54 protein-coding genes (1 of these 54 cut by a window edge) are annotated in these 55,837 nt (G+C 65.2%); 22 read left to right on the top strand and 32 right to left on the bottom strand.

Annotated elements, in window-relative coordinates:
* Positions 1–743 carry the 3' portion of a glycolate oxidase subunit GlcF gene (glcF, locus tag CYJ07_RS15985; RefSeq protein ID WP_104204711.1) on the top strand. The gene continues 529 nt to the left of window position 1, outside the view, so 743 of the gene's 1,272 nt are visible here — the last part of the coding sequence; its start codon lies off the left edge, out of view; the stop codon is at positions 741–743.
* A 116-nt stretch (positions 744–859) separates the two neighbouring features.
* On the top strand, positions 860–1,261 hold the full coding sequence (locus CYJ07_RS15980; protein WP_104204710.1) for a GlcG/HbpS family heme-binding protein: 402 nt from the start codon (positions 860–862) through the stop codon (positions 1,259–1,261).
* Positions 1,262–1,388: 127 nt separating this feature from the next.
* Here the strand turns inward: CYJ07_RS15980 and CYJ07_RS15975 are convergent, their stop codons facing one another.
* Complete coding sequence (locus CYJ07_RS15975) at positions 1,389–3,029, bottom strand: BCCT family transporter (RefSeq protein WP_104204709.1); 1,641 nt, start codon at positions 3,027–3,029, stop codon at positions 1,389–1,391.
* 289 nt (positions 3,030–3,318) lie between these two features.
* Between CYJ07_RS15975 and CYJ07_RS15970 the strand changes: the two genes are divergently transcribed.
* Positions 3,319–3,570 (top strand): hypothetical protein, encoded by a 252-nt coding sequence (locus tag CYJ07_RS15970; RefSeq protein ID WP_104204708.1) that lies wholly within the window; start codon positions 3,319–3,321, stop codon positions 3,568–3,570.
* Between the two features lie 56 nt (positions 3,571–3,626).
* On the opposite strand, the gene CYJ07_RS15965 is transcribed toward CYJ07_RS15970, so the two are convergent.
* Entirely contained in the window at positions 3,627–4,544 is a 918-nt protein-coding gene (locus tag CYJ07_RS15965) for a choline sulfate utilization transcriptional regulator (protein WP_104204707.1), read from the bottom strand.
* A gap of 137 nt (positions 4,545–4,681) precedes the next feature.
* On the opposite strand from CYJ07_RS15965, the gene betC reads away from it, so the two are divergent.
* From betC to CYJ07_RS15950, 3 genes are all read left to right on the top strand, one after another.
* The gene (gene betC, locus CYJ07_RS15960) at positions 4,682–6,208 is read left to right on the top strand and encodes a choline-sulfatase (protein ID WP_104204706.1); all 1,527 of its coding nucleotides are present in this window, start codon (positions 4,682–4,684) and stop codon (positions 6,206–6,208) included.
* A 201-nt stretch (positions 6,209–6,409) separates the two neighbouring features.
* The gene (gene betT, locus CYJ07_RS15955; protein WP_231489662.1) at positions 6,410–8,479 is read left to right on the top strand and encodes a choline BCCT transporter BetT; all 2,070 of its coding nucleotides are present in this window, start codon (positions 6,410–6,412) and stop codon (positions 8,477–8,479) included.
* Positions 8,480–8,617: 138 nt separating this feature from the next.
* Complete coding sequence (locus CYJ07_RS15950) at positions 8,618–8,884, top strand: DksA/TraR family C4-type zinc finger protein (protein ID WP_104204705.1); 267 nt, start codon at positions 8,618–8,620, stop codon at positions 8,882–8,884.
* 28 nt (positions 8,885–8,912) lie between these two features.
* On the opposite strand, the gene CYJ07_RS15945 is transcribed toward CYJ07_RS15950, so the two are convergent.
* Positions 8,913–9,317: a hypothetical protein gene (locus CYJ07_RS15945; RefSeq protein ID WP_156085517.1), complete on the bottom strand. Its 405-nt coding sequence runs from the start codon at positions 9,315–9,317 to the stop codon at positions 8,913–8,915.
* Between the two features lie 218 nt (positions 9,318–9,535).
* On the opposite strand from CYJ07_RS15945, the gene CYJ07_RS15940 reads away from it, so the two are divergent.
* The 3 genes from CYJ07_RS15940 to CYJ07_RS15930 all read left to right on the top strand — a co-directional run bounded on the left by CYJ07_RS15940 (position 9,536) and on the right by CYJ07_RS15930 (position 12,289).
* On the top strand, positions 9,536–10,435 hold the full coding sequence (locus CYJ07_RS15940; protein ID WP_104204703.1) for a DMT family transporter: 900 nt from the start codon (positions 9,536–9,538) through the stop codon (positions 10,433–10,435).
* Entirely contained in the window at positions 10,432–11,007 is a 576-nt protein-coding gene (locus CYJ07_RS15935) for a gamma-glutamylcyclotransferase (protein ID WP_104204702.1), read from the top strand. The genes CYJ07_RS15940 and CYJ07_RS15935 overlap by 4 nt, the downstream gene beginning before the upstream one ends.
* A 76-nt stretch (positions 11,008–11,083) precedes the next feature.
* On the top strand, positions 11,084–12,289 hold the full coding sequence (locus CYJ07_RS15930) for a GGDEF domain-containing protein (RefSeq protein ID WP_231489661.1): 1,206 nt from the start codon (positions 11,084–11,086) through the stop codon (positions 12,287–12,289).
* A 90-nt stretch (positions 12,290–12,379) separates the two neighbouring features.
* Here CYJ07_RS15930 and CYJ07_RS15925 read toward each other — a convergent pair whose 3' ends face one another.
* The 5 genes from CYJ07_RS15925 to CYJ07_RS15905 all read right to left on the bottom strand — a co-directional run bounded on the left by CYJ07_RS15925 (position 12,380) and on the right by CYJ07_RS15905 (position 17,996).
* Complete coding sequence (locus CYJ07_RS15925) at positions 12,380–13,150, bottom strand: MauE/DoxX family redox-associated membrane protein (protein ID WP_197038405.1); 771 nt, start codon at positions 13,148–13,150, stop codon at positions 12,380–12,382.
* 55 nt (positions 13,151–13,205) lie between these two features.
* Positions 13,206–14,057 (bottom strand): carbohydrate ABC transporter permease, encoded by an 852-nt coding sequence (locus tag CYJ07_RS15920; protein WP_104204700.1) that lies wholly within the window; start codon positions 14,055–14,057, stop codon positions 13,206–13,208.
* A gap of 28 nt (positions 14,058–14,085) precedes the next feature.
* Entirely contained in the window at positions 14,086–14,973 is an 888-nt protein-coding gene (locus tag CYJ07_RS15915; RefSeq protein ID WP_104204699.1) for a carbohydrate ABC transporter permease, read from the bottom strand.
* 456 nt (positions 14,974–15,429) lie between these two features.
* A complete protein-coding gene (locus tag CYJ07_RS15910) occupies positions 15,430–16,737 on the bottom strand; it encodes an ABC transporter substrate-binding protein (RefSeq protein WP_231489660.1) in 1,308 nt (435 codons plus the stop codon).
* A complete protein-coding gene (locus CYJ07_RS15905; protein WP_104204757.1) occupies positions 16,734–17,996 on the bottom strand; it encodes an ABC transporter ATP-binding protein in 1,263 nt (420 codons plus the stop codon). Before CYJ07_RS15905 ends, CYJ07_RS15910 begins: the two co-directional genes overlap by 4 nt.
* A 207-nt stretch (positions 17,997–18,203) precedes the next feature.
* Here CYJ07_RS15905 and CYJ07_RS15900 point away from each other — a divergent pair, with 207 nt between their 5' ends.
* Together CYJ07_RS15900 and CYJ07_RS15895 are read left to right on the top strand one after the other, a co-directional pair.
* A complete protein-coding gene (locus CYJ07_RS15900) occupies positions 18,204–19,772 on the top strand; it encodes a bifunctional GNAT family N-acetyltransferase/carbon-nitrogen hydrolase family protein (RefSeq protein WP_104204698.1) in 1,569 nt (522 codons plus the stop codon).
* 4 nt (positions 19,773–19,776) lie between these two features.
* Complete coding sequence (locus CYJ07_RS15895; RefSeq protein WP_104204697.1) at positions 19,777–20,595, top strand: M90 family metallopeptidase; 819 nt, start codon at positions 19,777–19,779, stop codon at positions 20,593–20,595.
* 9 nt (positions 20,596–20,604) lie between these two features.
* Here the strand turns inward: CYJ07_RS15895 and CYJ07_RS15890 are convergent, their stop codons facing one another.
* The 14 genes from CYJ07_RS15890 to ltnD all read right to left on the bottom strand — a co-directional run bounded on the left by CYJ07_RS15890 (position 20,605) and on the right by ltnD (position 35,107).
* On the bottom strand, positions 20,605–21,489 hold the full coding sequence (locus CYJ07_RS15890) for an NAD(P)-dependent oxidoreductase (RefSeq protein ID WP_104204756.1): 885 nt from the start codon (positions 21,487–21,489) through the stop codon (positions 20,605–20,607).
* Between the two features lie 25 nt (positions 21,490–21,514).
* Positions 21,515–22,981, bottom strand: a complete 1,467-nt coding sequence (locus CYJ07_RS15885) for an aldehyde dehydrogenase family protein (RefSeq protein ID WP_104204755.1) — start codon at positions 22,979–22,981, stop codon at positions 21,515–21,517.
* A 39-nt stretch (positions 22,982–23,020) separates the two neighbouring features.
* Positions 23,021–24,517 carry a sodium:solute symporter family protein gene (locus CYJ07_RS15880; RefSeq protein WP_104204696.1) on the bottom strand — a complete coding sequence of 499 codons (1,497 nt, stop codon included), beginning with the start codon at positions 24,515–24,517 and terminating at the stop codon, positions 23,021–23,023.
* The gene (locus CYJ07_RS15875) at positions 24,510–24,740 is read right to left on the bottom strand and encodes a hypothetical protein (RefSeq protein ID WP_104204695.1); all 231 of its coding nucleotides are present in this window, start codon (positions 24,738–24,740) and stop codon (positions 24,510–24,512) included. The genes CYJ07_RS15880 and CYJ07_RS15875 overlap by 8 nt, the downstream gene beginning before the upstream one ends.
* A gap of 53 nt (positions 24,741–24,793) precedes the next feature.
* Complete coding sequence (locus CYJ07_RS15870; protein WP_104204694.1) at positions 24,794–26,185, bottom strand: amidase; 1,392 nt, start codon at positions 26,183–26,185, stop codon at positions 24,794–24,796.
* A 130-nt stretch (positions 26,186–26,315) separates the two neighbouring features.
* Complete coding sequence (locus CYJ07_RS15865; RefSeq protein ID WP_104204693.1) at positions 26,316–27,230, bottom strand: LysR family transcriptional regulator; 915 nt, start codon at positions 27,228–27,230, stop codon at positions 26,316–26,318.
* A 28-nt stretch (positions 27,231–27,258) separates the two neighbouring features.
* Positions 27,259–28,533 carry a TRAP transporter large permease gene (locus tag CYJ07_RS15860; RefSeq protein WP_104204692.1) on the bottom strand — a complete coding sequence of 425 codons (1,275 nt, stop codon included), beginning with the start codon at positions 28,531–28,533 and terminating at the stop codon, positions 27,259–27,261.
* Positions 28,530–29,129 (bottom strand): TRAP transporter small permease, encoded by a 600-nt coding sequence (locus CYJ07_RS15855; RefSeq protein WP_104204691.1) that lies wholly within the window; start codon positions 29,127–29,129, stop codon positions 28,530–28,532. The genes CYJ07_RS15860 and CYJ07_RS15855 overlap by 4 nt, the downstream gene beginning before the upstream one ends.
* A 94-nt stretch (positions 29,130–29,223) precedes the next feature.
* A complete protein-coding gene (locus CYJ07_RS15850) occupies positions 29,224–30,228 on the bottom strand; it encodes a TRAP transporter substrate-binding protein (RefSeq protein WP_104204690.1) in 1,005 nt (334 codons plus the stop codon).
* A gap of 65 nt (positions 30,229–30,293) precedes the next feature.
* Complete coding sequence (denD, locus tag CYJ07_RS15845) at positions 30,294–31,274, bottom strand: D-erythronate dehydrogenase (RefSeq protein WP_104204689.1); 981 nt, start codon at positions 31,272–31,274, stop codon at positions 30,294–30,296.
* A gap of 57 nt (positions 31,275–31,331) precedes the next feature.
* Entirely contained in the window at positions 31,332–32,126 is a 795-nt protein-coding gene (gene otnI / locus CYJ07_RS15840) for a 2-oxo-tetronate isomerase (protein ID WP_104204688.1), read from the bottom strand.
* Positions 32,127–32,148: 22 nt separating this feature from the next.
* Entirely contained in the window at positions 32,149–32,796 is a 648-nt protein-coding gene (gene otnC / locus CYJ07_RS15835; RefSeq protein WP_104204687.1) for a 3-oxo-tetronate 4-phosphate decarboxylase, read from the bottom strand.
* Positions 32,793–34,115, bottom strand: a complete 1,323-nt coding sequence (gene otnK, locus CYJ07_RS15830; protein ID WP_104204686.1) for a 3-oxo-tetronate kinase — start codon at positions 34,113–34,115, stop codon at positions 32,793–32,795. The genes otnC and otnK overlap by 4 nt, the downstream gene beginning before the upstream one ends.
* 2 nt (positions 34,116–34,117) lie before the next feature.
* Positions 34,118–35,107, bottom strand: a complete 990-nt coding sequence (gene ltnD, locus CYJ07_RS15825; RefSeq protein ID WP_104204685.1) for an L-threonate dehydrogenase — start codon at positions 35,105–35,107, stop codon at positions 34,118–34,120.
* 73 nt (positions 35,108–35,180) lie between these two features.
* On the opposite strand from ltnD, the gene CYJ07_RS15820 reads away from it, so the two are divergent.
* Entirely contained in the window at positions 35,181–36,221 is a 1,041-nt protein-coding gene (locus tag CYJ07_RS15820) for a LacI family DNA-binding transcriptional regulator (RefSeq protein ID WP_104204684.1), read from the top strand.
* A 79-nt stretch (positions 36,222–36,300) separates the two neighbouring features.
* Positions 36,301–36,984: a TVP38/TMEM64 family protein gene (locus CYJ07_RS15815; RefSeq protein ID WP_104204683.1), complete on the top strand. Its 684-nt coding sequence runs from the start codon at positions 36,301–36,303 to the stop codon at positions 36,982–36,984.
* A gap of 3 nt (positions 36,985–36,987) precedes the next feature.
* Here CYJ07_RS15815 and CYJ07_RS15810 read toward each other — a convergent pair whose 3' ends face one another.
* Together CYJ07_RS15810 and CYJ07_RS15805 are read right to left on the bottom strand one after the other, a co-directional pair.
* On the bottom strand, positions 36,988–38,313 hold the full coding sequence (locus CYJ07_RS15810) for a glycosyltransferase (protein WP_104204682.1): 1,326 nt from the start codon (positions 38,311–38,313) through the stop codon (positions 36,988–36,990).
* Entirely contained in the window at positions 38,310–39,275 is a 966-nt protein-coding gene (locus CYJ07_RS15805) for a LysR family transcriptional regulator (RefSeq protein WP_104204681.1), read from the bottom strand. Before CYJ07_RS15805 ends, CYJ07_RS15810 begins: the two co-directional genes overlap by 4 nt.
* 102 nt (positions 39,276–39,377) lie before the next feature.
* Here CYJ07_RS15805 and CYJ07_RS15800 point away from each other — a divergent pair, with 102 nt between their 5' ends.
* Both CYJ07_RS15800 and CYJ07_RS15795 read left to right on the top strand, forming a co-directional pair.
* A complete protein-coding gene (locus CYJ07_RS15800) occupies positions 39,378–40,262 on the top strand; it encodes an alpha/beta fold hydrolase (RefSeq protein WP_197038403.1) in 885 nt (294 codons plus the stop codon).
* A 10-nt stretch (positions 40,263–40,272) separates the two neighbouring features.
* Positions 40,273–41,346: a tartrate dehydrogenase gene (locus CYJ07_RS15795; RefSeq protein WP_104204679.1), complete on the top strand. Its 1,074-nt coding sequence runs from the start codon at positions 40,273–40,275 to the stop codon at positions 41,344–41,346.
* Between the two features lie 142 nt (positions 41,347–41,488).
* Here the strand turns inward: CYJ07_RS15795 and CYJ07_RS15790 are convergent, their stop codons facing one another.
* The 4 genes from CYJ07_RS15790 to CYJ07_RS15775 are packed head-to-tail and all read right to left on the bottom strand — an operon-like array spanning position 41,489 to position 45,143.
* Entirely contained in the window at positions 41,489–42,580 is a 1,092-nt protein-coding gene (locus tag CYJ07_RS15790) for an ATP-grasp domain-containing protein (protein WP_197038402.1), read from the bottom strand.
* Positions 42,546–43,829, bottom strand: a complete 1,284-nt coding sequence (locus CYJ07_RS15785) for a type III PLP-dependent enzyme domain-containing protein (protein ID WP_197038401.1) — start codon at positions 43,827–43,829, stop codon at positions 42,546–42,548. The genes CYJ07_RS15790 and CYJ07_RS15785 overlap by 35 nt, the downstream gene beginning before the upstream one ends.
* Positions 43,813–44,601 carry a phytanoyl-CoA dioxygenase family protein gene (locus tag CYJ07_RS15780; protein ID WP_197038400.1) on the bottom strand — a complete coding sequence of 263 codons (789 nt, stop codon included), beginning with the start codon at positions 44,599–44,601 and terminating at the stop codon, positions 43,813–43,815. The genes CYJ07_RS15785 and CYJ07_RS15780 overlap by 17 nt, the downstream gene beginning before the upstream one ends.
* A 23-nt stretch (positions 44,602–44,624) precedes the next feature.
* A complete protein-coding gene (locus CYJ07_RS15775; protein WP_197038399.1) occupies positions 44,625–45,143 on the bottom strand; it encodes a GNAT family N-acetyltransferase in 519 nt (172 codons plus the stop codon).
* Between the two features lie 526 nt (positions 45,144–45,669).
* On the opposite strand from CYJ07_RS15775, the gene CYJ07_RS15770 reads away from it, so the two are divergent.
* Together CYJ07_RS15770 and CYJ07_RS15765 are read left to right on the top strand one after the other, a co-directional pair.
* Entirely contained in the window at positions 45,670–46,710 is a 1,041-nt protein-coding gene (locus tag CYJ07_RS15770; protein WP_104204674.1) for an SMP-30/gluconolactonase/LRE family protein, read from the top strand.
* Between the two features lie 276 nt (positions 46,711–46,986).
* A complete protein-coding gene (locus tag CYJ07_RS15765) occupies positions 46,987–47,790 on the top strand; it encodes a PRC-barrel domain-containing protein (protein WP_104204673.1) in 804 nt (267 codons plus the stop codon).
* A gap of 165 nt (positions 47,791–47,955) precedes the next feature.
* Here the strand turns inward: CYJ07_RS15765 and wrbA are convergent, their stop codons facing one another.
* Positions 47,956–48,552: an NAD(P)H:quinone oxidoreductase gene (gene wrbA, locus CYJ07_RS15760; protein ID WP_104204672.1), complete on the bottom strand. Its 597-nt coding sequence runs from the start codon at positions 48,550–48,552 to the stop codon at positions 47,956–47,958.
* Positions 48,553–48,667: 115 nt separating this feature from the next.
* Positions 48,668–49,555: a class I SAM-dependent methyltransferase gene (locus CYJ07_RS15755; RefSeq protein WP_104204671.1), complete on the bottom strand. Its 888-nt coding sequence runs from the start codon at positions 49,553–49,555 to the stop codon at positions 48,668–48,670.
* A 237-nt stretch (positions 49,556–49,792) separates the two neighbouring features.
* Between CYJ07_RS15755 and CYJ07_RS15750 the strand changes: the two genes are divergently transcribed.
* From CYJ07_RS15750 to CYJ07_RS15730, 5 genes are all read left to right on the top strand, one after another.
* Positions 49,793–50,776, top strand: a complete 984-nt coding sequence (locus CYJ07_RS15750) for a succinylglutamate desuccinylase (protein ID WP_104204670.1) — start codon at positions 49,793–49,795, stop codon at positions 50,774–50,776.
* A 235-nt stretch (positions 50,777–51,011) separates the two neighbouring features.
* Positions 51,012–51,782: an ABC transporter ATP-binding protein gene (locus CYJ07_RS15745; protein WP_104204669.1), complete on the top strand. Its 771-nt coding sequence runs from the start codon at positions 51,012–51,014 to the stop codon at positions 51,780–51,782.
* Between the two features lie 10 nt (positions 51,783–51,792).
* Positions 51,793–52,494, top strand: a complete 702-nt coding sequence (locus CYJ07_RS15740; protein WP_104204668.1) for an ABC transporter permease — start codon at positions 51,793–51,795, stop codon at positions 52,492–52,494.
* 1 nt (position 52,495) lies between these two features.
* On the top strand, positions 52,496–53,230 hold the full coding sequence (locus tag CYJ07_RS15735; protein ID WP_104204667.1) for an ABC transporter permease: 735 nt from the start codon (positions 52,496–52,498) through the stop codon (positions 53,228–53,230).
* A gap of 122 nt (positions 53,231–53,352) precedes the next feature.
* Positions 53,353–54,117, top strand: coding sequence for a transporter substrate-binding domain-containing protein (locus CYJ07_RS15730; RefSeq protein WP_104204666.1), 765 nt, complete (start codon positions 53,353–53,355; stop codon positions 54,115–54,117).
* A gap of 450 nt (positions 54,118–54,567) precedes the next feature.
* On the opposite strand, the gene CYJ07_RS15725 is transcribed toward CYJ07_RS15730, so the two are convergent.
* Together CYJ07_RS15725 and CYJ07_RS15720 are read right to left on the bottom strand one after the other, a co-directional pair.
* Positions 54,568–54,921, bottom strand: coding sequence for an AtuA-related protein (locus tag CYJ07_RS15725; RefSeq protein ID WP_104204665.1), 354 nt, complete (start codon positions 54,919–54,921; stop codon positions 54,568–54,570).
* The coding region (locus tag CYJ07_RS15720) for an acyclic terpene utilization AtuA family protein (RefSeq protein ID WP_104204664.1) at positions 54,918–55,837 on the bottom strand (920 nt) is incomplete at its 5' end. The genes CYJ07_RS15725 and CYJ07_RS15720, both read right to left, overlap by 4 nt.

Below are 55,837 nucleotides of genomic sequence, written 5' to 3'. Positions count from 1 at the left end.
TCCTCGAAGGCTGCGTGCAGCCGGGACTCTCGCCCAATACCAACGCCGCCACGGCGCGGGTGCTCGACCGCCTGGGCATCGGCCTCACACCGGTGGCCGAAGCCGGCTGCTGCGGCGCCATCGACTTCCACCTCAACGCCCAGGACGACGGCCGCGCCCGGGCGCGGGCCAACATCGACGCCTGGTGGCCGCACGTCGAGGCCGGGGCCGAGGCGATCGTGCAAACGGCCAGCGGCTGCGGCGCCTTCGTCAAGGAGTACGCCGAAATCCTCGCGGACGATCCGGCCTATACCGAGCAAGCGAAGCGTGTGAGCGAACTGGCCAAGGATCTGGTCGAGGTGCTACGCGACGAGGACCTGAAAGGGCTCGAGATCGACGCCGGCCGCCGGCTGGCTTTCCATTGCCCCTGCACCCTGCAGCACGCCCAGAGGCTCGGCGGCGCGGTGGAGGGTATGCTGGTCAAGCTCGGCTTCACCCTGACCCCGGTGGCCGATGCCCACCTCTGCTGTGGTTCGGCGGGCACCTACTCGATCACCCAGCCGGAGCTCGCCACGCAGCTGCGCGACAACAAGCTCAACAACCTGGAAGCCGGCAACCCCGAGACGATCGTCACCGCCAACATCGGTTGCCAGACCCATCTCAACGGCGCGGGGCGTACACCCGTAAGACACTGGATCGAGATCGTCGACGAGGCTTTGAAACCCGTCACGAGCAGCGAGGTTCGTGCTGCGAGCGGCCCGTAGCCCGTAGCCCGTAGCCCGTAGCCCGTAGCCCGTAGCCCGTAGCCCGTAGCCCGTAGCCCGTAGCCCGTAGCCCGTAGCCCGTAGCCCGTAGCCCAATACTAAACAAGGAGAGCTGCATGAAAACCAAGCCCGTACTCACCCTGACCGATGTAAATGCCATTCTCGATGCCGCCCAGCAGGAAGCCGAGGCCAACGGCTGGGCGGTGACCATCGCCGTGGCCGACGACGGCGGCCACCTGCTCGGCCTGCGCCGCCTCGATGGGGCGGCCCCGATGACGCCGGACGTCGCCACGCAGAAAGCGCGCAGCGCCGCACTCGGCCGCAAGGAGACTCAGGTCTTCGAAGAGATGATCAACGGCGGCCGCAACGCCTTCCTCTCGGCCCCCTTGCAGGGCCTGCTATCCGGGGGGGTACCGGTGCTGGTCGACAGCGAAGTCGCGGGTACCGTCGGGGTGTCGGGCGTCAAGCCCGACCAGGACGTGCAGATCGCCCGCGCCGGTATCGCCGCCCTCGGCTGATCTCCTCCGCCCTGCCGGGCAAGCGCCCTGCTGGTCAACCGCAGGGCGTATTGCGCTGACCGTATTCAGTCAGGGGAAGCCCCGACCGTTCTCCGCCAGTTCACGGCTCCGATGCAGCCAGCGACACTCAGGGCAGCTTACGGCGCAGCTCGCCGTTCAGCGCCTTGATGATGGAGTAGCACATCAACAGCATCACGATGGAGAACGGAATCGCCGTCGCCGTCACCCCGGCCTGCAGCGCCGCCAGGCCGCCGCCAAGAAGCAGCACGATGGCGACCAATCCCTCCACGGTTGCCCAGAACATCCGCTGCGGCCGGGGCGCGTCGATCTTGCCGCCGGCCGTGATGGTGTCGATCACCAGGGAACCGGAATCCGACGAGGTGACGAAGAATACCAGCGCCAGCACGATGCCGATGGACGACATCAAGCCGGTCAACGGCAGCTCATTAAGCATGCCGAACAGCGACAGTTCGGGATTGTAGTTATCGATCACGTAATCCTTGACCAGGCTGTTGTCGGGGTCGGCATAAAGCTGCTCGAGAGCGATGCCGCCGAAGACGCCCATCCAGATGAAGATGAACAGGCTGGGAATCAACAGCACGCAGATGACGAATTCACGAACCGTGCGCCCCCGCGACACCCGGGCGATGAACATGCCGACGAACGGTGCCCAACTGACCCACCAGGCCCAGTAGAAGATCGTCCATGCCTGCCGGTAGGCGTCATCTTCACGACCAAAGGGTGCCGACAGCGCGACGAACTCCTTCACGTAGGTCGCAAGCCCCGTCCAGAACCCGTTCAGCGCCACCAGGGTCGGGCCCGCGAACAGCACGAAAAAGAAGAACAGCACGGCCACGATCATGTTGATCTCGGAGAGCTTCTTCACGCCACCCTCGAGCCCGCGCCAGACCGATACCAGCGCCACCGCCGTCACCAAGAGGATGACGATAACCTGAGCGGTGGTACTGACCTCCAGGCCAAAGACGAAATTCATCCCCGCATTGGCCTGCTGTGCCCCGAGCCCGAGTGCCGTGGCCAGCCCGAACAGAGTGGAGAACACCGCCAGAATATCGATCACGTGCCCCCACCAGCCCCAGACGCGCTCGCCCAGGATCGGGAAAAACGTCGAACGAATGGAGAACGGCAACCCCTTGTTATAGGTAAAGAGGGCTAGCGCCAATGCCATGACCACATAGACGGCCCACCCATGAATGCCCCAATGGAGAAAGGTGCCGGCAAGGCCCAGAGCGCTAGCCTCCGGAATGGCCTCCGGGTTCAGTTCACCATCGGCCCCGAAAGGAGAAGGGATGCCCAGCGGCAAGGAGACGTTGGCATGATAGACCGGCTCCAGCACGCTGAAGAACAGCAACCCGATACCGATGCCAGCGGTGAACAGCATCGCAAACCAGGACAGGTAGCTGTGCTCCGGGCGGGCATCGGGTCCGCCCAGCCTGACCGAGCCATAGGGCAGGACGACGAGCGCGATACAGAACAGGATGAAGAAATCCACCAACAGCATGAAATACCAGTCCAGCGTCCCGGTAGCGAAGCCGACAATGGACTGAAAGACGCTCCCCGCCCGCTCCGGAAACAGCAGGGTCAGAACAATGAAAACCACTGAAGCGAGAGCCGATACGACGAAGACCCGGTTGTGTATATCGAAACCGATGGGCCCCAGCCGCCCTTCGATATTGTCCTGACCAACGGTGTAGTCCGTTTGCATGTCGCTAGTCGCGTAATGCGACTCCGGGTCAGTCGGGTCACTCATGAGCCACTCCCTCTTTTCTAATATAAATAATGACTTAGAATTCCAACCAGCTTATATGAGTCAAGCTGTACGTTCCACTGGCGCCCCGCCGGCTCACACCTGCCGGGACGCTGTCGTTTCGGTGTGAACCGCCAACGGCATCTATACTGTCAGCGCCAGACCGTTGCCCTGCGCGTCACTGCCCCTTCACGGCCGTGCAGACAATGGCGAGGCGCCTGAGACTAGTGCATTCATCAGGGCCGGCCCGGGAGAGCGCTGACGGGGCTGCGCCCCACGTGAGGAACCCACCATGATCAAGAAACTCTTTGCCGCATTGGTACTGATGGCCTTCATCGCGCCCGCCTGGGCGCATATGTGTCCATCATTGATGTCCGACGTCGACGAAGCGCTGGAGAACGAGGAGAAGGTTTCCCAACTCAGCGAGGACGAGCTTTCCCAAGTGCGCGACCTGCGCGAGCAGGGGGAGCAGCATCACAGCGACGGCAATCACGACCAGTCGGTAGAGGCCCTGAACAAGGCCAAGGAGATTCTCGGCGTCTAGTGTGTCCGTGCCGGGCGTACGTTCACTGCGCCCGGCATATCCTCCTGCCGGCTTTCTCACGTATCTTGCTCCGGTGTCGCGCATTCCATTACCCACTCCTGCAACACCCGCTTGGCTTCGCCGGAAGAGTCCGGTCGTGCATCGATCACTCCATAGCCCCGCGACGAACATAAGCGCAGGTCGTGCAGGCCGACCAGCATGCCGCTCTCCAGCATGTCGTCGACCAGGCCACGCCAGCCCATCCCGATGCCCTGCCCAGCGATCGCCGCCTGGATCAGCAGGGTGTAGTTGTTGAAGGTCAACTCCGACGATTCGGGATAGGCCATTCCACCCAGCTGTTCGAAGTAGCTCGGCCAGTCCAGCCATCGCTGGCCCTGGTCGGCGGTCAGCGTCAGTAGCGGTGCCCGGCTGAGTGCCTGGAGATCCGTGATCGGCCCGTGCTGCTGCAGGAATCCCGGGCTGCACACTGGAAAGACGTCTTCACGGAACAGCAGAGGAACGCCACCGGCGAGAATGCGCTCGTCGCAGAACACGATCGCTACGTCGACCTCTTGGGTGCGCCAGTCGAGCACGCCCTGATTGGTGACGATACGCACGTCGACATGCGGATAGCGCTCACGGAAACGCGGCAGCCGCGGCATCAGCCAGTAAGCGGCGAACGAGAAGTCGGTCAGGATGTTCACGTGCGGATGGCGATGCTTGTGCTGGAGCCGTTCGATGGTGCGATCGATGGTCGCGAAACCCTCCTGCACGCTGACAAACAATGCATGCCCCGCTTCGGTCAGCTTCACGCCCCGGTAGATGCGCTCGAAGAGCGGCAGGTCGAGCTGCTCTTCGAGGGCGCGAATCTGCTGGCTGACGGCCGACTGGGTCGAGCGCAGCTCACGTGCCGCGGCGGTGAAGCTCAGGTGCCTAGCGGCCGCCTCGAATACCCGCAGGCCGTTGGGCGACGCCGACTTAGCTATCCACGACATTAGATAAACTAATGCCTCCCATAAAAATTTAGCGAGTTTACAGGCCCTCAAATTAGCAGAGAGACTGTGAGGAGAGCTATCGCAGCTCGCCCGAATATGCAATCCCAGCGCCCAGCGACAAGCAAGAGAGAGGCCCCATGACCCGCAAGCAACCCAATATTCTATTCCTGATGGCCGATCAGATGACGGCGTCGGCGCTGCCCTTCTACGGCCACCCGCTGGTCAAGACGCCGCACCTGTCGCGCCTGGCCGCCGAAGGGGTGGTCTTCGATTCAGCCTACTGCAACAGCCCGCTTTGCGCGCCGTCACGCTTCACGCTGATGGCCGGCCAGCTGCCTTCGCGCATCGGTGGCTACGACAACGCCGCCGAGTTCGCCGCCGACATACCAACCTTCGCCCACTACCTGCGCGATGCCGGCTACTACACCGCCCTGTCGGGCAAGATGCACTTCTGCGGGCCGGACCAGTTGCACGGCTTCGAGGAGCGCCTGACCACCGATATCTACCCGGCCGACTACGGCTGGTTCGTCGATTGGGAGAATTTCGACACCCGGCCGAGCTACTACCACAACATGTCATCGGTGATTCAGGCCGGCCCCTGTGTCCGCTCCAACCAGATCGACTTTGACGACGAGGTCACCTTTCGCGCCAAGCGTTTCCTCTACGACTATGCGCGCAACGGCGAGCAGCGCCCCTTCTGCCTCACCGTGTCCCTGACCCACCCGCACGATCCCTATACCATCGCGCAGGAGTACTGGGACCGCTACGACCACGACGCCATCGACATGCCGCGCGTGCCCTACTCGCGCGAACTGATGGATCCGCACTCCAAGCGCCTGCGTCACGTCTATCAGCTCGACGAGGATACCGTCAGCGACGAGCAGATCCGCAACGCGCGCCATGCCTACTACGGGGCGCTCAGCTACGTCGACGACCAGATCGGCGCCGTGCTGAAGACTCTGGAAGAAGCCGGTCTCGACGAAGACACCATCATCGTATTCTCGGGCGACCACGGCGACATGCTCGGCGAGCGCGGGCTCTGGTACAAGATGAGCTGGTTCGAGGGTTCGGCTCGCGTACCGATGATCATCCACGCTCCCGACCGCTTCTCCCCGGGTCGGGTACGCGAGTCGGTGTCGACCATGGACCTGCTACCGACCTTTGCCGAGCTTGCCCATCACGGCGAGGCGCCGGAATACGCCGTGCCTATCGACGGTCGCAGCCTGTTGCCACACCTGACCGGCAATGGCGGCCATGACGAGGTGATCGGCGAATACCTCGGCGAAGGTGCCATCGCCCCGCTGCTGATGATCCGCCGCGGCCGCTACAAGTTCGTACACACCGCGCCCGACCCCGACCAGCTGTACGACCTCGAGGCCGACCCGCTGGAACTCAACAACCTGGCCGAGGACCCCGCCCATCTCGATCTGTGCAAGCAGTTCCGCGACGAAGTCGCCAGCCGCTGGGACTACGGGCGGATGCACGACGAGGTGATCGCCAGCCAGCGACGCCGCAAGCTGGTATCGCGGGCGCTCAAGCAGGGTAAGGTCACGGCCTGGGATCACCAGCCGATGTTCGATGCCAGCACCCAGTACATGCGCAACAACATCGACCTGGACGATCTCGAGCGGCGCGCGCGCTTCCCGGTGGTCTCGGGCGCATAGCCTGGATCGTGACGCCACTCGGCGATCACTCTGACGGTTTGCCGTTCGCTATTTCCCGCATGTGGCGAGCGGGACGCAACGCACCTGGCCCAGGCCAGGCAGGGCCGGCGCTCCGACAGCGCGCCGGCCCTGTCAAGAACGACAAGGAAAGTGCTCGACACCACGAAACCGATAGCAATAACAATACGAGAGGTTCTCCCCATGACACATCCATATCCCGCCCCCGAGTCGAGCAACCGGCTCAACTCGGCCGTCTTCCACGGCTCGGTGGCTGGTATCTTGATCTTTTTGATCTATGCCATCGCCTTCACCGATCACGCCACGGCATTCTTCAATGCCGGTCTGGACTGGATCGGCAATACCTTCGGCTGGTACTACATGCTGGCGGTCGTCGCCTACCTGGTCTTCGTGGTCATGATCGGCTTCTCGCGATTCGGCAAGATCCGCCTGGGTCCCGATCATTCGCGCCCGGAGTTCACGCTGCTGTCGTGGTCGGCCATGCTGTTCGCCGCCGGGCTTGGCGGTGCCATCCTGTTCTTCGTGGTTTCCGAACCGCTGACGCACTACCTGAATCCGCCACTCGGCGAAGGCGGCACTGCCGAGGCCCAGCGCGCGGCCATCGTGCAGACCTTCATGCACTGGGGCATTTCCGGCTGGGGGCTGTATGTGCTGATGGGCATGGCCCTGGCCTATTTCAGCTACCGCCACCGGCTACCGCTGGCGATTCGCTCGACGCTCTATCCGCTGCTGGGCAAGCGCATCTACGGCCCCATCGGCGATGCCGTGGACATAACGGCCGTGCTCGCTACTGTGTTCGGCATCGCTACCGCGCTGGGGATCGGCGTGATGCAGATGAATTACGGGCTGACCTACCTGTTCGGCATACCGGAGGGGCTACCCGCCCAGGTCATGCTGATCCTGCTGGTGGTGACCCTGGCCACCCTGTCGGTGGTGAGTGGCGTCAAGCGTGGCATCCGTCGGCTATCGGAACTCAACCTGTTACTGGTCGCCGGCCTCGTGCTGTTCGTGCTGCTCCAGGGCGATACGCTCAAGCTGCTCAATGCCCTGATCATGAATACCGGCGACTATCTGGTCGCGCTTGCCGGCAAAAGCTTCGACACCTATGCCTATGCGCCCGAGGCGCAAGGCTGGTTCAGCGGCTGGACGGTGTTCTTCTGGGGCTGGTGGATCGCCTGGGCGCCGTTCGTCGGTCTGTTCCTGGCCCGCATCTCCCGCGGACGCACCATCCGCGAATTCGTCGCCGGTGCCCTGTTCATCCCGTTGATCTTCGTGATGGTGATGATGTCCGTGTTCGGCAACAGCGGCATCGACATGGTCGATCAGGGCCTGGTGGTGCTCGGCGAGCAAGCCCTGAACCAACCGCCGGCCACCATCTACACCTTCCTCGAGCAGCTGCCCCTGGTCGGCGTCACCGCCACTGTCGTGTTGGTGCTGAGCATCGTCTTCTTCGTCACCTCGGCCGATTCGGGCGCCTTGGTGCTGTCCAATTTCACCTACGTGCTGCGCGACGTGAACCACGATGCCCCCGCCCGGCTGCGAATCTTCTGGTCCGCCATCATCGGCCTTATCACCCTGGCGCTATTGATGGCCGGCGGTCTGCGCACCCTGCAGAGCGCTGTGGTAATCACCGCCCTGCCATTTTCGGCCATCATCTTCCTGACCATGTTCGGCATGTACCGCTCTTTGAAGGTCGAGACCGGCAAGGCCGATGCCCGCCATCAGGTGACAGTCAACGGCGTGGCCAGCAGCGACTGGCGCGAGCGCCTCGACCGTACCCTGGACGCCACTACCCGGAATGGCGCCGAGGCCACGTTGCGCCACGCCATTCGCCCGGCACTCGTCGAGCTGGCCGAGGAGCTGACCCGACGAGGCCAGCATGCCACCGTCACCGAACAGCAGGTCGACGGCACTCAACTGCTCTTCCCTACCCTGCAGGTCGATTTCGACGGCGCCCCCAGCTTCATCTATGGCATCCAGCCCACACGACTGCAGCCTCCGAGTTTCCTGCCTGCGGATGACGACTATTACCTGCGCCTCGATGTTCATCTCGCCGAAGGCGGTCTGGGCCAGGATCTCAACGGCTACACGCGTCTCCAAGTCGTGCATGACGTACTCAACGAGTACCAGCGCCATCTACGCTTCCTGGCCCAGGCCAGCGAGGAGGGCACCCTGGCGACCATTCCGGGCCATGCCGTGGCGGGCAGTGTCGTGGAGGACAACGTCCTTCCCGAGGCCCAACCCGCACGTTGATTCTCGGCAGCGGCGCCGGTCCATTCACCAGGATGGCCCCACCTCGGTGGGGCCTCTTGCTGGCGCGTCCCGGTTTCGTCTCCCAAACTTGAGGAATCGGCGGGACAACCGGCGCCAGGGGCGCCGCAGGAGGGAATCATGGCGGGTGGCTGGTCGAGAGACGGGGCGGTGCAAGAGCAGATCGACAGCACCGTCGAGGATGCACTGCAGCGGGCGCGCAGCGAGTTGCCCCGGGGCGAGAGCCTGACGCACTGCGAGGAGTGCGGCGAACCGATTCCCCAGGCGCGTCGCGAGGCCATGCCCGGCGTGCGCTTGTGCGTCGCCTGCCAGAGCGAGCGCGACGAGCAGCGCACGGCCTACAGCGGCTACAACCGGCGTGGCAGCAAGGACAGCCAACTGCGCTGACCGTCCTGCCGACACGGCTGTCTCTCCATCATTCGTCCAGGGGACAGCGCATGAGCGACACCTGGGCATCGTCGCGGTCGAGCCAGGTCAGCGTCATCGCCTCATGATCTTCGAGCTGCAGACGAATCCGCTCGCTGCTCTCCGTCCCTTCACCCGAGCATTCGAGCTGCGCCGTCCACTCGTCCTCGGACTCCTGCGTCGCTTCCATCTCGCAGATGTTTTCGTACCCCTCGAAGCGCGATGGGGAGAGAATGATCGCTCGCTCTTCGCCGCCCCGCGCACACCAGGCCGGCTCGGCGGCCCAGCGTCCCACATACGCAACGGCATCCTGGAGCGCCGGCTCGTCATTCGGCGCCGCATCCGGCTCCTCGTTATCGCAGCCGGCCAGCACCAGAGCGGCACACAGCATCCATCCGTAGTGTCGTACTTCCATGGCGTCACCTCGGCACTTACATCGTGTCTGCCTGACAGAATCGTTCGGTCGCCTATCAGCATAGGCGTGAATCGCGCACCGGCAGGCTTCGCGGGCAAAAACCGCTTTCGCGGCTTCCGTTAGTCTCCTTATCGTTTGCAGCGCCGCAGCGGCTCGATATCATGTAGCCTTTGCAAGCCCCGATGCCAGCGGGGCTTCTTCGTGCTTATGAGGTCGCCATGTCGCTGCTCTACTTCTTGCCGCCCCTGGGAGCCGTGCTGATCTGGTCGGGCAACATGACCATCAACCAGCTCACCGTGGGAACGATCGCCCCCAGCAGCATCGCTTTCTTGCGCTGGGTACTGGCGTTGGCCGTGCTGACCCCTTTCGTACTGCCAGCCGCCTGGCGCCACCGCCAGACGCTACGCCGCGAATGGCCCAAGCTGGCCGTACTGGGGCTGCTCGGCATGGGGCTCTGGCAAGGGCTTGCCTACGTGGCCGCCGAGACCACCACGGCCACCAACATGGGCATTCTGGCGGCCATGGTGCCATTGCTGACGGTACTGCTCAGCGCCTTGATCCTGCGTGAGGCGCCCAGCCGCGGCGGCACGCTCGGCGGCCTACTCGCGCTGTTCGGGGTGCTGGTGCTGCTGGGACGGGGCGACCCGCTCGCGCTGCTGGATCTTCAGGTGGCCCTTGGCGATCTGCTGATGGTGGTGGCCGCTACCTGCTACGCGCTTTATGGCGTGATGCTCAAGCGCTGGCCGCTGGGCCTGCCGCCTTGGGTGGTGCTCTACGCCCAGGTGGTGTTCGCCGTGCTGTTCCTGCTACCCCCTTACCTGCTGGGGCCGATGACCCCGGTCGACGATCAAAACGTTTGGCTGATCCTCTACGCCGGCATCCCCGCCTCGATCGTGACGACCTTCCTGTGGATGCGCGCCATCCGCCAGATCGGCGCCAGTCAGGCCAGCATCTTCATTAACCTGATGCCGCTGTTCAGCGCCCTGATCGCCATGCTCTTCCTCGGTGAGCGCATCGCCCTGTTCCACCTGGTCGGCGGACTGCTGGTGCTCGCCGGCGTGATCATGGCCCAGACCCTGACCCAACCCCTGCTACGCAAGACACCGAGTCCGTCATGACCCACGACACCACGCACCTCAATCGCGAACGGATCTTCTTCGATCCCGACGAGACGATATGGCTGTTCGGCTATGGCTCGCTGATCTGGAAGGCCGAGTTCGACTACCACGAACGCCGCCCCGCCCATGTCGAAGGCTGGGCGCGGCGCTTCTGGCAGGGCTCGCACGATCATCGCGGCACGCCGGAGGCACCGGGACGCGTGGTCACGCTGGTCGAGTCACCTGATACCATCTGCCAGGGCATGGCCTATCGCATCGATGCCGAGATCCTGAAACAGTTGGATATTCGCGAGAAGAACGGCTACCTGCGCGAGCTCGCGACCCTGCACTTTCCGGACGGCAGCCACGCCGAGGGGTTGATCTACCTGGCCACCGAGGACAATGCCGCCTTTCTCGGCGACGCTCCGCTCGATGCCATGGCACACCAGATCGCTGCCGCTTGCGGCCCGAGCGGTCCCAACCGCGACTATCTTTTCAATCTGGCCGTGGCCCTGGAGAACCTGGGGGCCGATGATCCGCACGTCGCCGCGCTGGCCGAGCGAGTCGCAGTTCATTTAACTCAAGTTAAATGAACTAAAGTTTGTCGTCATGCGGTCGATAGTCCTCGGTAGAGTAGCGTGTAAAAGATGGCGCGAGGGGGCGAATGGCGTGAGCGACACCCTGCTGAAAGCCGTGGAATCCGACCTCGCCAGACGCCGGTACGGTTTGCGTTTCAGCCCGATCGTCGAGGCTCGCTTCGAATCCGATACCTCGGAGCTCCGCAGCCGCCACTTGTATCTGGCCGGCATCGTGGCCCTCGTCATCTACGATCTCTATTTGATCAACGACTACGCCTTCCGACCTGAGTCGCTGCAGATGGCGGCCTGGATTCGCTTCGGCATGATGACCCCCTTCGGCATCACCGCGCTCTACTTCGTAAGGCGCGGGCTGTCACCGGCCATGCGCGAAGCGGTCATGACCAGCACCATCGTGGTGGGAATGTTGCTGTCGAACCTCATCTTCTTCCTGTCGAAGTCGACCTATTCGTTCCTCGATACCTTCTCGTTCGGTCTGATCCTGGTGATGGGCAACATCGTCTTCACGCTGCGCTTCTTTCACGCCGTGGCTTCGTCATTGATCAGCGGCATCATCATGACGCTGTTCGTCTACCATTACGCGCCCATGGAAGCCGAGATAAAGCTCTATGCCTTTGTCGTGTTCATTTCCAGCGCCGTCTTCACGCTGTTGGCCAATTACCGCATGGAAGTCAGTGAGCGGCAGTCCTACCTGCTGTTGTTACGTGAACAACTCAGGAACAGTGCCGCCCTGAAGGACAACCAGGCCCTGGCCAAGATATCGATCACCGACCCCTTGACCGGCGTCGCCAACCGACGCCATTTCGATGCCGTGCTCGAGCATCGCTGGCAGGAGGCACTCACCGAGAACACCATGCTGGGCATGCTGGTCATCGATATCGACCGCTTCAAGAACTACAACGACCATTATGGTCACCTGCAGGGCGACGCCTGCCTGCGTCAGGTTGCCCTGGAGATGCAGAACTATGTCCGTCAGGAAGTCGATCTGGTGGTGCGCTATGGCGGTGAAGAGTTCGTCGTGTTGCTGCCTAACACGTCGGCCGCTTCGGCCCTGCACGCCGCCGAGCGCATCCGACGCGGCATCGAGGCGCTCGCCATTCCCCAGGCAGGCTCGGGCGTGATTACCGTGAGCATCGGGGCGGCCGCCCTGCGTCCCCACGTGACCTTGGCTCCCGCCATGCTGCTGACGCTCGCCGACGCGGCGCTCTACCAGGCCAAGCGGGAAGGGCGCAACCGCAGCGTGTTGGCCCCGTTGCGAGATGACCCGCTAACTGTTTAGGACCGAGGTTCGTGCTCCGTCCCGTGACGACTTCGCCGGGTCATGGCGTGGACATAGCGTTCCGTCACGCGGCGGAAGGTGGCGGCACGGTCATGACAAGAGATACATGCGCAACGGCATCCAGATGCCCATGCCAACCATGATCAGGTTCTCGGTCAGCGAGACGAAACCCAGCGGCACATTACTGTCCCCGCCCACGCAGGCACACTTGAGTTCCCGTTTGTCGATATAGACCGCCTTGAACACCGAGACAGCGCCCACCGTGCCGATGAACAGCGCCACGGGTGCGGCCAGCCAGACCAGGGCGCCCGCCAGCATCAGGATGCCCGCCAGAGTCTCGGCGTAGGGATAGACGTAGCCATAGCGCACCTGACGCTGGGCCAGCAGATCGTAATTGAGGAACATGGTACTGAAGCTCTCCACGTCCTTGAGCTTCTGCAACCCCAGCAGCGCCATCGCGATGGCCACGAAGTACTCCGGCATCCGCGGGCTCAGCAAGGAACCGGTCGCGGTCCAGCTCACGGCGAACCCCATCAGCAGCGCCGTGGCAAACAGGGCGATCACCGGCTGGTAGGTGGTCTCATCCTCGCCCGGCGAATCTAGCCCGAAATACTCGCGCAACTCGTCGTAACCGCCGATACGCCGGCCATCGATGAAGGCCTGGGGCGTCGTCTCCACCCCATGTTCATTCATGAAGGCTTCCGTCTCCTGCCGCGTGGTCAAATGATGATCCTCGACATCGAACCCCTTGCGCTCCAGCAGATCCTTGCTCTTCAAGCCGAAGGGGCATAGGTGTTCCTCCATGACCATGCGGTAGAGCTGGGCTGTCTTGCCACTCTCGGCTGTGCGTCCCTGACTCATGACACTCCTCCGTTGCTGATGGACTCATGCCGAGTGTAGTCATGGAGTGGCGCAATCAACGAATCCCCGCCCTGAGAAACGACTGCACGAACTGACGCTGGAACAGCAGAAAGGCGACCAGCAGCGGGGCGATGCTGAGCAGCGTGGCGGCACTTACCGTGGCCCAGTTGACGCCGGTTTCCGGCGCCGAGAAGATGCCGAGCCCCACGGTGAGCGGGCGGCTCTCCACCGAGTTGGTCACCACCAGCGGCCACAGGAAGTTGTTCCAGTGGTGGCTGATCGAGACCAGGCCGTAGGCCAGGTAGGTGGGCTTGGCCAGCGGCACGTAGACCTTGAGCAGGATCGCCATCCACCCGCAGCCTTCCACCCGCGCCGCATCCTCCAGCTCGCGCGGGATGGTCTTGAAGGTCTGGCGCAGCAGGAAGATGCCGAAGGCGCTAGCGACGTAGGGCAGCCCGATGCCGGTAATGGTGTCGACCAGCCCCAGCCCACTGGCGATGCGGTAGTTCTCGACGATCAGCACCTCGGGAAAGACGAACAGCTGGATCAGCACCAGCATGAACAGGAAATCCTTGCCGGGGATGGGAAAGCGGGCGAAGGCGAACCCCGCCAGGGTGCAGACCACGAACTGCGCCAGCACCACGCCGGTGACCAGCAGGAAGGTATTGACGTAATAGCGGGCAAACGGCGCCTGGGCCCAGGCATTGGCGAAGTTCTCCAGCGTCAGCGGGGCAAGCAGGTCGAAGCGCACCATATAGGCCGACGGATGGAAGGCGGCCCATATCGCATAGAGCAGCGGAAAGATCCAGACGATGGCCAGCAGCCAGGCGGCCGTGGTCTCGAGGCTCGGCACCCGGATCACGAACCGCTTGGCGGCAGCGGCAGAGAGACTGTGAGCCTGGTTCATGGTTTCGTGCCCTTGTTGACTCGTGTCTTCATTGATAGTGCGTCCTGCGGTCGAGCACGGTGAACTTGAGCGTGGCCACTACCGCCAGCACCAGCAGGATCACCACGGTGATGGTGGCGGCGTAGGTGCGGTCGAAGAACGAGAAGGCATTCTCGTAGACGTAGTAGAGCAGCAGATTGGTGGCGTTGTTGGGCCCACCCTTGGTCAGGATGAAGAGATGATCGACCACGCGTACCGAATTGATCAACGCATTGATCAGCACGAACAGCGTGGTCGGCATCAGCAACGGGAACGTCACCCGCCAGAAGAAACTCCAGCGGCTAGTGCCTTCCAGATCCGAGGCCTCCTTCAGCTCCGGCGGGATGCTCTGCAGCGCCGCCAGGTAGAAGATCATGAAGAAGCCCGCCTCCTTCCACACGGTCATCATTATCACCGAGCCGAGCGCCACCCCGGGGTCGCCCAGCCAGTTGACTCCCGAGAGCCCCAGCGCACCGAGCAGCTTGTTGAACAGGCCGATCTGCGGAGCGTAGAAGAACATCCACACGTTGGCCGCGGCGATCATCGGCAGGATCGTGGGGGTGAAGTAGGCCATGCGCACGAAGCCGCGCCCCGGCAGGCGGGCGTTGACAAACAGCGCCATCCCCAGCGCCAGGGCGATGGAGGTGGGGATGGTGCCCAGCGCGTAGAGCAGGTTGTTGCGCGCCACCTTCCAGAAGGTGGCATCCCCGATCAGCACGGCATAGTTCTCGAACCCGACGAACGCCGGCGGCTCGCCGCGAAAACCGGGCAGGAACAGGCTGTTTATCAGCGTCGCCACGGTGGGCAGGTAGGCGAAGGTGCCGAGCAGCACCGCCGCCGGCAGCAGTAGCAGCGCGCCGTAGATTTGTATGCGCCGGTCGGCGTTGTGTATCAGCATATCCTTACCCGTAGCGGGGCTGTTCCGGTGGCAAGGCCTACGAGGAGGCGCTGTGAATCCCTCCCTGGACGCAACATTTGCCTGCGGCGCTCACGCATCCTGCTCCGCTTGCAGGGCCGGTGCTGGCCATCCATGGCCAGCCCGTTCGGAGCAGTGCTCCTCACCCCTGGCAAATGACCTCCTCTTCTGCCTTGCCCCGGCGCCCCACGGCCTCTATTTGTTGGGTCCACGAAAGGAAGCGCTGCACAAATAGGCGAGCGAGATGAAGCGCAAGACGCAAGGAGCACGGAACCGAGCGAAGCGACAAACAGCCGTAGGCTGGCCCCGAAGGGGCGAGAAGCCGAAGGCTGCGAGTCAACCCGAGCCTATGGGGTATAGGTGAGGATTCCGACGGTCCGACGCTTCGGCACCGCGCAACGCAGCGATTCGCTCGCGTAGCCATTTGTCAGCGTTTCCTCAGCGGGAGCGTGCGTAGCGACGCAGCGCCGCATCGGCCTCCGCCTGGGCCTGCTTGAGCGCCTCCTCCGGGCTCATCTGGCCGGTCAATGCCGCCTGCACGGCATTGTCCAGCGCGCGGCGCACACGCCCGCCCTGGTAGGTGGCCAGCTCCGCGGTGGCGTGCTCGAGCTGGTCGCGGGCCACGGCCGCCGGCGGGAACTCCTCGACATAGTCACGCAGCGCCTCGGTCTCGTAGGCGGCGGGGCTCACGCCCATGTAGCCGGTCTCGATCGACCAGGCAGCGGCACGCTCGGGAGCGGTCATCCAGCGAATGAAGGTCATGGCAGCACGCTGCTCCTCCTCGCTGCTTTCCTTGAAGAGGTAGAAGTTGCCGCCGCCGGTGGGGCTGCCGCGCTGCTCCTTCATCGGCAGCATGGCCACGCCGAAGTCGAAGGAGGCCTCGTTGCGCACCGCGGTGAGGTTACCGGTGCTGTGCCACATCATGGCGGTGGACTGCTCGAGGAAGTTCTGGCGCAGCGTGCCCCACTCGATGGTGCCGTCGGGCATCGCCTCGTGCTCCTGGGCCAGCGCCACCCAGTACTCCAGCGCCTCGATGGCGGCGGGGTCGTCGAAGTAGACCTCGGTGCCCTCCTCGTTCATCAGGCGGTGGCCGTTCTGGAAGGCGAAGGCCTGGAACATCCAGTAGGGGTAGCCGGTAGAGGGCACCATCACGCCCCACTGCTCGCCCCCGCTGGCCTCGCGTATCGCGGCCCCCATCTCGGCCATCTCCTCCCAGGTTTCGGGCGGCGTCTCCGGGTCGAGCCCGGCGGCCTCGAAGGCGTCCTTGTTCCAGTAGAGCACGATGGTCGAGCGCTGGAAGGGGATGCCGTAGGTCTGGCCGTCGATCTGGCCGTTCTCCATCAGCCCCGGGTAGAAGCTGTCGAGCCACTCGCGCTCCTCGTCGGTCTCGACCACCTCGTCGAAAGCGAGGATGGCGTCCTGCTCGAGCAGATCGAACAGGTCGATGGAGAACAGCACGGAGAGCTGAGGCGCGTCGTCGGCCTCGATGGCCGACATGGCCCGCACCCGGGTGTCGTCGTAGTTGCCGGCGTAGATGGCGTTCACCGAAATGTCCGGATGCTCGCTCTCGAACTCCTCCACCAGGCCGTCGATCACGTCGGTCAGGGCCCCTCCCACCGCCACGGGATAGTACATGGTCAGCTCGGTCTGCGCCTGGGCCGACAGCGAGCCGGCGGCAAGCAGTCCCGCGGCCGCCAGCCCGCTCATCTTGAGCTTGCTCGTCTTGGAAGAGAGTCGCGCGTTCATCGGTTCACTCCTGGAGAGTCGTTACCCACGTGGCTGGAAGAGGCCGGAGCCCCATTGGCTTGAATGGCGGAAGCCGGCCCCGGGGGAGCTGGCGCGAAGCGACGCCGACCGGGCGGTGCACCGAGGTCGTGGCCGACGATCGGCAGGCGCTGGCCCTCCGGGTCGGCGGAGAAGAAGTGCGCGGCGCCGCGCGCCCACTGCAGGCGACACGCCTGACCCGGCTCGAGCCGGGGGCGCCCGTCGAGCCGCGCCCGCAGCTCCTGTCGGCCGACCCGGAGCCGCACGATGCTGTCGGCACCGAGGTACTCGGCATCGAGCATCTCGGCCGGCACGCCCGGCGCATCGGCCGGCAGCAGATGAATGTCCTCGGGCCGCACCCCGAGCCAGTGACCCTTGGCCTCGTGGGGCGCCACGCTGCAGTGCGGTTCGCCGTCGATCACCGCACCGTCGGCGGCGGCGGACAGTGCCACCAGGTTCATCGCCGGACTGCCGATGAAGCTGGCTGCGAAGGCGCTAGCCGGTCGCTCGTAGAGTTCGCTCGGGGTCCCGTCCTGGACGATGCGACCGTCCTGCATCAGGATCACCCGGTCGCCCATGCTCATCGCCTCGACCTGATCGTGGGTGACGTAGATCACGGTCATGTCGAGGCGCCGCTGCAGCGCCTTGATCTCGCGTCGCATCTCGCCGCGCAGCCGCGCGTCGAGGTTGGAGAGCGGCTCGTCCATCAGACAGATGGGGTGCTCGGAGACGATCGCCCGGGCCAGAGCGACCCGCTGGCGCTGGCCGCCCGATAGCTGGGCCGGCTTGCGTTCGAGATAAGCGGTGAGATCGACCAGCTCCGCGACCCGGGCCAGTCGCTCGCTGCGCTCCGCCTGGGGCACCCTGCGGCTGCGCAGGCCGAAGACGATATTGTCGGCCACGCTCAGGTGAGGGAACAGCGCATAGGACTGGAACACCATGCTGATGCCCCGGTCGCCGGGCGGCAGGTACGTGACATCACGCTCGCCGATGTGGATGCGCCCCGCACTGGCCCGCTCGAGCCCGGCGATCATGCGCAGCGTGGTCGACTTGCCGCAGCCCGAAGGGCCGAGCAGGATGACGAATTCGCCAGGCGACACGTCGAAACTGATGCCGTCTACCGCCGCGGCCGCACCCCAACGCTTGCTGACGCCATCCAGCCGGATGCGCTGTCGCGTGTCGGAATCGGCGTGCGGCGTGTCGAGCGGATTGCTGTCCGGATTGTTGTTGTCTGTATTCATGCTGCGTCCGCGTTGCCCGTCAAGGCGTGGCATGGCTGTCATCGACTCTCCCCGAAACTCAGCGTAGCCGCTTCTGCGTCGTTTTGCGGCCATGGTGAAGCGTTTCGGTGACAGAGCGGTGACACGAGGCTACCGTCCGGCTACGGTCGGGCCGGCGCACGCGCCATGGTAGAATGCGCCTTCCACCCTGAGCAGGAACCCAGCGCAATGTCCCTAGACGACCTGCACCTCAACCTGCGCAACCTGACGCAGGACGACTACCCTCAGCTGAAGGCGCTGATGGACGCCGTCTACGACGACATCGGCGGTGCCTGGCCCCAGCACACCATCGACCGGCTGATCCAGGAGTTTCCCGATGGCCAGATCGCCATCGAGGACGACGGCAAGCTGGTGGGCGTGGCGCTGACCGTGCGGGTCGACTACGACGAGTTCTCCAACCCGCACAAGTACGATGACCTGGTCGGCAATCGCGACATCATCCTCAACGATCCCGAAGGCGACGCCATGTACGGGCTGGACGTGCTGATCCACCCTGACTACCGCGGCTACCGCCTGGGCCGGCGTCTCTACGAGGCGCGCAAGGAGCTGTGCCGTTCGATGAACTTGCGGGCGATCCTCGCCGGCGGGCGCATCCCCAACTACCACGAGCACCCGGATCTCAGCCCCGCCGAATACATCGACCGGGTGGCCCGCAAGGAGATCCACGACCCGATCCTCTCCTTCCAGCTCGCCAATGACTTCCAGGTCAAGCGCCTGCTGCGCAAATACCTGCCCGAAGACGAAAAGTCGCAGGGCTTCGCCACCCTGCTGGAGTGGAACAACATCCTCTTCGAGCCCGCCGAGCGCGTGCTCGAGAATCGTCCCACCCAGGTGCGGGTCGGCGCCGTCCAGTGGCAGATGCGCGAGTGCGCCTCGATGGAATCGGTGCTGCAGCAGGTGGAGTACTTCGTCGACGCCATCTCCAGTTACCAGAGCGACTTCGCCGTCTTCCCGGAGCTGTTCAACGCGCCGCTGATGGGATTGCAGGATCGCGCCACGCAGCAGGACCAGCTCGCCGCCATACGTTACCTGGCCGGCTTCACCGAGCTGTTCAAGACCGAGATGTCGCGCATGGCGGTGTCATACAACATCAACATCATCGCCGGCTCCATGATCGAGGTGGGCGAGGAGGACCGGCTCTACAACGTCAGCTACCTGTGCCACCGCGACGGACATGTCGAAAAACAGTCGAAGCTGCACATCACCCCCCAGGAGCGCCGCGAGTGGGTGATCGAGGGCGGCGACGAGCTGCGCGTATTCGACACCGACGCCGGGCGCATCGGCATCCTGATCTGCTACGACGTCGAATTCCCCGAGCTCGGCCGGCTGCTCGCCGACCAGGACATGGATATCCTCTTCGTGCCGTTCTGGACCGACACCAAGAACGGCTACCTGCGGGTTCGCCACTGCTCCCAGGCGCGGGCGATCGAGAACGAATGCTACGTGGTGCTGTGCGGCAGCGTGGGCAACGTGCCCTCGATCCGCAACCTGGACATCCAGTACGCCCAGTCGGCGGTGTTCTCGCCCTCGGACTTCGCCTTCCCCCACGACGCGGTGCTCGCCGAGACCACGCCCAACACCGAAATGGTGATCTTCTCCGACCTCGACCTGACCCGACTCACCGTGGTGCGCGCCGAGGGCTCGGTGACCAACCTCAAGGACCGACGCAAGGATCTGTTCGATCTACGCTGGCGCGATTGGTCGTGGAAGTCCGGCGCCAAGCAGGAAGAGACCTGAGGCCATGTTCGATCGCCTGCGCCGCTGGCGGGCCGAGCGCTTCGAGGCCCGTCACCCGTTTCCCGCCGAGGCCTGGGCCGAGGCCCGCGCGCGCCTGCCGCTGCTGCAGTGGCTCGACGACGACGAGGCCGAACGGCTGGGGCGGCGCGCCTGGCGCTTCCTGCATGCCAAGCGCCTGAGCCTGCATCCCGACCTCGCCGCGAACACGCCGTTCGACGAGCCGGCCCGACTGGCCCTGGCGGGCCAGGCCTGCCTGCTGACACTGGGCTGGTCGGAGGACGAGCACCTCGAAGCCTTCAGTGGTTTCCACGAGGTACTGATCCTGCCCGACGCCTTCCAGAGGCAGGTCGAGGAGATGGACGAGTACGGCGTGATTCACGCTTACGTCGACGAGCGTGCCGGCGAGACCTCGCATCAGGGACCGGTGGTGGTGGCCTTCCCCGACCTGATGGAGAGCGGCGACTTCTGCGGCTTCAACGTGGTGATCCACGAGCTCGCCCACAAGCTCGACATGGGCAACTCGCTGGACGTCGACGGCTTCCCGCCGCTGCCGCGAGACATCGACCCGAAGGCCTGGCATCGCGTATTCACCGCCGTGTGGGACGATCTCCAGGCGCACCTCGCTCGCGGCGAGACACCGCCCATCGACGACTACGCCGCCACCCATCCCGGGGAATGCTTCGCCGTCTGCTGCGAGTACTTCTTCACCGCCCCCGATGAGCTCTGCGGCGCCTACCCCGCACTCTATGCCCTACTCGAGCGCTACTTCCGCCAGGCAACGCTTGACCGCCTGCCCCTGACCGGCCAACCCGACGAAGCGTAGCGCCGCGGCTCAGTCCCTTTCCAGCAGGCTGACCAGTTCCGGCACCGGGCGTTCGGCATGGCCGGCATCGCTGGCCTGGCGATAGAGCGCCAACACCGCCTCCGCCACGCCATGCTCGGCGGCGAGATCCTCAGTCATGGTGCGGTAGTAGCCGATGTCCTTGAGCGCGTTGGCCACGCTGAAGCGAAACCCCGCTGAATCACCGGATTCGATGAAGGGACGCAGGCGCTCCAGGATCACACCACCGCCGCCGCCCTTGCCCAGCACGTCGAGGAAGGCGGCATCGTCGATGCCGGCCCGGCGCGAAGCCGCCGCGGCCTCGGCCAGCACCGCGGTGAAGCCCAGCGAGACGAAGTTGTGCAAGAGTTTCAGGGTATGTCCCGCCCCCACCGGCCCGGCGTGGGCGATGTTCTCGGCGAAGCACGCAAGCAGCGGGCGCAGCTCCTCGAACAGCGCCTGCGGCGCGCCGACGATCAGGTTCAATCGCCCCGCCTCGGCCTCCTTGGGCGTGCGCGTCATGGCCGCGTCCAGGAAGCGACCGCCCGCTGCCGCCACGCGTTCGGCCACGCGCTCGGTGGAGCTCGGCAGCGCCGTGGAGCAGTCGATCACCACGGTCCCGGGCATCAGCCCCTCGAGCACCCCGCCGGGCTCGAACAGCACTGCCTCCACCTGGGGCGAGCCGGTGACGCAGAGGATCACCGCCTCGGCCTCGGCGGCCACCTCGCGGGCACTGCTTCGGGGTTCGGCCCCCGCAGCCAGCAGATCGTCCACCGGCTGGTTCCCGGGATGTTCCAGAAAGCATAGCGAATGCCCGCCACGCAGCAGGTTGGCGGCGATTCCGTGGCCCATCAGCCCCACTCCGACCAGGCCGATGCGCCACCGACGCTCAGACATCGAGTCCATGCCTCTCTCCCCTGACTTATCCATGCTTGATGGCTACCGTCTTCAAGCGGGTGTAGCTGCGCAGCCCCTCGAAGCCTTTCTCACGGCCGTGCCCCGACCGCCCCACCCCGCCGAATGGCAGCTCGATGCCGCCGCCCGCGCCGTAGTTGTTGACGAACACCTGGCCGCTGCGGATGCCCTTGGCCAGGCGCAGTTGGCGCCCCCCGTCGCGGGTCCAGACCCCGGCGCACAGACCGAAGTCGGTGGCATTGGCCAGGCGCAGGGCCTCGGCCTCATCGCGGAAGACCTGCAACGCCAGCACCGGACCGAACAGCTCCTCGCGCAGCACGTCGTGGCCGGCCGGAATGTCGGTGAGGATCTGCGGTACCACGAAATGACCGCCGGACGGCGCGGTTTCGGCCAGCCGTGCCCTGGCCGCGACCCGAATGCCATCGGCCATGGCGGCGTCGAGACGCGCCTCGAGCTTGGCCTTCTGGCGTGCGTTGATCAGCGGGCCGCAGTCGGCGTCCGCCTCGCCCGCATCGCAGCGCAGCGCCGAGAAGCGCTCGATCAACGCCCCCAGGGCCGCTTCGGCGCAGCTCGCCTCTAGTAGCAGTCGACTGCCGGCCGAGCAGGTCTGCCCCGCGTTCTGCACGATGCCGCGCACCACCGCCTCCAGCGCCGCGTCCTGGTCGGCGTCGGCAAAGACGATTTGCGGCGACTTGCCGCCAAGTTCCAGGGTCACCGGCACGTGATGCCCCGCCGCGGCCCGGTTCACGCGGGTGCCGGTCTCGGGGGAGCCGGTGAACGAAAGATGATCGATGCCGGGGTGCGCCGCCAGCGCTGCCCCCGCTTCGCTGCCGAGCCCCGGCAGCACGTTCAGCGCGCCCGGCGGCAAGCCATGCTCCTGGGCCAGCTGGGCCAGGCGCAGCACGCTCAGGCAGGCATCCTCGGCGGGCTTGAGTACCACCGTATTACCGGCGGCGAGCGCCGCGGCCACGCAGCGGCCAAATATCTGTGCCGGATAGTTCCAGGGAATGATCTGGGCGCATACGCCGAAGGGCTCGCGCAGGGTCAGCACGGCGAAGCCATCGTCGAAGGGAATCGTCTCGCCGTGCAGCTTGTCGGCGCCACCGCCGTAGAAGCGAAAATAGCGGGCGCAGGCCGCGATATCGCCGCGCGCCTGGGTCATCGGCTTGCCGGTATCGGCACACTCCAGGGCCGCCAGGGTGTCGCGATCGGCGTCGATGACCTCGGCGAAGGCGAGCAGCCATTCGCCGCGTCGCCTGGCACCCCAGCGCGACCAGTCCCCCAGGCTTCCGCCGAAGGCACGGCGGGCGGCATCCACCGCCACCCTCACTTCTTCGTCTTGGCAGCGGGCGATTTGCGCGATGGCGGCGCCGCTGGAGGGCGTCTCTACTTCGATCAATGCCTGGGTCGGTACCCATTCGCCGCCGATCAGGGCGCCGGCGGGGGGAGTGGCGGGCAGTGCGTGATGGCTCATGATGCGCATGTCCTCGTCAAGCGGTTGGTGTCGGTCGAGTCACGGGAGCGACAGGGCCGGTGTCTGTCGGCGGTAGTGCCAGGGCGCGGCGATACGGAAGAAGCGCTCGGTGACGTCAGCGGCAACGGGGGCGGTCAGCAGTGACACCAGGATGAAGACCGGCAGGTTGATCATCAGTCCCCAGAAGCCGGCATGGATGCCCAGCGGATGCGGCCAGAGCGTGGTGAGGGCTACGGTCACGACGAAACCGACCAGGATGCCCGCGGCGACACCCCAGCCAGACGCACGTGGCCAGAAGAACATGCCGATGAAGGCCGGCAGCACCTGGGAGGCGAACCCCAGGCCGATCAGCAGAATCATCACCAGGTTGCCCGGCTCGGCAATGGCCAGCGGCGCGATGATCAAGGCCATCAGAGGGAAGATCAGCCAGCGCGCCAGCACTCCGGCACGCGCCTCGGACAGCTTGAAGGCCGGTTGCAGCACATCCTTGCTGTAGGTCAGGGCCACGGAATGGATGAAGGGTTCGCAGGAAGACATCGACGCGGCCAGGGTTCCCGCCCCCAGCAGCCCGACCAGGAGCGAGGGCATGTGCTGCATGGCGTATTCCAGCGCCACCGTGTCGACACGGGCCAGTTCGGGTAACGAAAAGATGCCGATGAAACCCACCACGACCATGGGCAGAATCACCACGTAGTAGGTGGGCAGCCAGGTCGCACTGCGTCGTATGGTGCGGGCCGACGAAGCGCTCATCCACTGGGTCCACACCGGCGGCATGAACGACAGCATCGAGACGATGATAGAGGTGGTCCAGAAGCTGAAGCTCATGTCCCCGCCCGCGCCGGGCAGGGTCAGGTACGCGGCGTGCTCGTGCTGCAGCCGCGCGAACACACCGGCGAAGCCCCACTCGCCCGTTGCCACCCGGGCTGCCCACAGACCCACTGCCCAGGCGACGCCGAGCATCAGTACGCCCTGAAAGGCATTGGTCCTGCCGATGGCGCGCTGCCCGCTGACGAACAGATAGAGCGCGATGCAGCTCAGCACCAGCAGCACGCCGCCCCAGACGGGAATGGCTCCGCCGCTCATCACGAAGAGGATGTAGGCTGAACCGATGGTCTGGAGCACGGCATAGGCCAGCGATCCCACCGACATCACCAGCGCGGCCAGGGCGCCCAGTGCCGGGCTCTGGTAACGATCCGCGATGGCGCTGGCCTGGGTCACATGACCGAACTTCTCGCCGAAGGCCCACACTTTGGGTCCGAAATACCAGGCGACCAGCGCCAGATATGCCAGATAGATTGCCACGTAGAACACCGGCACGCCCTTGGAGTAGGCCCAGCCGGGAGCCCCCATGAAGGTATAGGCGCTGACGCTACCGGCGGCGATCAGCAGGTAGAGCGTTACCGGCCCCATGCTGCGTCCCGCCACCCCCCACTCCTCCAGACTGTCCATGCGTCGCCCCGCCCGGGCGTGCAGGCCGATGCCGATGGCGACCGCCACGTACGCCAGGGTAATCAGCAGCGGCAGCCAGCTAGTCATCGCTCTCGTCCTCCCCCACCAGCCGGTTGCCGAGCACCATGATCGCGCAGCAGGAGAAGATGATGAGATAACTCCAGGCCACCAGGGCCGGGACGCCGAACACCAAGGTGGCACGATTGACCCAGCCGATCATCGGCCAGACTCCTGCCACGATGACCAGCAGGAAACCACTCGATACGATCCAGCCCTTCCAGCTGGTCGGCAATACGATGGGACGGCGCATGAGTCACTCCGCAGACGTGATCAAAGTTGTTTTACGAGACCATCGAGCGACCCTCACCTCGGCGGCAATGGCCAGGAGGTCATCGGGCCTCGCCACGTCTCGAACGCCCCGGCCAGTTTCAGTACCCGATGGTCTTCGAAGCGCGGCGCGACGATCTGCAGCCCGATCGGCATCCCGACGCGACTGAAGCCGGCATTCAGCGAAATGGCCGGCTGCTCGCCCATGTTCCACGGCACGGTGTAGGCGATATGCTCGAAGGGACGCCGAGGATCGTTGGTCGGCGAGGGCCAATCGGCGGGAAAGGCCAGGTTCGGCGTCGTTGGCGAGATCAGCGCGTCGACCTCATCGAAGATCGCCTCGGTCGCCCGGCGCATGGCCAGGGTCTGCTGGAACCCGCGCACGACTTCGACGCCGGTGAGTCGCGCTCCGCTCTCCGCCCAGGCCACGATCTCGGGCAGCACTCGGGCGCGCTCGTCGGCGCTCAGCAGCTCCAGCTCGCTCCACTGCCGGGCTTGCCAGAACCGATCCAGTCCATCGAGCATCTCGCGGGTCAGTACCGGGCCCAGTGGCACCAAAGTGGCACCGGCGGTCTCGAAGGCCCGCGCGGCGGCTTCGACCGCAGCCCGGATCTCGTCGTCCAGCGGCAGGCCGCAGCCCGCCTCGAGCATCACGCCCAGGCGCAGGCCCCGCACCTCGATGGCGAGGTCCTGCCAGTCAATGGTCTCGGGCGGCAGACGCATGGCATCGCGACGGTCGGTGCGTGCCAGGGTCGTCATCATCAAGGCGGCATCCGCCACGCTGCGCGTCATCGGGCCGGCGCAGCGGCCGACATAGTAGGGGTCGATGGGAATCCGCCCGAGGGTCGGTTTGAAGCCGACGATGCCGCACCAGGCCGCCGGCAGACGGATCGAGCCGCCGATGTCGGTACCCAGGTGCAGCGGGCCGTACCCTGCGGCGGCTGCCGCCGCCGCACCGGAGCTCGACCCGCCGGGATTCCATTCCAGGTTCCAGGGGTTGCGGGTCAGGCCGTGGAAGGAGGAGCGCCCGGACGACAGCATCCCGTAGTCCGGACAGGTGGTCTTGGCCACCCGCAAGGCGCCTGCCTCGGCCAGGCGGGCCGCTGGCGGGGCGTCCTCTATGGCCGGCGGGTGCTCGCCGGCGAGGGTGCCATGAGGCACCGGCAGGCCGCGGGTCGCGATCAGCTCCTTGAGCGTCACCGGCACGCCGTCCAGGGCTCCTCGCGGCTCGCCGCGAGCCCAGCGCGCGGTGGCGGCCTCGGCCGCCCGGGCGAGGCCCTCGGGATCATAGGCATAGAGCGCATTCAGCGCCGGTTCCCATTGTCCGATATGGCGCGTCAGCGCCTCGACATACTCACTCGGTGACAATCGCTTGCGACGGTAGGCTTCGAGCAACTCCGTCGCCGTCAGCGTCAAGCCATCGTTCATGGCATCACTCGGTCTTGTTGTTGGTATTCCTCAGCATGGTGCGACCCGGTGCGCCTGGCCACATCAATCCAGGCGTCAGGGCGTCCACTTTTTGTGCGCGCCCCGCGCGGGTTGTAACCTCAGGTCCGGTTCAAGTCTCTTCCCGCTCACCGGACAAGTTTTCCAGGGCATTGGCGAGGAGTGACAGGCACGCCTCCATGGCGAAGCTGCGCTGACGGTGCCGATAGAGGCACAGGTCGACCCTCGCCCCCGCCAGTTCGGTCTGCTTCAGCGGCACGGCGCGCAGCTGTCCGGCGTCGCACTCTCGCGCCACGGCCATGCGCGGCAGCACCAGAATGGCCCCGCCGGCCATGGCCAGCGACTTCTGGGTTTCCAGCGAGGAGGTATGAAAATTGGGTGCCAGGCGCACCCCCTGCTCCCGGGCCGCGCGATCGAGCGCCTGGCGCACTCCGAAGGAGTCGTCCGGCAGAGCCAGGGCATGGCCGGCGATATCCGCCAGCGACAACGACTCGGCTGATGCCAGGGGATGGCAGGGGGCCATGACCGCATGGTGGGTCAGCTCCGCGCTCGCCACGCTGACGATGTCGTCCCGCTGTGGCAGGAAGAAGGCTAGGCCGATATCGGCGTCGCCACGGCGCAACGCCTCGATGACCCGGCCGGCACTGGCAATCGAGATGTCGAAGCATAGCCGGGGATGTTCGCGACTCAGGCTCGTCAACGCCGGGACCAGCAATCCGGACACGATGCCCTCGGCCGCCTGGATGCTGACCCGTCCCGTCCTGAGCCCCTGCAGGTCGGCGATATGCGCTTCGACCCGCTCGAAATCACGCAGGGTCCGCCGCGCCTGGGCGGCCAGCAGCTCGCCGGCCGCCGTGAGACGGATGCCGTCCGGGCCACGCTCGATCAATGGCGTCCCGAGGTGGTGCTCCAGCAGGTCGATCTGACGGCTGATCGCCGTCGGCGCGATATGCAGCACCGTAGCCGCCTGGCGCAGCGACCGGCAACGGGCCACGGTATCGAAGTAACGCAGGGCACGCCATTGCATCGCCATTCCTTATTAGAGTCCAGCATCTTCAATACAGCAGATCGACCAGTCCCATCGATATCCACGGCATGTAGGTGATGGCCATCAGGCAAGCCAGCACCACAAGCACGAAGCGCAGCAGCCAGGGCAGCATCTGGTCGATGGAGATGCGTGCCACCGCGCAGGCGGCGAACAGGTTGACCCCCAGCGGCGGCGTGATCATGCCCAGCGCCAGGTTGACTACCATGATCAGGCCGAAATGCACCGGATGGACGCCGAACTGAATGGCGATCGGCGTCAGAATCGGGGCCAGCACCAGGATGGCCGCCGAGGTCTCGATGAACATGCCGACGACCAGCAGCAGAGCGTTGACCGCCAGCAGGAAGGACATCGGAGCGTCGAAGACCTCGGTGACCCAGCCGGCGATCTGGCCCGGCAGCCCGGTACGACTGATCAGGAAGCTGAACAGCGAGGCGGCGGCGATGATCAGCATCACCGCGGCCGTGGAGACCACGCTCTGGCGCAGGATCGGCCACAGGTCGGCTGCCTTCAGTTCGCGATAGTAGAGCCCACCCACCACCAGCGCATAGAACACGGCGACGGCCGACGCTTCGGTCGGGGTGAACACCCCGCCGTAGATACCGCCGATGACCACGACGGGCATCAGCAGGGCGGCCCAGGCGCGCCGGAACGAGACCATGAAGCCGGTGCTGTCCTTGTGATCTTCTAGGCCATAGCCGCGCAGCTTGCAGAACAGGTAGAGGAAGGCGATCAGCGCGATGCCGATCAACAGCCCCGGCCCGACGCCGGCCAGGAACAGCTGGCCGATGGAGGTGTCGGTGCTGACGCCGAACAGGATCAACGGAATCGACGGCGGTATCAGCACGCCGAGCTCCGCCGAGGTGGCCTGGATCGAGGCCGCCAGCGGCTTGGGATAGCCATGGCGTACCATTGCCGGGATCAGGATGGCGCCGATGGCGAAGGTTGTGGCCACGCTCGAGCCCGAAACCGCGGCGAACATCATGCAGGTCAGCACGCAGGTCATCGCCAACCCGCCCTGGACGCCGCCGACGATCGACTTGGCGAGATCCACCAGGCGCTGCGAAATGCCCCCTGCCGCCATCAGGTTGCCGGCGAGGATGAAGAAAGGAATCGCCATCAGCGGAAACTTGTCGATGCCGATGAACATCTGCTGCGGTACCAGCAGCAGCGGCAGCCGTGAGAAGAACTCAATGCCGATGATCGACGCCAGCATGATCGAGACGGCGATCGGCACGCCGAAGGCGAAGAGGATGATCAGCGACAGGCCGATGACGAGATTCATGGCCGCGTCTCCCCCGGTTCGGCGCTCGCGTTCGAGTCGTCCTGGAGCTCGCGACGCATCGGCGGGCTCTGCGGTATCTCGGCCTCTGTGCCGACCTCGCTCGCCTCCGGCCCCACCGGCTCGCGCCCGGTGATCTGCGCCAGCAGGCGGGCGAGGACCGCGACGATGGCGAAGCCGGCGCCGACGGGAATTGCCGCGTAGGCGTAGGACATGGAGATGTTCATGCCCGACATGGTCTGGTTCGCGACCCGCAGGGTCATCTGCAGGCCGAAGTGGATCAACACCGTCAGCACCGCCAGGCAGCACGCCACGATGGCCAGCTCGAGAAGCAGCACCAAGCGTTGCGGTACGAGCTTGTAGATCACCTCGACGGCCATCATGTAACCCCCGCGGAAGGTCGCGGCCGCGGCCATGAACACGCACCAGATCATCGCCGTGCGTGCGGCCACCTCCGACCAGGTGGAGGGCGCGTTGAACACGAAGCGCGTGAGCACCTGGTAGAAGCTGAGCGTGACCGAAACCACCAGCATGATCACGGCGAGGGCCAGGGCCAGGCGCGTCAACTGGCGCTCGAAACGAAGAAACAGGTCCACCATGGGCGCACGATTCCTGCCGGTGTGCCCCGGCATAGGCCGGGGCACGGTTTGGAAACTTCCCTCAGGAAGCACTGAACAGAGCGTCAGCGTTTCCTCAGCAGCTGCCGGCCTTCTCCTGTATACGCTCCAGCATCTCGCTGCCATGCTGGTCGGTGAAGATCTGGTAGGCCGGCTCGACGGCCTCCTGGAAGGGAGCGATGTCGATATCGGTCTGAACCGTCATGCCACGCTCCTCCAGTAGCGCCACGCCCTCCTCTTCCAGTCGCGACACTTCAGCCCGAGTGGCCTCGGCCGAGGCACGGGCGGCTTCGCGGAACCATTCGCGCTCCTCGTCGCTCAGCCCATCGAGCAGGAGCGGCGAGCCCAGCACCACGGCCGGCGAGTAGACGTGGCCGGTCAACGAAAGGTGATCCTGTACCTCCCAGAAATTGGTGGCGACGATCACCGTGATGGGATTCTCCTGGCCATCCACGGTGCCCTGCTGCAACGCGGTGAACAGCTCCGGAAACGCCATCGGCGTGGGTCGCGCGCCCAGTTGGCGGAACGCTTCCTGATGCACCTCGTTTTCCATGGTGCGCACCCGCAGCCCTTCGGCATCGTCGGGACTGGTCACCGCGCGCTCGTTATTGGTCAGGTGGCGAAAGCCGTTCTCCGACCAGGCCAGGCCGGCCAGGTCGTGGTCGGCCATCTTCTCCAGCAACTCGTCGCCGAGCTCGCTGTCCAGCACGCAGCGCGCCTGGTCGTAGTTCTCGAACAGGAACGGCAGGTCGAGCACGTAGGTCTCGGGCACGAAGTTGCCGAGCGGCCCGGTGGAAGTGATGACGATGTCCACGGTGCCGATCTGCAGCCCCTCGATCATCTCCCGCTCGCCGCCCAGCGCCCCGGACGGGTGCTCGGTAACCGTGAAGGCGCCGTCGCTGAGTTTTTCGAGCGTCTCCTTGAAGGCCTTCGCCCCCACGGCGTAGTGGGAGGAAGAGGACAGTGTGTGGCCGAGGCTGACCTCCTGGGCCGCCTGGACGTTGGCCGCCATGATGGAGAGCGCCAGGGTGGAAAGGCCCCCGATGGTGGCGCAGAGAGTGTGGCGTGCGTGAGTCTTCATTGTTATTACCTCTCTTGTTGTGAAACCCCTTGGGGTGGGCCGGACGGCGTGGGGCCGCCGCGGCGTCATGCTCCGGTTCGAGCGGGTGCGTTCTCCGCCAGGAAGGCAGCGACGATCTCGTCGAGGCTGCGATCGCCGGCGAAGCCCAGTTCCCGGGCGCGTCGGATGTCGAAGCGCGCGGGCCAGCTGGCGACGATGGCTTCGATACGCGGGTCGCGCTCGTGACGGACCCGCGCCAGGGCCTGTTCGCCGGCGACCTGGCGCAGGGCTTCGAGCATCTCCGCCACGGTGACCGTGATGCCGGGCAGCATGAAGGCGCGAAACGGCGCCAGCGCCTCCCCCGGTACCTCGGCGCCGTGCACCAGGGCCTCGATCACCCGTGCCGGAGACATCACGAACATTGCCAGGTCGGTGGCCACCGGGCAGATGGCGTCCTCGCCGTTCAGCGGCTCCCGCAGAATGCTTGAGGCAAAGCTCGAGGCGGCGGCGTTGGGGCGCCCCGGGCGTACGATGATGGTGGGCAGGCGCAGCACGCAGCCGTCGATCAGGCCGCGGCGACTGTAGTCGTTGATCAGCAGTTCGCACATGGCCTTCTGGGTGCCGTAGGAGTTCTGCGGCTGCAGCGCGGTCATGTCATCGAGCACCGCGGGCAGGTCGCCGCCGTAGGCCGCCACCGAGCTGGCCATTACCAGGCGGGTCGTGGTCAAGCCTCGCGTCCGGCAGCCCTCGAGCAGCTCGCAGGTGGCATCGAAGTTCACCTCCATGCCCAGGTCCAGGTCGGCCTCGGCGGCCGAGCTGACCACGGCGGCCAGGTGATAGATGACATGCGGACGCGCATCGAGCACGTCGCCCAGCGCGCCGGGTTCGGCGATATCCACTGCGTGTCGATAGATCTCGACCGTGTCGCTGTCGGACGAAGGGGGCTCGATCTGGTCGATGAGGGTCAGGCGCTGAATGGCATGCCCTTGCAGCTCACCGCGTTCGAGCAGGCGAGCGACGAGGCGCTGGCCGAGAAAACCGGCGGCGCCGGTGATGAGGATATGCATGGCGTTTCGTCCCGCTGTCGTTGTTGTTCGTCGTGTCACCGTTCGCGTTGCCGGACTTCAGGGGCGCAGGCCGTAGCGCCGCCCCCAGCCCAGGCCCACCCGAGTGGAGCCGGCGGGGCGATACTCGCAACCGACCCATCCCTCGTAGCCAAGCCGCTCGAGGCGTTCGAACAGCGCTGGATAGTGCACTTCGCCGACGTCCGGCTCGCAGCGCTCCGGCACGCCGGCGACCTGCACATGGGCGACGGCGGCGAACTGGCGCTCCAGATGGCGAATCAGGTCGCCCTCCGTGACCTGGCAGTGGTACAGATCCAGCTGCAGGCGCAGGTTGCTGGCGCCCACCTCCTCGAGCACCGCCATGGCCTGGACCTGGCGCGCGAGAAAATATCCCGGCATGTCGCGGGTGTTGATCGGCTCGATCAGCACCTGGCGTCCCACCTTGGCCGCCTCGGCGGCGGCAAAGCGCAGGTTGGCCACATAGGTGGCATGATGGGCGGCGCGCGTCTTGGCGTCGGCGTCCACCGGCAGCCGCCCGGCCATGGCGTGCACGCGCGGGCACCCCAGCGCCTCGGCGTAGCGCAACGCCTCGATCACGCTGTCGCGAAACTCGGCCTCGCGCCCGGGCAGGCTGGCCAGGCCGCGCTCGCCGGCGTCCCAGTCGCCGGGCGGCAGGTTGAACAGCACCTGCTCGACGCCGGCCGCGCGCAGCGCTGCTGCCAGCACCTGCGGGTCGTGGGCGTAGGGGAACAGGTATTCCACACCGCGAAAGCCCGCCTCGGCAGCCGCCTTGATACGGTCGAGGAAGGCGTGCTCGGTGAATAGCATGGAGAGATTGGCAGCCAGTCGAATCATCGATGTGTCTCGTCGTTTCGTGTCAATCGCGCGGGAAGCGCGCCTCGAGTTCGGCGACCTGCTCAGGCGTCAATACGCGCGGATCGTGTCCGCGCAGCAGCAGGTGTAGCCGTGCCGTCTCCTCGAGCTCCTCGGTGGCGTAGACCGCCGCATCCAGATCCCTTCCCGCCACCACCGGTCCGTGGTTGGCCAGCAGCACGGCACTGTGGCGGCCGGCCAGCCCGCGCACGGCGTCGCCCAGTGCCGGGTCGCCCGGTACGTGATAGGGCACCAGCGGCAGCCGGCCCACGCGCATCACGTAGTAGGCGGTGAGCGGCGGAATGCAGTCGCGGGGGTCGACGTCTGGGAGGCAGGAGACCACCACCGAATGGGTCGAATGCAGATGCACGATGGCCCCCGACTGCGGCCGCTCGTCGTACATCGCCCGGTGCAGGAAGCTCTCCTTGGTCGGGGCGTCGCCGTCGAGCAGGCGTCCGTCGCGGTCGAGCTGCGATATGCGCGCCGGATCCAGCCGCCCCAGGCAGGCATTGGTCGGCGTCATCAGCCAGCCACCATCCTCCAGGCGCACGCTGATGTTGCCGCTCGAGCCCATCGTCAGGCCGCGGTCGAACAGCGACCTGCCCAGCGTGGCGATCCGCTCGCGCAGGCGGTTGCGGTCGGCGGTGCTCATGCCCTTCCTCCTTCGCCGCCGGTCGTCGGCAGCGTCTCGAAGGCGCGCAGGAAGAAGTCCTCGCGCCCGAAGTTGCCCGACTTCAGCGCCAGCGAAAGGGGTGTTTCGCGCCCCACGACGGTGGCCTGGGTCCAGGGCACACCGGGGTCGATCTGCTCGCCGATGCGCAGCGCCTGCAGGCCGAGTGCCGACACCACCGCACCGGCGCTCTCGCCCCCCGCGACCACCAGCCGCCCCACGCCTTCGGCGACCAGGACACGGGCCAGGTGGCCCAGCGCTTGCTCCACCAGTTCGCCCGCGCGCTCCCTGCCGAGGGCCTGCTGGACCCGCCGCAGGCGTTCGGCGCCGGCCGAAGCATAGATCAGCGCCGGCCCGCCGTTGGCCAGTTGGTGCCGGGCAAAGGTCAATGCCTCCTCCCGATGCGCCGGCCCTTCGGCCAGGGCCATCGGGTCGAGGGCGAAACCGGGATGGCGCGCCAGGAAGGCATCGACCTGGCCCAGCGTCGCCCGCGAGCAACTGCCGGCAAGCACCAGGGCGCCACCCGAGGCCGGCGCCAGGGCGCCGGGCGATGCCACCTCCCCCAGCCAGCCACGGCGGCGGTAATGCGCCGGCAGCGCCTGGCCGAGGCCGGAGCCACCGGTAACCAGCGGCAGATCGACCACCGCTTCGGCGAGCGTCGCCAGGTCGGCTTCGCTCAAGGTATCGCAGACCACCTGGCGCACGCCCTGCCCGGCCAACTTCTCGAGGCACGAGCGCGCGGCCTGGGCGCCGCGGGCCAGCGTCTGCCAGGCCAGCAGGCCGACGGGGTGCTCGCTCTGGCGCGCCAGCACCCGCACCAGATCGGCGTCTCGCATCGGCGTCAGCGGGTGATCCTGCATGCCGCTCTCGCTGAGCAGGCGGTCGCCGACGAACAGGTGGCCCTGGTAGACGGTGCGGCCGTTGACCGGGAAAGCGGGAACCATCACCGTGACGCGCCCCTCGAGCCTAGCCAGCAGCGCCTCGCTGACCGGCCCGATATTGCCGCGCTCGGTGGAATCGAAGGTGGAGCAGTACTTGAAGAAGCATTGCCGGGCGCCCTCGGCGCACAGCCACTCGAGGGCTCGCAGTGCGTCGCGGAGCGCCTCGTCGACCGGGCACGAGCGCGACTTCAGCGCCACGACGACGGCATCGACGTCGCCGCTGCCCTCGATCAGCTGCGCCAAGGGACGCTCGGGCACGCCGATCAACTGCACGCAGCGCATGCCGCCTCGTACCAGGTTGTTGGCGAGATCCGTCGCGCCGGTGAAGTCGTCGGCGATGGCGCCCAGCATGATCGGCATGCTCATACGCCTCCGTCATTGGCCGCTTCGGGCAAGGCGATGCCGCCAAGCCGCTGGTAGACCTTGATCACCGCCGCGTCGTCCTCGCGGCCGAAACCGGCGCCCTTGGCGGCGGTGAACTGCTGCAGGGCACTGGCCGCGATCGGCGTCGTCATGGCCAGCTCGCGGCCGGTCTCGTGCACGATGTTGAGATCCTTGACGAAGATGTCCACCGCCGAGAGCGGGGTGTAGTCGCCGGCGAGGATGTGCGGCACTCGGTTCTCGAACATCCAGGAATTGCCGGCGGAGTGGGTGATGACATCGAAGACGGTCTGCGGATCGAGCCCCATGCGAATCCCCAGCGCCATGGCTTCGGCCGCGGCGGCGATATGCACGCCCGCGAGCAGCTGGTTGACCAGCTTCATGCTCGAGCCGACACCCGGCGCATCGCCCAGCCGGTAGACGCTGGCCGCCATGGCGTCGAGCACCGGCCCGGCCTTGGCGAAGGCCGTCTCGCGGCCGGAGGCCATGACCGACAGCTTGCCCGAACGCGCCTTGGCCGCTCCGCCGCTGATGGGGGCGTCGAGCATCTCGATACCGTGCGCGGCCAGGCGCTCGGCGAGCCGCTTGGCCAGGCTCGGCGCCACGGTGGCGCACTGGATCAATAAGCCGCCCGGCTTGAATCGGTCCACCAAGCCCCTTTCGCCGAACAGCACCCGCTCGACCTGCTCGGCATTGACCACGATCGTCAGCACCACGTCGCATTCCGCCGCCAGCTCGTCGGGAGACCCCGCGCAGCGCCCACCGACACGTTCGAAGGCGCGGCACGCCGACTCGGCGATATCGCAGCCGACCACCGGCAGGCCGCGTTCGTGCAGGGCCGTCGCCGTGCCCAGCCCCATCGCCCCCAGACCGATGACGCCCACCCGGGGTGTTGTCGTGCTGTCGCTCACAGTCGGTCTCCTCGGTTCGCGCGGCCTCGTCGCGACATGTGCCAGGTGTAAAGCGCGCATGGTAGCGCTATCATGTTAGCGCTATCATCGTTGTAGATGATCGAATGGCCGGCAGCAAGGAACCGCCCGGAGGATGCGACCATTGTCTAATGAAGCCCCACCAGCAAGACGCCGCCGCGGTTCGGAACAGCCCACCCTCAAGGAGGTCGCGGACGCCGCAGGCGTGTCGCCGATCACCGCCTCGCGAGCGCTGAACGCTCCCGAGCGGGTCAACGCGCAGACTCGCGCCCGGGTGCTCACCGCCGTGGAGCGCCTGGGCTACGTCCCCAACCTGGCCGCCGGCAGCCTGGCCTCGGCCCGCTCGCGCTTCATCGCCGTCATCGTGCCGTCGCTGGCCAACACCGTCTTCATCGAGGTGATCCAGGGGCTGCAGGAAACCTTCGAGGCGCAGGGCTACCAGATCCTGCTGGGCAATACCGATTACGACATCGATCGCGAATACCAGCTGATTCGCACCTTCCTCGGCTGGTCCTGCTCGGCGCTGGTCACCGCCGGCCTTCGTCACAGCGAGGCCTGCCGCACCCTGCTGGCCAACTGGGACAAGCCGATCATGGAGGTCATGGAGCTGGGCGAGGCGCTCGATCTTAACGTGGGGCTCGACCATACCGAGGCGGGACGCTGCATGGCCCGGCATCTGCTCGAGCGAGGCCATCGCCGCGTTCTCTTCGTCGGCGCCCGGATGAGCGGCGATTACCGCGCGGCAATGCGCTATGCCGGGCATCGCGAGGTACTCGAGCAGGCAGGATGCGACGCGCCGCTGCTGGAGCTCGACCCCCTCGGCAGTCTGGACGCCGGCGCCGAGGGACTGGAGTGCGCGCTGGCCCACCGGGAGGGCATCAGCGCCATTCACTTCGCCAACGACGACCTGGCCACCGGCGCGCTGCTGCACGCCCAGCGAAGGGGGCTGAGCGTGCCGGACGACATGGCCATCGCCGGCTTCAACGGCCTGCCCCTTGGCCAGCACGTCACGCCACGCCTGACCACGATCCGCTCGCCGCGACAGCACATGGGGCAGCTCGCCGCCGAAGAGGTGATCCGCCGCCTCGAGAGCAAGCGCGTCCTGCGGCGCCAACATGATGTGGGTTTCGAACTGCTGATCGGCGAGAGCACCTGAGCGCCACGCGAGCCGAACCGGTTGGCCTCTTCGCGCGACCCGCCTATGCTGTAGCCTCTCCCCAGCATAGGTCGCTTCGATGCCCCGCTCCGTCCTGCTCGCCCTCGCCTCTCTCGCGGTTCTCGTACCGCTGGGACTGCTGTGGCAGTGGCTGGCGGCCAACGACCTGCTCGATGCCAATACCCTGCTCGCGTTGATGCAGGGTTCGCTGGCCTGGCGCGACACGCCCTGGGCGGGCGCGGTGGTGGTGAGTGCCTATCTGGTCGCTTCGCTGACCATGTTTCCGCTGAGCGTACTGGTCGTTCTCACGGGCCTGTTGTTCGGTCCCGTATGGGGCTTCATCTACTCCTTCATCGGCACCCTCGCCGGCTCGGTCGTCACCTTCTGGCTGGGGCGCCGGCTGGGGCGCGACGCGCTGCTGCGCCATGGCGGCACCCGCCTTCACGGCCTGTCGCGCTATCTGGCCGGTCGCGGCATTCGCACCATGACGCTGGTCAGCCTGCTACCGTTGGCACCCTTCACGCTGACCAATATGATGGCCGGCGCCTTCCATATCCGTTTTCGCGACTACATGCTGGGGACGATCATCGGCCTGACCCCCGGGCTCGCCGGCATCATCCTGCTCGGCAGCCAGCTCGGCACGCTGCTGACCGCCGAGGATCGCCACGAGCTGGCCTGGGCGGCGGGCGGCATTGTCGCCGGGCTCGCGCTGCTCTACGGTATCAAGCGCTGGGCCGACCGGCGCCGGCAGCGTCGGGTCTGAGCCTCACTTGGGGGGCAGCTCCGTCTCCCGCTCGCGCCGCCCCGGCCACCAGGTCGGACGCTCCTGATCCCACTCTCCCTGAACGATGTGCTTGAGCAGCCGCCCGCGATGACGCAGCATGCGCCACTCGGCGCCGAGCCTGGCACGTACGCGGTCCCATCCCCCCTCGTCGGCATGGGTGTAGGGGCCGCCCACGGCGATGGCGCGTCGATAGACGGCCAGGCACCGTTCGGCGCAGCGCGACTCGTCGACGTTCTCGGCCATCCTGCGGGCCGACGCCGCCATCGGCCGACGCCGCTCGGCGTCGCTCAGCGCCACCAGTGCCCGCGCCATGGCCTCGACGTCGTCGTCGGCCAGCAGGCGGCCGTTGCGCTCATCGACGATCATCTCCCTGACACCGGGCGCATCGACGGCAACCACCGGAAGCCCCGTGGCCATCGCCTCGGCAATCACCATGCCCTGCGTCTCGCTATGCGAAGCGAAGGCGAAGACATCCATGGCGTGATAGGCGTCGACCAGCGCCTGGCCCTGCAGGTTGCCGGTGAAATGCACCCGCCCGGCGATGCCCCGCCGCTCGGCAATCTCGCGCATGGCCGCCCTGGCGTCGCCGTCGCCGACCACCAGGAAGTGCGCCTCGGGCAGCCGTTCGAGTGCGAGCCCTACCGACTCGGCCAGGAAGAGCAGGTTCTTCTCCCGCGCCAGCCTTCCCAGATGGCCGATGACGTAGGCGTCATGGGGAAGTCCAAGCCGCTCGCGCCAGAGCTTGCCGTTTCCCGAGGCGAAGCGTGCGACATCGACACCACTCGCCACCACCGAGATCGAGGCATTGGCGCCACGCTCTAGCAGCAGATCGCGAATGCTCGCGCTGGGCGCGATTACCTCGTCGCACATGTGCGAGTACTCCGTGGCCAGAGCCTTGGCGAAGCGCTGCATCATCGTGGAGTCGCCGGGCACATAATGGGTGTAGTGCTCGTAGAGAGTATGGTGGGTGAAGATCAGCGGCAGGCCGTAGGTGTCGGCCACCCGAGCCGCGGTATCCCCCAGCAGGAAGGGATGATGGGAATGCACCACGTCGGGATCGAACGCCTCGACTGCCTCGACCAATTGGCCTGGGATGGGTACCGGTAGCGAGAAATCGCTGCCGTTGAAATGCTGCACCGCCACGACACGCACTACGTCGGCTTCATTGCGTGGCTGCCCCTCGAGGCGAGGCGCCACTACCAGCACGTCATGTCCCGCCAACTGCAGCTGCGTCTTGAGTCGCTGTACGGATTCGCTGACCCCGCCCACGATGGGCGCATAGGTATTGGTGAACATGAGAACGTTCAAGGACGCCTGTCTCCTTTCGTGGCCCTCTTGGCCTGATCTTGTCCCGGTCGATGTGGCAGGGTCACCCGCCGAGGCATCTCTTGCTCAAGATAGGCAACGAAAGCGCGGATGCGAGCCGGAACATGTCGCCGTTGCTGATAGACGGCGTAGAAGTCCGCTCGCACGCCACGCCACTGCGGCAGCAGCTCCACCAGCTCACCGCGCTCCAGCAACTCATGTACGTCCCACCAGGAGCGCAACGCGATTCCGTGCCCCTCGAGCGCCAGCCGTACGATCACCTCGCCATCGTTGCTGGCCAGAGGGCCGGCCACCTTGACCGCCTGCTCGGCACCGACATCGCCATATTGCTGGAACCGCCACACGGCATAGTCGCTGTCGTTCTCGCGCAGTACCAGGCAGGGATGAGCGACGAGATCGGCGGGCGTGACCAGCGGGGCCATGCGCGCGGCATAAGCGGGTGCGGCGCACAATACACGCCGGTTGGCCAGGATGCACCTGGCCACCAGCCGCGAATCGGGCGGCTCGCCGACCCGAACGGCGACGTCGTACCCTTGTTCGCCCAGGCTCAGCGGGTAGTTGGAAAGCTCGAGCACCGCCTCGAGGCCGGGATGCCGGGCGCAGAAGGCGGAGAGCAGCGGCGCCACGTGACGGCGGCCGAAGCCGAAGGTGGCATTCACCTTGAGCGGCCCCGACAGCGCCGCGCGCTGCTCGCCAAGCGCCTCCTCCAGTTCGGCAAGCTCCTCGAGGATCACCGAACCCCGCTCCAGATAGCGCTCTCCCTCGGCGGTCAGGCTCAGACGTCGAGTGGTGCGGCTGGCCAGCTCTACACCCAGACGCGCCTCGAGCTGCTTGAGCCGCTTGCTCACTGCCGACAGCGACAGTCCCAGCTCGCGGGCCGTGCCAGTGAGGCTCCCCGCCCGCGCCAGGTGCTGGAAGAAGATCAGGTCATCGAGCTGGGCCAAGACATTCTCCACCCTGATTCAACAATATCTTTCCATTCAGCCCAATTATCCCCGCAAAACGAAGGGCTAGACTGGGGGCAGCGCATGACTCGAGGATTACCCGTGTTTGAGGACTATCGTACGTTCGACATCGCCAATGGTGACATCCGCATCCACGGCCGCATCGGCGGTTCGGGGCCACCCTTGCTGCTGCTGCACGGCCATCCCCAGACCCACCTGATCTGGCATCGCCTGGCCGCACCGCTTTCGCGGCAGTATACCGTGGTGGCCACCGACCTGCGCGGCTACGGCGACTCGTCAAAGCTACCCGGCGAGCCGGATCACGCCAACTACAGCAAGCGGGCCATGGCCGCCGACCAGGTCGCGGTGATGCGCGAGCTGGGATTCGAGCGTTTTTTCCTGTGCGGCCACGACCGCGGCGCCCGGGTCGCCCATCGCCTGGTCATGGATCACCCCCAAGCGGTAGAGAAGCTCATGCTGCTCGACATCGCCCCCACGCTGGCCATGTACGAGCAGACCGACCGCGCCTTCGCCACCGCCTACTTCCATTGGTTCTTCCTGATCCAGCCCGCACCGCTGCCGGAGACCTTGATCGAGGCCTCGCCCGCCGACTACATCACCCGCACCATGGGTGGGCGTCACGCCAGGCTCGACGCCTTCGACCCGGCGGCCGTCGCCGAGTACCAGCGCTGCCTGGCCCAGCCCGGCGCCGCCCATGCGCTGTGCGAGGACTACCGTGCCGCGAACGGCATCGACCTGGAGCACGACCGCGCCGACCGCGAGGCGGGACGCCGCATCGCCTGCCCCGTCAGTGTGCTGTGGGGCAAACACGGCATCATCGAACGCTGCTTTGATCCGCTCGCCGAATGGCGCGCCGTGGCCGAACGGGTCGAGGGCGAGGCGTTGCCCTGCGGTCACTACATTCCGGAGGAGGCTCCCGAGGCGCTGCTCGAGCGCATCACCCGCTTCATGTCCCCCAACACCTGAGGAGAAGACCATGACCCATCGTATCGCCATCATTCCCGGCGACGGCATCGGCAACGAGGTGATGCCCGAAGGCCTGCGCGCACTCGAGGCGGCCGCCAAGCGCTTCGACATCGACCTGAGCCTGGAGCACTTCGACTTCGCCTGCTGCGAGTACTACGCGAAACACGGCCAGATGATGCCGGACGACTGGTTCGAGCAGCTCAAGGACTTCGACGCCATCTTCTACGGCGCGGTGGGCTGGCCGGAGACGGTACCCGACCATATCTCGCTGTGGGGATCCCTGCTGCAGTTCCGCCGTCGCTTCGACCAGTACGTCAACCTGCGTCCGTGCAAGCTGCTGCCCGGCATCAAAAGCCCCCTGGCCGATCGCCGCCCCGGCGACATCGATTTCTACGTGGTGCGCGAGAACACCGAGGGCGAGTACTCCAGCGTCGGCGGCAAGATGTTCGAGGGCACCGAACGCGAGGTGGTGATCCAGGAGACGGTGATGACCCGCACCGGGGTCGATCGCGTGCTCACCTATGCCTTCGACCTGGCCCAGTCGCGTCCTCGCCGCAAGCTCACCTCGGCCACCAAGTCCAACGGCATCGCCATCACCATGCCGTGGTGGGACGAACGGGTCGCGGACATGTCGAACCACTATCCCGAGGTGAGCGTCGACAAGTTCCACATCGACATTCTCACCGCCAACTTCGTCATGCATCCCGACTGGTTCGACGTGGTGGTGGCGAGCAACCTGTTCGGCGACATTCTCTCCGACCTGGGCCCCGCCTGCACCGGCACCATCGGCGTGGCGCCCTCGGCCAACATCAACCCCGCGGGTACCTTCCCCAGCCTGTTCGAGCCGGTCCACGGCAGCGCGCCGGATATCGCGGGCAAGGGCATCGCCAACCCCATCGGCCAGATCTGGTCGGGCGCAATGATGCTCGAGCACCTCGGTCACAAGGAAGCCGGCGACGCCATCGTTGCCGCCTTCGAGGCAGTGCTCGAAGCGGGCGACAAGACCGTGCTCACCCCGGACATCGGCGGCACCGGCAGTACCGCGAGCCTGGGCCGCGCCATCGCCGAGCGCATCGCCGGCTGACGCGCTCCCGGCCGCCAGCCTCTCGCTTGCCTTCCTTGCCGAGGACAAGCGAGATGGCCCGGATGGCATCTTCGTGTCGTCGACTGCACCCTGGCGCCATCCGGCGGGCGACCTCGGTGCGTCTCGCGCAACGGGACACGCGCTAGGTATTGAGGCCGACCACACCGACCAAGGGCATCAGCCGTGGCTCTGCCATTCTGGCTTCCTGGGCCCTTACCCTACTCTCCGAACCGTTCACTCGAACGAGACGATCGCATTTCGTGCTGGTGATGCCGGCACGAATGGCATCCCAAGCGTGGGGAGGCTCCTCTCCGCGCACCCAGGCAATCAAGGCGGACAGCATGTTGGCGCCCGCCTCGGCACTGAAAGGAAAACCGCCGCCGAAGCGCGGATTGAGATCAAGCAAGTAGACTCGTTCACCGTCGTAGAAGATATCGCAATCCAGGTTTCCCCTGTGCCCGAGCGCCTCACCGATACGCTTTCCCACATCGACCAGCTCCGGCCTGGCTTCGGTGATTGCACGATCGGTCTCGCCTGCCCGCATCGATAGCTTGCGCTTGACGAAGGTGGCGCGATAATTCCCGTTCAGATCATTGATCACATCCAGCCCATACTCTCGGCCGGGCAGCACGCTCTGGATCAGTAGCCCCTCGCCGGGGAAGGTGCCGTGACGCAATCCAAGCCGCGGCAGACGGTGATTCGCCAGCCTCCAGGCCAGCTCGAGGGTCTCACTGTCATAGACCCATTCGATCCCCAGCGAGGCCGTTCCCCAGCGAGGCTTCACGATCAAGGGGAAGACGATATCCTCTCGCTCCAGCGCCTTTACCGCGCTCTCCAGCGTCACGAACGTCTGCGGTGCCTGAAGGCCCGCCGACAGGGCAAACCTGACCGTGGCCAGTTTGTCGGCGGACAGCTCGATCACCTCTGGCGAGGAGACCAGCACTTCCACCTCGATCTCCTGAAACCGCGCACGCGCCTGGGCCAGGATGGGCAACTCATGATCGTTCAGCGGCACCACCAGCTTGACGTTTTGCGAAGCACAGAGTGCCAGTAGCTGTTCCACGTATTCCGATGAAGCCACCGGCGGCAGAATGAATCCCTCGTCCGCTTCCTGAAGGGCCGCGGCATGGGCACAGCAATCCGCAGCCAGCAGTCTTCCGCATCCGCCAAGCGCCTCCCTGAAGTAGGCAATCAGGTAATTACGCCTTCCCGCACACGTCAAAAGAACATTCATTGTGGCCATCCTTAAGCGCATCAGAATATGTCTGGCTGTAGCTTCCCAGTACTTGTCTGGCGTCGTCCGCTCGCTTCAATACGTCACCTTGGCGATTGATTACCGCTGGAGCAGGCACGATGAACGGAGGGGTGTAATTGAGGGAATAAGCGCCACGGTTCTCGACGACGACAAAGTCTCCCTCCTCGAGATCGGCGGTCAGTGCGTCGCAGATGACGTCGTGCTCCATGCAGGTATGCCCTACCAACCGAAAGAGGCGGCGGCGCGATGTCCGAACACGGGGAGTCACGGCATGTAGCTCGGGCCGAATGCCGGAGTGCGTGGGATTGACGCTGTTGATGCTGGTGTCCAGCAATGCCTGCCAACCATGACGACGTTGGCGAACCTCCATCACCCTGGCTACCAGGCACATGGCATTGGCTACCATCGAAACCCCTGGCTCCACCACCAGTCGCGTCACGGCGGACGGACGATGACGCACGAAGGCTTCTCCGATGGCGTCCGCATAGGCATTCAGGGTCGGTACCGGAAAGGGGAACTGCGTTTTGAGGAACGTCGTCATTTCGCCCAGCAGCCCCCCGCCGACATTGAGGGTCTCGATGGGATGTTCCGCCTGCAGGCCGGAAGCCAGATCGCATAGCTGACGCACTCGATTGACGGGATCCTCGACGCCGAGCGACCTGCAGGTGGCATGGCAGTGCAGCGCCACGAGTTCGACACGATCGATGCTCTCAAGCTGCTCGAGCGCACGCTCCAGCTCGCCCGTGTCGACCTCGAAACCGAACCGGCTGGTCAAGTGAGGCGACGGAAAGCAGACCCTCAATCCTACACGCAGCCGCCCGAACTCACCGGACAGCCGCTTGAGGCTCTCGATCTCCTGGAAGGAATCCAGGTTGATCTGGCTCCCCGCTGCCAGTGCGAGCCTCAAATCGGCTTCTCGCTTGATAGGGCCGTTCAGGATGATCCGCTTTCCCGGCAGAGCCTGCCTGGCCACGTCGTACTCGAAGCGCGAGACCACCTCCGCATGGCCTTCCATGGCGGCCAGCAGATCGATGATCGCCGGCATGTAGTTGGCCTTAATGGCATAAGCCACGTCGGTGCCCGGCCAATGCGCTCGCAGTCGCTCCCGAAGTCTCAGATAGTTGCTCCGAAAGATGGCCTCATCGAAGACGTAGAAGGCCCCCCCCACCTGCTGGGATACGCTTTTCAGAAAAGCATGGTCGAACGCCATCTCAGCCCTGATCCGCATGGTAGAGGCGCTCTTCGGTCGGTCGGTACCACTCATCCAGGCTAACGGGCACTCGCGAGTTGTACCCCAGCACCTGACGCGTCAACGGAGAGAGCGTCTTTCCATACTCCTCGCCGAGCATGCGGGCATAGTCCATGGCCGGTTTGACGTAGGCACGCCCGTATCCCACCGTCAAGGCCACCCTGGCGCGGTCGCCCGAAATATCGGCACCCTTGTGCCACAACGTGGAGTTGAAGAGCACCACCGATCCGGCCCGGCCCACAATGCGCTCGTGAAGGCGCTGGAATTCTTCGTCGCTGGGCCTGTCCGGGCGGTTGTGCGATCCCGTCAACACCAGGGTACCGTTCTGAGGCGTGAAGTCATCGCACATAACCAACATGTTCAGCTTCAGCGGGTAGCCCGGTATCAAGGTGCGCACATCCCGGTGCAACTTGTGGACATATGATCTCATCCCCGGAAAGCCACCGATGGGCGTCAGGGAATGGCAGATGTAAGGCTCGTCGCCGAAGTAACGTGAGATATACGGATGGAAGAGGTGCATATCAACGTAACGATCAATGCTGTCGCCTGCGCCAAGGCAATGATGGGCCGTACCGTCACCGTCGGCGTTCACCCCATTGCGAATCTGATAGCCCTTGCATATATCGATCCACTTGAGGCAATCTTCTCTCAGTTCGCTAACAAAGTTCGCAGAAAGTACCTCCTCGAAAACAACCCATCCCTTTTCCTTTATCTGTTTCTCATAATCATCGAGACTGGCGAACAAATCCATCAACCTCCCTCCGTCCATTCAACCTACATTTCCGTTATTTTCTTGATTTCCGCATTAACTTCCGAACCATTCTTGTCATTCTTACTTGTATTAGTTCCGTCCAAGGCCGTCATTTCGAGCGACATTTCGATGTCCCTTTCATGTCGCCTTACAATTCGGAAGCCCTGACCTAGATAGAAGCGGATCGCCGGAATATTATCCTGACGGACTCGCAGCGTCAGATAACGAAACCCATACTGGAGCGCCGCCCCCGCCACGACTTCCAGCACTCCGCGCGCCATGCCGCTTCGCCGAACGTCAGGCGTTACCAGGAACAAAGTGATGAATGCCGCCTCCAGTGCAGGTTCGTAAGTATAGAAGGCACAGAAACCGCAGCACTTGCCCTCAACGTTCAGTACTGCAAAGTCAGCTTTGGCCAGAACCTTGTCGAGAAAATTATCGAGATCGATTCCCTTTAGCAATTCGCCCGCCTGGCGTTCCTGCTCATCGCGAGTGAGTTGGCGAATATCCGCTACATATTCCGCCACCTCATGTGGAGCCAAGACTCGCGCCTTCCAACTTCTCCTCGAACTTCGGTTAGCGGACATTGATCACCCCTCCGCCGATTAACAAATCGCACCATAAAGGCCAATATTGTTACATCGATCCCGAGGCGTTGCCTTGGGGTTTTTTTAATCCCTCTAAAGATGAAAAAAATACGCTGCCCGATTACGAAACAACCATGCTGCCAGTGATGGAAAGTTTGACGATCCCGTCGCTCGCAAATCGGCATCCAATCAACGGACTTTCTTACCAGAACAGCTTGGGGAACGATGCAAGAGGACAGCGCATTACGCTCGATGCTGTCGGTCACCCACGACACTGCCCGCCATCGAGGGACCGCGGGGCCTCGCGACTTCGGCCGCGTGACGCCGCCCTCTCGGATCGACCCGTCTCTCATTCGGTCTCGCCGCATCGGCAAGCTGAATGTCTGACTTTCGCCTATCTAGCTTCTACATTTGTTCTTGGGAGGCAGCCACGGCTCGCCTCGCTCATTCCCAATACCCGAAGAACAACCAGGACAGACCCATGAAACTCGGACGCCGTCAGTTTCTCTCGGCAACGGCCGCCCTGGCCGCCATCGGAACGACTCCCCAACTGTTCGCCTATCGCGGGGCGCAAGCCTCGCCTCCTGCCCGCTATCCCAGCGACGCCTGGAAGGTCGAAGACCCACGCTTCGAGAACTACACCATTTTCAATACCCCGCTCGAGCGCCACTGGAGCGGCGGTCTGTGGACTGAAGGTCCCGCCTGGAATGCCGTGGGCCGTTACGTCGTGTTCAGCGACATCCCGCGCGCGCGCCAGATGCGCTGGGACGAAGCCACGGGGCAGGTCAGCGTGCTGCGGCACGAAGTCGGCTATTCCAACGGCAATACCTTCGATGCGCAGGGTCGGCTGGTGGCCTGCGAGCACACACCGCCACGAGTGCTGCGCTACGAATGGGATGGCAGTACCACGGTGCTGGCCGAGCGCTACCAGGGCAAGCCGCTCAATGCGCCCAACGACCTGGTCGCCCTGCCTTCCGGCGGCATCATCTTTACCGACCCCGGCTACGGCGCTCACTTCGACTACGAAGGCAGCGAGCGTGAGCTGGAGCTGGAGACGGCTATCTATTACGTCGATGACGGCCTCGATGAGCCGATTCTCCTGAGCGAAGAGGTCGTCAAGCCCAATGGCATCGTGTTGACACCGGACGGACGGGGCATCTATGTCAGCGACAGCGCCCCGACCCACTCCGACGAGCCGGCGCGCATCATTCGCTGGACACTGGGCGATGAGGGACGCAGCATCAGCGACCGGGAGGTCGTGGTCAGCAGTGAGGACACCATCTTCGACGGCATGGCCTGTGACGAGGACGGCAATATCTGGTCGAGCGCCGCCGGAGGCGAAGGCATCGATGGCGTCGCGGTCTTCTCTCCCCAGGGCGAATTGCTCGGCCGCGTCCTGCTGCCGGAGGTCTGTTCCAACGTGTGCTTCGCCGGGAGGGCGCGCAATCGCCTGTTCATGACCGCCAGCCAGTCGATCTATACGCTCTATACCGCCACTCGTGGGGCCTGGCTCGGGAAATAAATACGATGGGTCTGTGGACTCGATGGCATGACGCTTTGGCCAGGCCCTCCCTACCCCATCTTCATCAGCGTGCCGCGACGGGACATCCCGTCGCGCCCTTCGCACGCCGCCATGGGCATCCGACGCCCGACGAGAGCCGGCAATGAACCACCGTCTTATGTCATGTTTCTTATTCTTTTGTTTTTCTTGGTTACCAAGGGATGACGTCATCGCGAGGTTGACTAGCCTTTGAGATGCAAGCCCACAAGGCATGCCAACCAGGAAAGGAGGAAAGGCATGAAAAGGACAGCGATTGCCATTGCGGTAGGTGCACTGAGCACTGGTCTGAGTCACGGGCTGCTTGCCCAGGATGCGCAGGACGAAGATTCCCAGCAGCACCTGAGCGAGCAGCAGCAGATGAGCGAGGAGAATGCTCAGAATCAGAATAACCAGTCAGGCAGCGGTTCTGCCGAGATCCAGGTCGAGGAAGAACCCGCCGATATCAACGTCGATCAGGAACCGGCCGAGGTTCAGGTCGAGCAAGAGCCGCCCGATGTGACCGTCGAACAGAATCCGCCTGAAGTCACCATCGAGCAGCAAGACCCCAACGTCACCGTCGATCAAGCCGAGCCCGACGTCACCGTCGAACAGACGGGTGAGCCCAATGTCGAGGTTGATCCGGCCGAAGAGGCCGAGGCGGAAATCCGCAGCCCCGACGAGCAGCAGGACTCCGAAGAGCAGAGTTCAGATCAGGCTTCTCAGGATCAGGCCTCACAAGCCAATAACGTCATGACCATGCAGGTCAGCGAGCTTGAGGGGCAAACCGTCTACAGCCAGGAGAATGACGAAGAGATCGGTGAAGTCGAGCGCGTGGTTCGCGACACCGAGAGCAACGAGGCCTACGTCGTCATCTCCGAAGGCGGCTTCCTCGGCTTCGGCGAAGACGAGATGGGCTACCCGGTCGACGAGCTCGAGATCCGCAACGAGGGCGAACTGGTGGTTCAGTCCAGCGACAGCGGCGAATCCGGCGACTATGGTAGCGACCAGTACGAGGAAATCGACGATAACCAGACCCTGCAAGAAGCCATGCAAAGCAACTAAGGTGGACCGCAAGGTCTGGGTCATGGCTTCCATTAGCCATGCTCGATAAAAAGGCGCGGCTTCGGCCGCGCCTTCTTTATTGGATCTGCTTCGCTTCAGCCTTCTGTCATTCGTTTGTCCGCTGTCGGCACAGCCCAGGAAAGGGCCACGTCCACGAGTCCTACCTCATACGGCGAGCTTCTTCGCCACCTCGGCCACGCTCCGGCCCTGCAGACGAGCCAGCTCCTTTTCGTGCTCGGTGGGCTGACGCGAGCCGTCGGGACCGGCCAGCGTCGCCGCGCCGTAGGGCGAACCGCCCTGCACGCTTGAAATATCGAATTGCGCTTCCAGGCCATAGCCGATCGGCAGTATCAGCATGCCGTGGTGCGCCAGGGTGGTCCAGGAGGTGAGAATGGTAGTCTCGTTGCCGCCACCGGTACCGGTCGAGGTGAACACACTGCCCACCTTGCCGCGCAACGCCCCCTTGGCCCACAGACTGCCGGTCTGATCGAGGAAGGTGCGCATCTGGCCGGTCATGTTGCCGTAGCGGGTCGGCGTGCCGAAGATCACGGCATCGTAGTCGGCGAGCTCCTGTGGCTTGGCCTCGGGGGTATCGAAGGTCTTGCCGCCGGCCTTGGAAAAGGTCTCCGGATCCATGGTCTCCGGCACGCGCTTGACGTCGACCTCGACTCCCTCGACCTGACGGACCCCCTCCGCCACCGCCTTGGCCATGATGTCGATGTGGCCGTACATGGAGTGATAGAGCACGAGCACCTTGGTCATCTTCACCTCCTTTCGTGGTTGCAGGTAGCCAACCCGGCCTGGGCCGAGGGCTTCCTACAGCATAGAAAGGGGCGTCGTGAAGAAAAGCGAAGCCTTTCGTTGCATGTATTCGATCCTATCGACGCGTGGTGCGCCACACGCCGGCCAGGATGCGCACCTTGCCCGCCGTCAGGTTGTCTTGCAGGTTGCGTCCCATCTGCACGAAATCGCTGCCGAAGATGAGGTTCGGACCGGGCAGTGAGTTCGCGACCGGCCCCGCCGCCTGCTCGCGCTGGCTGTGGGCCTGCCGCCAGGCCAGCGCCTCCTCGGTGACGTCCTCCACTCGCAACGGTTCGAAGCCTGCCAGCGCCAGGTCGCGCTCCAGCCGCCGGCGGTCGCGTAGATGATTGGTGACCGAAGTCCGCGCCCAAGGCACCGGCAGCGTCAGCGGCTCGGGGTTGTCGCCGGCAACCACCTCATGCAGCAGCACGCGCCCGCCAGGAACGAGCAACCGCTGCCATTCCGCCAGCACACGCGGTACGTGTGGCATGTTCATCAGCGCGTGCTGACACCACACGACCTCCACGCTTCCAGCCGGCAGCGGCACCTGGCCGGCATCGGCGCAGAGGAAATGGGTAAGCGAAGCGAGCCCGGTAGCGGCGCTGAGCCAACCGGCCACATCGACGAAGGCGGCGGTGACGTCGACACCGGTGACCTCGCAGCCATACTCGGCGGCCAATAGCCGGCTGGCGCCCCCGGTGCCGCAGCCGACGTCGAGCACGCGCTCGCCGCCGTTAAGCGCTCCCAGCTCGGCAAGCGCGCGGCTTGCACGCCGGCCACCGAGGTGAAGCTGATCGATGCCGGCGATATCGTCGAGGTTCAAGCGATCGGGATCGCGACCTGCCGCCGCGAAGGCGCCGCGCAGTCGGGCCAGCAGGGTTTCGCCATCCGCCTTCTCTGCGGCATAGTGAGCGTTGAGCTGGCGGATGTGATCGGAAGCGGTATCGGGCTTGAGGCTCGGCATGTCGGACTCCTGGCCGTCGGATGGCATGCGCCAGCTTAGTCCTCGCCCGGTTCCTCCCCCATTGGCCAAAGGTCGGCACCTGATTTCGCCTAGCCTGGCTGCGCTCGTGAGGCGGTCAGCCCCCTCCACGGCCAGTTTCAATATCGCACCTGAGCTTTCACCAGCCCGACGCCGGGGCTTGTGATCTCGCTTGCGTGGCGGGAAGGTGGCCGGACTCACATGACCAGGACACAGGCCATGCTGGCGGAATGGATCGAACGCAGTCTGGAAGATACCGACACCGCACGCGAGGGTCGGCTCGCCGGCGGGCGCTTCTCCCTCCATGACCCGGGCATTCTCGAACTGACGCCCGACTCCTGTAACGAAGCCGCTCGGGCCTGCGTGCTCTCGATCGGCATCCATGGCAATGAAACGGCGCCCATCGAACTGGTGGGGGAATGCCTGGCACGGCTCGAGGCCGGTCTGCTGACGCTGGGCGCTCCCGTGCTGGTGATTCTGGGCAATCTCGAGGCGATCCGACGCGGCGAGCGCTATGTCGGCACCAACCTCAACCGCCTGTTCCGCCGCGACCTGGACGAAACGGGCATGGAGCCTGCTCGCGCCCGCACCCTGATGGCGGCGGTGGATGGCTTCTTCGCGCGGCATGCCGACCGCCAGCCGCTGCACTACGACCTGCATACGGCGATTCGCGACAGTCGCTTCCCCCGCTTCGTGGTCGAACCCTTCGCCGAGTCTCCCACCCGGCCGGAGCAGTGGCGCTGGCTGGCGGCCGCCGACATCCAGGCGGTGCTGCACCAGCACCGTCACAGCTGGACCTTCTCGCACTACTCGAAGCATTATCATGGCGCCCAGGCCTTCACGCTGGAACTGGGCCGCGCCCTACCCTTCGGCCATAACGATCTGGCACCGCTCGCCCCGATGGGACAGCTGTTCGATGCGCTGATCGAAGGTCGCGAGCCCGCCGGGGCGGCTCCCGAACGGATGGTATTCTTCCGCGTCGCCCACGAACTGATGCGACGGTCGCACGACTTCCGCCTCTGCTTTGCCGACGACATTCCCAACTTCTCCGAATTCGCGCACGGCACACTGCTCGCCGAGGACGGCGAAGCCGGTGCCTTTTGCGTAGAAGGCGAACCGCTCCATGTCATCTTTCCCAATGCCGCGGTGGAGCTCGGCGCCCGTGCCGCCCTGCTGGCCCGGCCCACGTCGCCGCCAGACTGACTGAAGAATATCGACTGCGAAGAAACCTATTTCCAACAATATCTGCTGTTCGACAAGAATAACCAGGAGCAAAGAAATGCACTTTTGCATTCCCGTCATCGACCATCGTCCAATGAAACCGTATCCGGACCATCCTGCCCAAAGCGTCAAGGCCTGTTAGAATCGCCCCTTTTTCGCGCCTGCCCGCTTAACCGGCCGTCGCCCCGGCGACTCGTCCCGATCTGGAGCCCGTTTCATGGCCGATACCCCGATACCCCTCGAAGTGCGCAACATCAAGAAGCGCTTCGGCGATACCGAAGTCCTCAAGGGCCTGTCGCTGCAAGCCCGGAAGGGCGACGTCATCACCCTGATCGGAGCCTCCGGCTCCGGCAAGAGCACGTTCCTGCGCTGCATGAACCTGCTCGAGCAGCCCGACGAGGGCGACCTGATCGTTCACGGCGAGGAGATCCGCTTCAAGCAGACCCGACACGGACGCGAGCCTGCCGACTGGAAACAGGTCGTCAACATGCGCGCCAAGCTGTCGATGGTGTTCCAGAGCTTCAATCTCTGGGCGCACATGACGCTGCTGGAGAACATCATCGAGGCACCGATCCACGTGCTCGGGGTGCCGCGCAAGGAAGCGGTCGAGAAAGCACGCGCCCTGCTCGAGCGGGTCGGCCTGACCGAGCGTGCCGACGCCTACCCCGCGCAGATGTCGGGCGGTCAGCAGCAGCGCGGTGCCATCGCGCGCGCCCTGGCCATGGATCCCGAGGTCATGCTGTTCGACGAGCCCACCTCGGCACTCGACCCGGAGCTCGTGGGCGACGTGCTCAAGGTCATGCGCGACCTGGCCGAAGAGGGCCGTACCATGGTCGTGGTGACCCACGAGATGGGCTTCGCCCGCGACGTCTCGAGCCAGGTCATCTACCTGCATCAGGGGGTGGTCGAGGAAGCGGGGCCGCCCCAGGACGTGCTGGTCAATCCCACCTCGCCGCGTCTCAAGCAGTTCCTGGCGCCGAAGTACTGAGGGGACTCTCATGCTCGATCTACAAGGCTACGGCCCGCGCCTGCTGGAAGGCGCCGGGGTCACGATTCAGTTGGCAGTGCTGTCGCTGATTCTGGCCGTCCTGCTCGGCCTACTGACCGCCAGCGCCAAGATGTCGCGCAGCTGGCTGCTGCATCGTACGGCCACGCTCTACACCACGCTGATTCGCGGTGTTCCCGACCTGGTGCTGATGATGCTGCTGTTCTTCGGCGGCCAGATGGGGCTCAACCTGCTCACCGACAAGCTCTACGACCAGTTCGGCGTGGACTGGTACATCGACCTCAATGCCTTCGTCGCCGGCGTGATCACCATCGGCTTCATCTTCGGCGCCTACATGGGCGAGACCTTCCGCGGCGCTTTCATGGCGGTGGACCATGGCCAGATCGAGGCGGCCAAGGCTTACGGCATGGGTTCGTGGCTGGTGTTCCGCCGCATCCGCTTCCCGCTGATGATGCGCCACGCGCTGCCGGGGCTGTCCAACAATTGGATGGTGCTGCTCAAGACCACCGCGCTGGTCTCGGTGATCGGCCTCACCGACATGGTGCGCGTCGCCGCCGAGGCCTCTCGTGCCACCCACGAGCCGTTCACTTTCCTGATTCCCGTGGCGGTCATCTACCTGCTGATCGCCAGCGTGTCGGAGTGGATCTTCGCCCGCCTGCAGAAGCGCTACAACGTCGGCTTCGGGGAGCACTGAGATGGAACAACTGAACCAATGGCTCGCCGGCCTGCTGGAAGGCAACGTCATCTTCACGCCCCAGACGCTGGCCTACTACTGGGACGGGCTCGTGACTACCACCCAGCTGGTCTTCCTGTCGCTGCTGATCGGGCTGATTCTGGCGGTACCGCTGGCGATCCTGCGCGGCTCGAAGCATCGCTGGATCAAGCTGCCGGTCTACTTCTACACCTACGTGTTTCGCGGCACGCCGCTGCTGGTCCAGCTCTACATCATCTATTACGGCGTGGTGTTCGTGGACGGCATCCAGGAGAGCTTCCTGTGGCCCCTCCTGAGGGAGGCGTTCTATCCGGCACTGATCGCCTTCACGCTCAATACCGCCGCCTATACCACCGAGATTTTCCATGGCGCGATCAAGGCCACCTCGCGCGGCGAGATCGAGGCGGCACGGGCCTACGGCATGTCGCAGGCACTGACGATGCGACGCATCATCCTGCCCAGCGCCTTCCGCCGCGCCCTGCCGGCCTACGGCAACGAGGTGATCTTCATGCTGCACGCCAGTGCCATCGCCAGCGTGGTCACACTGATGGATATCACCGGCGCGGCACGCTTCGTCTATGCACGCTACTATGCCCCTTTCGAAGCGTTCATCTTTGCCGCGGCGATCTATCTCTGCCTGACCTTCGCTATTCTCTATCTGTTCCGCTACCTGGAGAAGCGGCTGCTGGCGCACCTCAAGCCGCTCAGCGGCAACTGATCAACGTCAAACAGGCGTTGGAAAAACCGCGCCTGGGGACTTTCGGCCCCGGCGCGGCTGCGCTAAATTCAGGCGCGACGTCACCCAATCGGTGCACGAACGACAACAAAGGGAAACGAACGATGAAAAAACTGCTGACAGTATCCCTGCTGGGCCTGGCCATGGCCGCCGGCAGCGCCCAGGCTCGCGATTACGATCACGTGCGCTTCGGCGTCGATGTGCCCTACGAGCCGATGGAGTACCGCACGCCCGAAGGCGAGCTGACCGGCTTCGACATCGAACTGGGCAATGCCCTGTGCGAAGAGATCGGCGTGACCTGCGAATGGATCGAACAGGAGTGGGACGGCATCATCCCCGGCCTGCTGTCGCGCAAGTACGACGCCATCATGTCGTCGATGACCATCAACGACGAGCGCCGCGCCACCGTGCTGTTCTCCGATCCGTACATCACGCCGCCTTCCGCCTGGTTCGCCCCGGAGGACACCGAGATCGACGAGCCCAGCACCGAAGCCCTCGACGGCATGACCATCGGCGTGCAGCGTGGCACCCTGCAGGACAACTACGTCACCGACCATTACGGCGACGTGGCCGACATCAGCCGCTACTCCACCGCCGACGACATGGTGCTGGACATGGAGGCCGAGCGTCTGGACATCGTGTTCCTCGACTTCCCGGTGGGCAAGTCCACCCTGCTCGACAGCGATGAGCGGGAATACAAGGTCGTGGGCGAGATGATCACCGAGCCCAAGGAGTACTTCGGCGACGGTTTCGGCATCGCCTTCCGCCCGCGTGACGAGGCATTGGCCGAGCGCTTCAACGAGGCCTTGGCCACGCTGAAGGAAGACGGCACCTACGACGAGATCTACAAGCGTTATTTCGAAGAGTAAGCTCACCGGCTCTCCCTTCCCCGGCACGCCGGGGAAGGGTTGACAGCCTGGCCGACCTGCCCGACAGCCAGTCTCCAAGTGTCGCATCGGGACCCCGTCCATGATCGATTCCGCCGCCCACATTCACCCATCGCTCGAGGCCTATTGCTGTTTCTTCGACAGCTTCTACCTCAGCGAATGGTTCGACGAATAAGCTCTTCCTGCGGTCTCCCTGGCCGTATCGGCACGCCCGTGCCATCTGGTCAATTACGTCTTCGAGCTCTACGACGACCTCGTGGAGATCCGCCCTGCGCCGCTTCATCGGCCTCGCGCCGGGCCGGCTGGCCAGCCTGTTCGAAGTGAAGCTTTCCACCAAAGGGCGCCTGGAGCCAGGCCGCGACGCCGACCTGCTGGTGCTCGCCGAGGGTAATGGGCCCTCGATGAGGTCTGGGCGCTGGGGCGGCGGGTGTGTCAGCGGGGCTGCACGTTCGCTCGCGCGGTGCCGGGAGGGGGGGTGACCGGCAGCGCCAGCAGCAGGGCCGAGAGGGTCTTGCCGTGACCGTCCAGGTTCAGCGCGCCGTTGACCCCGCCTTGCAGCACGTCGTCGAGCACCAGGTTCATCCCGCCCAGCTTGGGCATCGGATAGAGGCGCACCGCGGACACGCCGCGATGGCGGAACAGGGCCATGACACGCGCCTCGCTGAGCTGTTCGAGCAGCCAGGGGTAATGGCACGCCTCGTGCACGAACACCGCCAGGTTGAGCCGATCGCCCTTGTCGCCCGCCCGGGCGTGGGCGTAGCGGTGCAGCGGTATGCCACCGTTCATGCTTCGTCTCCCCGATAGAGCGTGACTGTCGGTGTCACCTGTTCGCGCGGCACCAGGAAGGAGGCCGTCTTGAGTCGGCGTCCATGGTGACGCCGAACCCCCCCGCCACCCGCCGGCCCGCAGCAGTAGAGCGCCAGCAGCTCCTGGGTTGCCAGCTCGACCACCTCGCGGCGAGCATGCTCCACCGCCAGGCGCAGGCGCACGTCCTCGACGGCGGATCGAGACGGCTCGCGCCAGCTTGCTTCGTCGCCATCGAACACGCTGGAGACACCGATCAGATCGAAGCGCGACCGCAGGTCGGGCGGGCAGCGTCGCGCCAGGCGCTGACGCAGGGTGTCGCGCGCGAGCTGCGCCCGCGCCGCCGCGTTGGGCCCGGCATAGGAGATCTCCGCCTCGCCCTGGTGACCGTCGAGGAAGCTGATGGTGGTCTTGAGTCGCTCGGGCGCGGGCTTGCCGCGCACGCCGCTGACGGCCACCCGGTCGCGGCCGATCTGGCGGATCTCCACGCCGGTCAGGTCGAGGACCACGTCGGGCGTGACATAGGCCGCAGGATCGTGGATCTCGTAGAGCAGCTGCTCCTTGACCGTCTGCTCATTCACCAGCCCACCGGTGCCGACCGGCTTGGTGACGACCAGACGTCCGTCGCGCTCGACCTCCACCAACGGGTAGCCGAGCTCGGCCATGCCGGGCACGTCCTTCACTCCCGGGTCGGCGAAGTAGCCACCCGTGACCTGGGCACCGCACTCGATCAGATGGCCCGCCAGGGCACCGGCGGCCAGGCGATCCCAGTCGTCCCTGGCCCAGCCGTGATGGTGACACAGCGGCGCCAGCGCCAGCGCCGGATCGGCCACTCGTCCGGCGATCACCACCTGGGCGCGCTGCGCCAGCGCCTCGATCAGCGGCTCGGCGCCGAGGT

This window comes from Billgrantia saliphila (assembly GCF_002930105.1).
GTDB classification, from domain to species: Bacteria; Pseudomonadota; Gammaproteobacteria; order Pseudomonadales; family Halomonadaceae; genus Halomonas; species Halomonas saliphila.
This window is presented reverse-complemented; position numbering and strand designations above follow the sequence as displayed.

What these genes read in the sequence shown, in the direction of transcription:
- CYJ07_RS15980 (WP_104204710.1), top strand. Translation starts at nt 860, where the DNA reads ATGAAAACCAAGCCCGTACTCACCCTGACCGATGTAAATGCCATTCTC.
- CYJ07_RS15975 (WP_104204709.1), bottom strand. Translation starts at nt 3,029, where the DNA reads ATGAGTGACCCGACTGACCCGGAGTCGCATTACGCGACTAGCGACATG.
- CYJ07_RS15970 (WP_104204708.1), top strand. Translation starts at nt 3,319, where the DNA reads ATGATCAAGAAACTCTTTGCCGCATTGGTACTGATGGCCTTCATCGCG.
- CYJ07_RS15965 (WP_104204707.1), bottom strand. Translation starts at nt 4,544, where the DNA reads ATGTCGTGGATAGCTAAGTCGGCGTCGCCCAACGGCCTGCGGGTATTC.
- betC (WP_104204706.1), top strand. Translation starts at nt 4,682, where the DNA reads ATGACCCGCAAGCAACCCAATATTCTATTCCTGATGGCCGATCAGATG.
- betT (WP_231489662.1), top strand. Translation starts at nt 6,410, where the DNA reads ATGACACATCCATATCCCGCCCCCGAGTCGAGCAACCGGCTCAACTCG.
- CYJ07_RS15950 (WP_104204705.1), top strand. Translation starts at nt 8,618, where the DNA reads ATGGCGGGTGGCTGGTCGAGAGACGGGGCGGTGCAAGAGCAGATCGAC.
- CYJ07_RS15945 (WP_156085517.1), bottom strand. Translation starts at nt 9,317, where the DNA reads ATGGAAGTACGACACTACGGATGGATGCTGTGTGCCGCTCTGGTGCTG.
- CYJ07_RS15940 (WP_104204703.1), top strand. Translation starts at nt 9,536, where the DNA reads ATGTCGCTGCTCTACTTCTTGCCGCCCCTGGGAGCCGTGCTGATCTGG.
- CYJ07_RS15935 (WP_104204702.1), top strand. Translation starts at nt 10,432, where the DNA reads ATGACCCACGACACCACGCACCTCAATCGCGAACGGATCTTCTTCGAT.
- CYJ07_RS15925 (WP_197038405.1), bottom strand. Translation starts at nt 13,150, where the DNA reads ATGAGTCAGGGACGCACAGCCGAGAGTGGCAAGACAGCCCAGCTCTAC.
- CYJ07_RS15920 (WP_104204700.1), bottom strand. Translation starts at nt 14,057, where the DNA reads ATGAACCAGGCTCACAGTCTCTCTGCCGCTGCCGCCAAGCGGTTCGTG.
- CYJ07_RS15915 (WP_104204699.1), bottom strand. Translation starts at nt 14,973, where the DNA reads ATGCTGATACACAACGCCGACCGGCGCATACAAATCTACGGCGCGCTG.
- CYJ07_RS15910 (WP_231489660.1), bottom strand. Translation starts at nt 16,737, where the DNA reads ATGAACGCGCGACTCTCTTCCAAGACGAGCAAGCTCAAGATGAGCGGG.
- CYJ07_RS15905 (WP_104204757.1), bottom strand. Translation starts at nt 17,996, where the DNA reads ATGAATACAGACAACAACAATCCGGACAGCAATCCGCTCGACACGCCG.
- CYJ07_RS15900 (WP_104204698.1), top strand. Translation starts at nt 18,204, where the DNA reads ATGTCCCTAGACGACCTGCACCTCAACCTGCGCAACCTGACGCAGGAC.
- CYJ07_RS15895 (WP_104204697.1), top strand. Translation starts at nt 19,777, where the DNA reads ATGTTCGATCGCCTGCGCCGCTGGCGGGCCGAGCGCTTCGAGGCCCGT.
- CYJ07_RS15890 (WP_104204756.1), bottom strand. Translation starts at nt 21,489, where the DNA reads ATGTCTGAGCGTCGGTGGCGCATCGGCCTGGTCGGAGTGGGGCTGATG.
- CYJ07_RS15885 (WP_104204755.1), bottom strand. Translation starts at nt 22,981, where the DNA reads ATGAGCCATCACGCACTGCCCGCCACTCCCCCCGCCGGCGCCCTGATC.
- CYJ07_RS15880 (WP_104204696.1), bottom strand. Translation starts at nt 24,517, where the DNA reads ATGACTAGCTGGCTGCCGCTGCTGATTACCCTGGCGTACGTGGCGGTC.
- CYJ07_RS15875 (WP_104204695.1), bottom strand. Translation starts at nt 24,740, where the DNA reads ATGCGCCGTCCCATCGTATTGCCGACCAGCTGGAAGGGCTGGATCGTA.
- CYJ07_RS15870 (WP_104204694.1), bottom strand. Translation starts at nt 26,185, where the DNA reads ATGAACGATGGCTTGACGCTGACGGCGACGGAGTTGCTCGAAGCCTAC.
- CYJ07_RS15865 (WP_104204693.1), bottom strand. Translation starts at nt 27,230, where the DNA reads ATGCAATGGCGTGCCCTGCGTTACTTCGATACCGTGGCCCGTTGCCGG.
- CYJ07_RS15860 (WP_104204692.1), bottom strand. Translation starts at nt 28,533, where the DNA reads ATGAATCTCGTCATCGGCCTGTCGCTGATCATCCTCTTCGCCTTCGGC.
- CYJ07_RS15855 (WP_104204691.1), bottom strand. Translation starts at nt 29,129, where the DNA reads ATGGTGGACCTGTTTCTTCGTTTCGAGCGCCAGTTGACGCGCCTGGCC.
- CYJ07_RS15850 (WP_104204690.1), bottom strand. Translation starts at nt 30,228, where the DNA reads ATGAAGACTCACGCACGCCACACTCTCTGCGCCACCATCGGGGGCCTT.
- denD (WP_104204689.1), bottom strand. Translation starts at nt 31,274, where the DNA reads ATGCATATCCTCATCACCGGCGCCGCCGGTTTTCTCGGCCAGCGCCTC.
- otnI (WP_104204688.1), bottom strand. Translation starts at nt 32,126, where the DNA reads ATGATTCGACTGGCTGCCAATCTCTCCATGCTATTCACCGAGCACGCC.
- otnC (WP_104204687.1), bottom strand. Translation starts at nt 32,796, where the DNA reads ATGAGCACCGCCGACCGCAACCGCCTGCGCGAGCGGATCGCCACGCTG.
- otnK (WP_104204686.1), bottom strand. Translation starts at nt 34,115, where the DNA reads ATGCCGATCATGCTGGGCGCCATCGCCGACGACTTCACCGGCGCGACG.
- ltnD (WP_104204685.1), bottom strand. Translation starts at nt 35,107, where the DNA reads ATGCGCGCTTTACACCTGGCACATGTCGCGACGAGGCCGCGCGAACCG.
- CYJ07_RS15820 (WP_104204684.1), top strand. Translation starts at nt 35,181, where the DNA reads ATGCGACCATTGTCTAATGAAGCCCCACCAGCAAGACGCCGCCGCGGT.
- CYJ07_RS15815 (WP_104204683.1), top strand. Translation starts at nt 36,301, where the DNA reads ATGCCCCGCTCCGTCCTGCTCGCCCTCGCCTCTCTCGCGGTTCTCGTA.
- CYJ07_RS15795 (WP_104204679.1), top strand. Translation starts at nt 40,273, where the DNA reads ATGACCCATCGTATCGCCATCATTCCCGGCGACGGCATCGGCAACGAG.
- CYJ07_RS15790 (WP_197038402.1), bottom strand. Translation starts at nt 42,580, where the DNA reads ATGAATGTTCTTTTGACGTGTGCGGGAAGGCGTAATTACCTGATTGCC.
- CYJ07_RS15785 (WP_197038401.1), bottom strand. Translation starts at nt 43,829, where the DNA reads ATGCGGATCAGGGCTGAGATGGCGTTCGACCATGCTTTTCTGAAAAGC.
- CYJ07_RS15780 (WP_197038400.1), bottom strand. Translation starts at nt 44,601, where the DNA reads ATGGATTTGTTCGCCAGTCTCGATGATTATGAGAAACAGATAAAGGAA.
- CYJ07_RS15770 (WP_104204674.1), top strand. Translation starts at nt 45,670, where the DNA reads ATGAAACTCGGACGCCGTCAGTTTCTCTCGGCAACGGCCGCCCTGGCC.
- CYJ07_RS15765 (WP_104204673.1), top strand. Translation starts at nt 46,987, where the DNA reads ATGAAAAGGACAGCGATTGCCATTGCGGTAGGTGCACTGAGCACTGGT.
- wrbA (WP_104204672.1), bottom strand. Translation starts at nt 48,552, where the DNA reads ATGACCAAGGTGCTCGTGCTCTATCACTCCATGTACGGCCACATCGAC.
- CYJ07_RS15755 (WP_104204671.1), bottom strand. Translation starts at nt 49,555, where the DNA reads ATGCCGAGCCTCAAGCCCGATACCGCTTCCGATCACATCCGCCAGCTC.
- CYJ07_RS15750 (WP_104204670.1), top strand. Translation starts at nt 49,793, where the DNA reads ATGCTGGCGGAATGGATCGAACGCAGTCTGGAAGATACCGACACCGCA.
- CYJ07_RS15745 (WP_104204669.1), top strand. Translation starts at nt 51,012, where the DNA reads ATGGCCGATACCCCGATACCCCTCGAAGTGCGCAACATCAAGAAGCGC.
- CYJ07_RS15740 (WP_104204668.1), top strand. Translation starts at nt 51,793, where the DNA reads ATGCTCGATCTACAAGGCTACGGCCCGCGCCTGCTGGAAGGCGCCGGG.
- CYJ07_RS15735 (WP_104204667.1), top strand. Translation starts at nt 52,496, where the DNA reads ATGGAACAACTGAACCAATGGCTCGCCGGCCTGCTGGAAGGCAACGTC.
- CYJ07_RS15730 (WP_104204666.1), top strand. Translation starts at nt 53,353, where the DNA reads ATGAAAAAACTGCTGACAGTATCCCTGCTGGGCCTGGCCATGGCCGCC.
- CYJ07_RS15725 (WP_104204665.1), bottom strand. Translation starts at nt 54,921, where the DNA reads ATGAACGGTGGCATACCGCTGCACCGCTACGCCCACGCCCGGGCGGGC.